This window comes from Glycomyces luteolus (genome assembly GCF_027622875.1).
Classification (GTDB): domain Bacteria; phylum Actinomycetota; class Actinomycetes; order Mycobacteriales; family Micromonosporaceae; genus Glycomyces; species Glycomyces luteolus.
In genome coordinates this window covers 148,279-205,792 of the sequence record NZ_JAPZVP010000001.1, presented here as the reverse complement: position 1 = coordinate 205,792, position 57,514 = coordinate 148,279, and the positions used below count along the sequence as shown (strand labels likewise).

The window sequence follows — 57,514 nt, the reverse complement described above, 5'->3', positions numbered from 1 at the left end:
TGCGTCTCGCTCATGAAGGAGCTCACGCGCGACCCGGCCGCGCATCCGCTGCGGCATCAGTTGCGGCACAAGGGCTTCCGCGACGCGATCCGCAAGCTCGTGGGCGAGGAGGTCGAGTCCCGGACGGCCGCCCCGAACCGGTGGGGCCGCAGCCGTCTGCGTTTCGGCGTGGGCGGCAAACGGTCCGGCACAGAGGAGTGAGGCCCGCGCGGGCCGCTGCTATTTTATGGGGTGACCCTGCGGCGGAAGGAATCCTCATGAAGGCGATCGTGGTCGAGCAGACCGGCGGGCCTGGCGTGATGCGGGTGCTCGAGGGCGAGGACCCGGGCCCGCGCCCGGGCCAGATCGCCGTCAAGGTCGCGGCCGCGGGCGTGAACTTCATCGACGTCTACCACCGCACCGGCGCCTACGGGCTGCCGCTGCCGTTCACCCCGGGCCTCGAGGGCGGCGGGTACGTCGCGGCGATCGGCGCCGGCGTCACCGGCTTCGCGGTCGGCGACGAGGTCGCCTGGAAGAGCGTCCCCGGGTCCTATGCGGACCTCGTCGTGGGCGACGCCGACGAATTCGTGCCCGTCCCCGAGAAGGTCGCGGTCGAGACCGCCGCCGCGGTGATGCTCCAGGGCCTCACCGCCCACTACCTGTGCAACACCGTCTACCCGGTGCGGGAGGGCGACACCGTGATCGTCCACGCCGCCGCCGGCGGCATGGGGCTGCTGCTCACCCAGATGGTCAAGTCCAAGGGCGGCAAGGTCATCGGCACGGTCTCCACCGACGCGAAGGCGGAACTGGCGCGGCAGAACGGCGCCGACCACGTCATGCGCTACGAAGGATTCGGTGCGAAGGCCCGCGAGCTCACCGGCGGCGAGGGCGTGGCGGCCGTCTACGACGGCGTCGGCAAGACCACGTTCAGCGAAGGCCTCGGGGCGCTGCGCCGCCGCGGCGTGATGGCCCTGTTCGGCCAGTCGAGCGGCCCCGTGCCGCCCGTCGACCCGCAGGCGCTCCACAAGGGCGGCTCGCTCGTCCTCACCCGCCCGACCCTGCACGACTTCACCGCCACCCGCGAGGAGTACCTGTGGCGCGCGGGCGAGGTCTTCCAGATGATCGAGGACGACGACCTCCTCGTGCGCGTCGGCGAGACCTTCCGCCTCGAGGAGGCCCCTGAAGCCCACCAGGCCCTCGAAGCCCGCAAGACCACCGGGAAGCTCCTGCTCATCCCCTGAGTCACGCTGACGCGGCCGGAGCCGCCGCTTCGGCCGCGCGCTCCCGGAACGTGCGGCGGTAGGCCGAGGGCGAGACGCCCAGGAGGGCGCGCAGATGCTGGCGCAGCGAGACGCCGGTGCCGAGCCCGGCGCGCCGCGCGATCTGGTCCACGGTGAGCCCGCTCGACTCCAGCAGCTGGCGGGCGAGTTCCACGCGCTGCACGGTGAGCCACTGGGTCGGGCTCTGCCCGGTCTCCTCCCGGAAGCGGCGGGTGAAGGAGCGGCGGCTCATCCGGGCCCGCCGTGCCAGCTCGTCGATCGACAGGGGCCGGTCGAGGTGCTGGAGCGCCCACTCGCGGGCCTCGGCGGTGCCGATGCCGGACGTCTCGGGGACGGGCCGCTCGATGAACTGCGCCTGCCCGCCCTCGCGCCACGGCGGCACGACGCAGCGGCGCGCCACCGCGTTCGCGACCTGGCTGCCGTGGTCGCGGCGCACCAGGTGCAGGCAGAGGTCCACGGCCGCACCGGCTCCGGCCGAGGTGAGGATGCGGCCCTCGTCGACGAACAGCACGTCGGGGTCCACTTTGATCTTCGGATACCGGGCCCGGAGCCGGTCGGTGAGGACCCAGTGGGTCGTGGCCGACTTCCCGTCGAGCAGGCCCAGGTGCGCGAGCACGAAGGCCGCACTGCAGAACGAGACGATCCGCGCCTCGGGCCGGATGCCGGCGAACAGCTCCTCCAGCCCGTCGGGAAGCTCCTCAACGTCGCAGACCGGCCCGTCCGGCTGGATGGTCGCCACCACCACCGTGTCGGCCCACGCGAGCGCCTCGGGCCCGTGGTCCACGGCGACGGTGAAGCCGCTCGCAGAGCGGACCGGGCCGCCGTCCATGGAGCAGACGCGCACCTCGTAGCAGGGCGAGAGGTCGTCGCGGACCGCCGCCCCGAAGATCCGGTCGGGAATGCCGAGTTCGAAGGCCATCACGCTCTCGAGCGCGAGGACCGCCACGCGGTGCGGTTCGTCAGGGCCGGTTGCGGACATGGCCCGATCCTTTCACATCGCGGCCCGCGGGCCTCTGGGCGGTGGGCCGCCGCCCCCGGAGACTGGACCGCGTTGCCGCGCAACTGGAAACCATCGGCGCGCGGCCGATTGGAAGGAATGCCACCATGACCACCATGCGAACCGTGACGCAGCAGCACCTCGGCGGACCCGAAGTGCTCGAACTCGTCGAGATCGACAAGCCCCAGCCCGGACCCGGCGAGGTCCTTGTCAAGGTCCACGCCGCCGGCATCAACCCAGTCGACTGGAAAACCCGGGCCAACGGCGGCCTCCAGGGACGCAAGCCGCCGTTCCGCCTCGGGTGGGACGTCTCCGGAACGGTCGAAGCGGTCGGCTTCGGCGTGCGCCTCTACAAGGTCGGCGACGAGGTGTACGGCATGCCCCGGTTCCCGCAGTTCGCCGATGCCTACTCGGAGTTCGTGACCGCCCCCGCGCGGCACTTCGCACCCAAACCCGCCGGTCTCTCCCATGTGGAGGCAGCGGCGCTGCCGCTCGCCGCACTCACCGCCTACCAGGCGCTGGTCGACATCGCGAAGCTCGAACCGGGCCAGAAGATCCTGGTCCACGCCGCGGCCGGCGGGGTCGGGCACCTCGCCGTTCAGATCGCGAAGGCCAAGGGCGCGTATGTGATCGCAACCGCCAGCGCCGAGAAGCACGAGTACCTCCGCGGCAGCGGCGCCGACGAGGTCATCGACTACACCGCAGTCGACTTCGCCGAGGCGGTGAGCGGCATCGATGTCGTGCTCGACGCGATCAGCAGCGAGGACTACCAGACGCGCTCGGCGAAGGTACTGCGCGACGGCGGCGCGCTGATCACCCTCGCCGGTCCCGTGGTGCTTCCGGAGGCAGAGCAGGAGCGCATCACGGCCGGGTTCATGCTCGTCGAGCCCGATCTCGCTGCGCTCCAGGCGATCAGCGCACTGGTCGAGGAGGGAAAGCTGGCACCCACGGTGTCGGCGACCTTCCCGCTGGAGGAGGTCGCCGAGGCCCACAGGTCAGGGGAGTCGGGCCGCACGATCGGCAAGATCGTGCTCACGGTCGCCTGACAGTTATCCACATGCCCTCCACCAGGCAACATTAGTGCAGCTCACGAAGTTATCCACAGGCGGAAACTTTCTGTTGCCGCTTGACTACCCGGCATGTTGTAGTAGATAGCAAAAACGCCATCTGGCACCGGCGGGATGGCGGCGGCACAAGGGGATTCGCGAACGTCGCCATACCGAGACCGCGCGCGGCAATCCAGCCGCGCGCGGCCCCCGCCAGGTGCCACACCCCTCCGCCTCCGCGGAGGCCGCGCGTGGGGGGGGGGCCCCCCCCCCGGGGGCCCCCGGGGGGGGGGCCCCCCCCCCCCCCCCCCCCCCCCACGCCACAACTCCACACAACGGCGTCAGCTCCACACAGGAGCAGCGCCGATCAATCCGAGCGGGTCTGCTCGACCCAGGAACCGTGCAGGCCCGCGTACACCGAGCCCGCCTCGGCCGCGAGGTCGGCGTGCGGGCCCTGCTGCACGAGCTTCCCGGCGTCGAAGACCAGCACCTCATCAGAGGTCTCGGCTGTCGACAAGCGGTGCGCGATGATCACTGTGGTGCGGCCGCGGGTCACCGCGTCGAGCGCGGAGGAGAGCCGGAGCTCGGTGGCCGGGTCGACGGCGCTCGTCGCCTCGTCGAGGACCAGCAGGTCCGGGTCGGTCACGTACGCGCGCACCAGCGAGACCAGTTGGCGCTCACCCACACTCAGGTTGGCGCCGCTCTCGCCCAACTCGGTGTCGAGCCCCGCCGGGAGCGTCTCCAGCCAGTCGTCGAGGCCGAGCTCGGCGAAGGCCACGTAGATCTCCGCGTCCGTCAGGTCGGGCCGGGCGAAGCGGACGTTGTGCGCGAGGGTGCCGTTGAACAGGAAGCCCTCCTGCGGCACCATCGTCACCCTCCCGCGCAGCGACGCGAACGTGACCTCGGTGAGCGGGACGCCGCCGATGCGCACGCTCCCCGAGGTCGGGTCCATCAGGCGCGTCAGCAGCTTCGCGAACGTGGTCTTGCCCGAACCGGTCTCGCCGACCACCGCGACCTTCGAATGGGCCCGGATCTCGACGTCGATGCCGTGCAGGACCTCCTCGCCGCCCGGATAGGCGAACCGCACGCCCTCGAAGCGGACCCCGAGGGGCCCTTCGGGAAGGACCACGCCGCCGACCGGGTCGGCCACGTCGGGTTCGGTGTCGACGATGTCGAGCACGCGACGCCAGCCGGAGACCGCGTTCTGGGCCTCGTTGAGCGTCTCGGTGCCGATCACCACCGGCTGGGTGAAGAGTATGACGAGGAACAGGAACGCCGTCAGCTCGCCCACGGTCATCGAACCGTCCGCGACCAGGAACGCGCCGAGGACGACCACGATCACGTTGACGCCCAGGTAGACCAGCTCCCCCGCGCCGAACGAGAACGCCGAGCGGCTGATCGCGCGGGTCTGGTCGCGCCGGTGCTCGTCGATCGAGGCGTCGAGCCGCTCGCTCGTGCGCGAGCCGACCCCGTACGCGCGCACCGTACCCGCGCCGACCACCGACTCGGCGACGGCCGAGAGCATCTTGGACACGCTCTTGCGGACGTCCGTGTATGCCGCCGCCAGATGCCCCTGGAGCCACTTGATCAGCCAGGTCACCGGGATGAACACGATCCACACCGCGATCGCCAGCTGCCACGAGTAGACGGCCATGACCACGGTCGCCACGACGATCTGCGCCGCCGCCGTCACCAGGACCATGCCGCCCTGCTGCAGGAACGTGCTCACCTGGTCGATGTCGGTGGTCACGCGCGCGGTCAGCGCGCCGCGCCGCTCCGACTGCTGGTGCAGCATCGACAGGTCGTGGATGTGCCGGAACGTCCTGCGCCGCAACGAGGCCAGCGCCTGCTCCGAGACGACGAACAGGCGGCGGTTCATCAGGTAGTTCGTGCCGGTGGTGACGAGCAGGGCCGCGACGCCGAGGGAGGCCACGAGCACGACGTACCCGATGTCGGGTCCGCCTTCGCCGAGCAGGCCCTTGTCGAGGACCTGCTGCGCGCCGATCGGCACGACCAGGCGGCCGATCGAGGTGACGGCCGCGAGGAACACGGTGAAGCCGAGGCCGCGGCGTAGTTCGGGCGAGAGCCGGAGGCCGCGTTTGACGGTCTGCCACGGGCCGGGCTGCGTCTGGGTGTCGTCCTGTGTGCTCACGCCGTGGCCTCCTCGTCGTTGAATTCGCCTTCGAATTCGCGTTCGGCCTCGGCCCGTTCGTAGGCGGTGACGAGGTCGGCGTAGGGCTGGTGGGTCTGGAGCAGGTCCTGGTGGGTACCGCGGGCGGTGATGCGGCCGTCTTCGAGGAAGACGACTTCGTCGGCGAGGGCGATGGTGGCTCTGCGGTAGGCGACGACGAGGACGCTGGCGAGGTCGGCGGAGTGTTTGAGTCCGGTGAGGATCTGGGATTCGATCTTCGGGTCGACGGCGCTGGTGGCGTCGTCGAGGATGAGGAGCCTGGGGGTGCCGGCGAGGGCGCGGGCGAGGGTGAGGCGCTGGCGCTGGCCGCCGGAGAGGGTGGTGCCGCGTTCGCCGACTTCGGTGTCGAGGCCGCTGGTTTCGGGGGTGCTGGCGAGGGCGGCGACGAATTTTTCGGCGCCGGCGGCGATGAGGGCGTCCCAGAGGCGGTCGTCGGTGAGTCCGGCGCGGTCGAGGGCGAGGTTGGCGCGGATGGTGTCGTCGAAGACGAAGGGGATCTGCTGGACGAGGGCGGTGGTGCGGGCGAGGCTGGCGTGGGTGAGGTCGCGGAGGTCTTGGTGGTCGAGGGTGACGGCGCCGCGGGTGGGGTCGATGAGGCGGGCGGCGAGGTGGGCGAGGGTGGATTTGCCGGAGCCGGTGGCGCCGACGAGGGCGACGGTGGTGCCGGGTTCGACGGTGAAGGTGACTTCGTGGAGGGCTTCGTGGCCGTCGGGGTAGGCGTAGGCGACGGCGTCGAATTCGAGTCGGGCGGGGGTGGTGGTCTCGGGGAGTTCGTTGTCGCCGTACGTCATGTCGCCGGTGGCGGAGAGGACGTGGTCGACGCGGCGGCGGCCGACGACGGAGCCGGGGAGGTCGCCGAGGACCCAGCCGATGGCGCGGACGGGGAAGGCGAGGACGGAGAACATGAAGGAGACGGTGACGAGTTGGCCGAGGTCGATCGCTCCGGCTTCGAAGCGGGCGAGGCCGACGAGGAGGGCGACGAGGACGCCGATTTCGGGGAGTCCGGAGATGGCGGGTTCGAAGGCGGCGCGGAGGCGGCCGACGCCGATCATGGCGTCGCGCAGTGCTTCGGCGGAGGCGCTGAAGCGTTCGGTTTCGGCGGCTTCGCGTCCCATGGCTTTGACGACGAGGGCGCCGTCGAAGGATTCGTGGCCGACGGCGGAGACTTCGGCGCGGAGTTCTTGGGCGCGTTTGGCGCGGGGGGCCATTTTGGTGGCGAAGAGGGCGTTGAGGGCGAAGAGGGTGGGGAACATGCCGAGGGCGACCATGGCGATGGCCCAGTCGATCCAGAAGAACGCGCCCATGGCGACGACGACCATGAAGAGGGTGCCGACGGCGAAGGGCAGTGGGGCGAGGGGTCGGGTGGCGGCCTCGACGTCGGCGTTGGCGTTGGAGAGGAGGGTGCCGGTGGGGTGTTTCTGGTGCCAGGAGACGGGGAGGGCGAGGTAGCGGCGGGTGATGCGGCGGCGCCAGTGGGCTTGGACGCCGAACATCATGACGCCGGCGCCGATGCGGCGGGCGCACATGGTGGAGAAGCGGACGATGGAGGTGCCGAGCAGTGCGGCGACGCCGACCATGACGGTGCCGAACGCGACTTCGCCGTTCTCGTAGGCGGGTACGGCGATGCCGGAGACGACCCAGCCGACGACGAAGGAGAGGAAGAGGGTGACGGCGGTGTTGGCCATGGCGCCGGCGGCGCCGATCGCGAAGGGTTTGGGCTCGAGCCGGATCATGTCGCCGATGTTGCGCAGTCCTTGGCGGAGGATGCGGTCGTCGACGGGCTGGTCGTCGAGGGACGACGGTGTGTCGGCGCCGGTGGGCAGCGTCATTGGGTCTCCGGTCGGTGGGTACGGGCGCCAGCCGTCGCGTGCGCTGGCTAGCCGGTCGGCAAGCAACCGCTAGCAATCATGCCTCGCGCTGACGACAGTCGCCAACCGCGATTCGACCCGGCGGCATCGAACGGCACGGTCACGCACGGTGCGGCGCTGGTCGGCAACCTGTTGTACCCCTAGGTCAGGGTTGACGCCGCGCCGATGTACGGCTCGCAAGCTTCGCAGCGATTGGGCCCATCGATGTCCGTTTTATGGAGACTCTCCGCTCGCATTCCGCCGTCCGCGAAACCGGCCGTCTTATCGGACCGGGTGTCCCGCGCGCTTCAGTTCCTGCTTCACTTCGGCGATCGCGACGTCGCCGAAGTGGAAGATCGAGGCCGCGAGGACCGCGTCGGCGCCGGCGTCGACCGCGGGAGGGAAGTCGGCGGCTTTGCCCGCGCCGCCGGAGGCGATCAGCGGGATGTCGACGGCGGCGCGGACGGCCGCGATGAGTTTGAGGTCGAAGCCCTGCTTCATGCCGTCGGAGTCGATCGAGTTGAGGAGGATCTCGCCTGCGCCGAGTTCGGCGGCGCGGGCGCACCATTCGACGGCGTCGAGCCCGGTGGAGCGCTTCTGGCCGCCGTGGGTGGTGACCTCCCACCCTGAGTCGGTGTCGCGTCCGGAGGCGACGTCGGCCGAGAGCACGAGCACCTGGTTGCCGAAGCGTTCGGCGATCTCGGAGATGACCTCGGGCCGGGCGATGGCGGCGGTGTTGATGCCGACTTTGTCGGCGCCGGCGCGCAGCAGCCGGTCGACGTCGTCGGGGGTGCGGACGCCACCGCCGACGGTGAGGGGGATGAAGACCTGCTCGGCGGTGCGGGCGACGACGTCGTACATGGTCGCGCGGTCCCCTGAGGAGGCGCTGACGTCGAGGAACGTCAGCTCGTCGGCGCCAGCCGCGTCGTAGGCGGCGGCGAGCTCGACGGGGTCGCCCGCGTCGCGCAGGTTCTCGAAGTTCACGCCTTTGACGACTCGCCCGGCATCCACGTCCAGGCAGGGGATCACTCGCACCGCAACAGTCACGCGGCAAGCCTACAGGCGGGGTGTCGCCGTGTCGTCCGCCATATTTCCGCTCCGAACTTGAACGTGTTCAAGACAGGGGGTAGGTTCGAGAGAGAAGTTGAACGTGTTCAACTCAAAGTACCGAACCCCGCAGAGAACGGAGCCGGTCATGGACCTGGCAGTCATCGGCTACATCGCCTACCTCCTCGTCGCCATCCCCCTCACCGTCTGGGTCGCCCGCACCCTGGGCGCGAACGGCTACCACTTCATCAAGGACGTCTTCGCCGGCGACGAGCAGCTCGCCCGCGCCGTCAACAAGCTGCTGCAGGTCGGCTTCTACCTGCTGAACTTCGGGTTCGTGGCGCTGTGGCTGCGCACCGCCGACGCCATCCCCGACGCGCGAGGCGTCTTCGAGACCGTCGCCGTCAAGATCGGCGCCGTGCTCCTCGTGCTCGGCGTCCTTCACGTCCTCAACGTGATCGTGCTCAACGGCTTCCGCAAGCGCGCCCACGTCGACGCCCGCGCCCTCGCCGCCCTGGAACCGCCGATGCCGCCGCAGCGGCCCCAGGCGCACGGCGCCTGACCCAAGTAGGATCGCCTGCGTGAGCACCGAAGCCGAGTCCTCCGACGCGTCCGCCCGCCTCTCCAAAGGCGAGCGGACGCGGCAGCGCATCATCGAGACCGCGCTCGACATGTTCGCCGAACGCGGCTACGACAAGACCACGATGCGCGCGATCGCCGCCGAGGCCGGTGTGTCCGTAGGCAACGCGTACTACTACTTCAAGTCCAAGGAACACCTCATCCAGGGCTTCTACGAGCAGGCAACCACCCGCCACGCGGAGCTGACCCCCCGCCTGCTCGACGGCAAGGAGACGCTCGCGGAGCGGATCGAGGCGGCGCTGCTCGCCTGGCTCGACATCGCCGGGCCCTACCACGCGTTCGCGGGCCAGTTCTTCAGGAACGCCGCCGACCCGTCGAGCCCGCTGAGCCCGTTCTCCGCGGATTCGACGGAGAGCCGCGACCGGGACATCGCGCTCTACCGGGAGGTCCTGGAGGGCTCGAAGACGAAGGTCCCCAAGGACATGGCGGACATCCTGCCGGAGATGCTCTGGCTCCACCAGATGGTGGTGGTCCTGTACTGGGTCTACGACGCCTCCCCCGGCCAGGAGAAGTCCCGCGAGCTGGCGAAGCGCACCGCGCCGCTCGCCGCCCGCGTCGTCGCCCTATCGCGGTTGAAGATCTTGCGGCCCTTGGTGAAGCAGGGCGAGGAGCTCGTGCGGGACTTCCTCATCACCAGGCGTCCCCAATAGACGCCGAACGGGCCGGCGGGACGAGTGTCCCGCCGGCCCGTTCGACCTGTCTCACGTTGGCGCTGGGCCGCGGGCTCAGCAGTCGCGCAGCTCCGGCGACTGGTTGAGCAGCTGCCCGCGCGGGGAGATGAAGTTCCGGTAGGTGTCCGAGTCGACCTCGGACAGCGGGAACGCCGCCACCCGGTGGCAGTTCTCGAAGGCGAGCTTCACGCCGTAGTGGCGTTCCAGCGCGTTGCGCATCGCGTCCGAGGCGAGGACCCGCAGCAGTTGCCCGCGGGACTGCTCGTCCGGCGGCGGCGTGGTGTTGTCGGCGAACTGCGCAGAGCCGCTCGACGAGACGACGCCGTTCTTGAGGTCGTTCACGACCTTCGCGATGAGCTCCCACGCGAACGGCAGCGACTGCTTGATGCAGTCGATGAAGTCGGCGTCGGTCACCTCCCCTGCCTGGGCCTTGGCGAGCAGGTCTTCAGAGACGTCAAGGGACATGCGTTCTCCTCTCGGTTCGAATCGGTTCATTGTGCTCGGTCGCGGTGACCCTCCGCTGTCGGGAAATCGACGCAGAGAGGTCCTGAATAGTTCAGTCCGAGGCGCGAGCGTCCGGTCGGGGCCGCACGGCGCTGGGCGGCCAACGGTCAGACCGTCTGGGCGCGGAGCAGGTGCTCCCCGAGGACGTATCCGGGCGCGATCTGGCCGGCGAGGTCCACGCCGGCGCGGTCGTTGCCCCAGGCCAGCGCGGCCTTGCGGTGGAAGTCGTGGGCTTGGCGGGTGAATTTGGCCCAGTCTTTGCCGTCGGTGACGGCCCGTTCGCGGGCGGCGTCGACGACGGCGAGGTTCTCGGGTTCGAGGGCGTCGACGGGGCCGACGCTGCCGCGTTCGGCGGCTTTGACGTATTTGGAGCGGGTGCACCAGCCGATGAGGGCGTGGCCGACGTGCTCGCGGAGGAACGCGACGTCGTCTTCGTCGTCGATCTTGTTGCCGATCACGGAGATCCGTACGTCGTAGTCTTCGGCGTAGCCGAGGTACTGCTTGTAGACGCCGACGCTGCGGAGGGTCGGTTCGCACACGAGGAAGGTGTGGTCGAAGCGGGTGAACATGCCGGAGGCGAAGGCTTCGGCGCCGGCGACCATGTCGACGACGACGAATTCGCCGGTGCCGTCGACGAGGTGGTTGAGGAGGAGTTCGACGGCGCCGACTTTGGAGTGGTAGCAGGAGACGCCGAGGTCGTCGTCGACGAAGCCGCCGGTGGCGGCGAAGCGGATGCCTTCGTGTTCGGTGAAGAGCTGGTCGAAGACCGGGTTGGCTTCGCTGACGGTGAGGAGTCGGGAGCCGGGTCCGGGCGGGGTGGTCTTGAGCATGAGGTCGGCGGAGGGGATGAGCGGGTTGGTGCCGCGCAGGTAGTCCTTGATGTCGTGGAGGTGTTCGCCGAGGACGGGGCCCATGGCGGCGGCTTCGGGGTCGAGGCCGAGTGCGGCGGCGAGGTGCTGGTTGATGTCGGCGTCGATGGCCATGACCGGGTGTCCGAGGGCTGCTGCGCGGCGTGCGAACAGCGAGGCCATCGTGGTCTTGCCGGAGCCGCCCTTGCCGACGAAGGCGAGTTTCATTGTCGTGGTCCCCCACCAATTGAAAATGGTTGCTGGTTTCAAATGGAGGGTATCAGGGTCCGAATGCGCTTGTGCCTCATGTGCGCCCGTGGCGGAGCGTGACGCGGCCGTGCCCGCCCGGTGGCGCCGGCGGGCGCGGTGCGCGCGACGGCGAGGGCCCCGCCGCGGATGCGACGGGGCCCTCGGTAGTGCGTGATGCGTGATGTGTGACGTGCTACTCGGCGATGAAGGCGGCCTGCTCGATCTGCTGGACGCGCGCGGCCGGGGCGGCGGTCTTCTTGCGCAGGCGCCGCTCGGCCACGACCACCAGCTTCGAGAGGGCGTAGGCCATCACGAAGTAGATGAACGCGGCGATGACGAGCGCCTGGAGGAAGGAGTTGCTGTAGTCGCGGCCGATGATATTGGCCGAGTGCAGCAGCTCGGGGTAGGTGATGACGTAGCCGAGCGAGGTGTCCTTGAGGAGGATCACCAGTTGCGCCAGCACCGCCGGGAGCATGTTCCGCAGGACCTGCGGCAGCACGATGAGCCGCTGGACCTGCCCGTGGCGCAGGCCGACCGCGTACCCGGCCATGGCCTGGCCCGGCGGCAGCGCCGCGACGCCGGCGCGGAGGATCTCGGCGAGGATCGCGCCGTTGTAGATGCCGAGGCCGAGGACGAGGAACGTGAGGCGCCGAGCGTCGTTGCTCCAGCCGAGCTCGCCGGTGGTGAACCCGAAGTACCCGTCGATGGTGAACGAGATCCAGATGAGCAGCACCAGTGGCAACGACCGGAAGAACTGCACGTACACCGTTGAGGCCCAGCGGGTCAGGCCGAACCGCGAGATCCGCCCGAAGCCGAAGATCACGCCGAGGATGAGCGCGAGGATCGAGCCGAGCGCGAAGGCGGTGAGGGTGTCGAGGATCGAGGGGATCCAGGTGGTCTGCACGACGAGCGCGTCGAGCGGGTTCACCCACCGGGACTGCTCGAAGAAGCCTTCCGCGGCGAGCACGCTGACGACGAAGGCCAGCACGCCGAGGATGACGACCGCGGAGACGATGGAGGCGATGTTCGAGTTGCGGCGGCCCTTGGGGCCGAGCGCGTCGAACAGGACCGTGCTCTCTTGCTGTCTGCTCATGAGTCACCCGCTCTCATCGGACGAAGGCGGTGCGTCGCTCGACGAGCCGCACCAGGTAGCTGAGGACGAAGGCGATCAGCAGGTAGCTGACCGTGACGCCGATGACGACCCCCCACAGGTCGAAGCGGCTCTCGTTGTCCTCGATGAGCCTCCGGGACTGGGCGGTCAGCTCGGTGACGCCGATGGCGAGCACCAGGGCGCTGTTCTTGACCAGGGCGATCAGGAGTGAGCCGAGGGGCGGGATGACGGCGCGGACGGCCTGCGGCAGGATCACGCCCTTCAGGGACTGCCCGAAGGTGAGGCCGATCGACCGTGCGGCCTCGGCTTGGCCGAGGGGGATCGAGTTGATGCCCGAGCGCAGGGTCTCGCCGACGAACGCGCCGGTGTACATGCCGAGCCCGAGCAGGGCCCAGACCCAGCTGTCGGCGACGATCCCGACCTTCGGCAGGCCGAAGAACATGATGAACAGGACCGCCAGGAGCGGGATGTTCCGGAACAGCTGGGTGTAGGCGTTGGCCGCCCAGCGCGCCGGGAGTGCGGGGCTGACGTGCATGATCACGAGGACCATGCCGATGACGAGGGCGATGGTGAAGCTGGTGAGCGTGACCCACACGGTGGTCCAGGCGCCTGCCCCGAGGGCGGCGACCATGAGGTCGAAATTGTCGAACAAGCGGACTCCTCCATAAGGCGGGCGGGGGGGGGGGGGGGGCGGGCCGCGGCCTCTTCCCCCCCACCCCCCCGCCCGCCCCCCCCGGGGGGGGGGGGGGGCCCCCCCCCCCCCCCCCCCGCCGCCGTACCGAATGTTGCGGACCTAGTAGCGGTTCGGGACCGGCATCTGGGCCGGGGCGGGCATGCCGGCGGCGCCGAAGGTCAGGTCGAAGGCCTTCTGCCAGTCGCCGTTGGCGGTGGCCTCTTCGATCATGTCGTTGATGAACATGCGCGCGTCGGTCTCCCCGAGCTTCATGCCGACGCCGTAGGGCTCTTCGGTGAAGATGTTCGCGGAGTCGAGGACGCGGAACGCGTCGGGCTTGTCGACGGTGAAGCCGTAGAGGATGGTCTCGTCGGTGCTGACCGCGTCGGTCTGGCCGTTCTCGAGGGCCTCGGCGCAGGCGGCGTAGTCGACGAGCGGCGTGATCTTGGCCTGCGGGTTCTCCGTTTCCAGGTTTTCGATCGAGCCCGAGCCCTCGGCGATGCAGACGTCCTTGCCGGCGAGGTCGGCCACCGAGTTGATGTCGGTGTTGGAGGCCTGGACCATGACGTTCTGGCCGGTCTCGAAGTACGGGCCGGCGAAGTCGAACTTCTCGAGCCGCTCGGGGTACATCGAGTAGGACGCGATGACCACGTCGACGGTGCCGTCGTTGATGTAGGTCTCGCGGTTCTGCGAGGTGGTCTCGACGAACTGGAGGTTCGCGTCCTCGCCCTCCTCGTCGACGGTGCCGAAGATGCGCTGCGCGAGCAGGCGCCCCATTTCGGCGTCGAAGCCCTCGATCTTGCCGGAGGCGGTGTCCTTCTGGCCGATGAGCGGCTGGTCGAACTTGGAGCCGACGACGAGGACGCCCTTGTCCTGGATCTCCTTGATGAGGCCCTCGGGGATCTCGGTGGCCTGCTCCATGGAGTAGGCGCCGACCTCGTCTTCGAGCTTGTCCTGCTCCTCTTGGTCCTGGCTGGCTTCGCCGGAGCAGGCGGCGAGCGACATCGCCACGGCGGCCATGGCGGCGACGGCGGTTCTGCGGAACATGCGCATTCGGATGTGTCCTTTCCTAAGCGGGCAACGGTGTGGTGGTTTCGGTGGCTTAGTGCGTCATGACCTTGGCCAGGAAGTCCTGGGCGCGCTCGGTCTTCGGGTTGTCGAAGAACTCGTCCGGCGTGGCGGTCTCGACGATCTGGCCCTCGGCCATGAACACGACCCGGTTGGCCGCGCGGCGGGCGAAGCCCATCTCGTGGGTGACCACGACCATCGTCATGCCTTCGCGGGCGAGGTCCTGCATGACGTCGAGGACCTCGTTGATCATCTCGGGGTCGAGCGCGGAGGTCGGCTCGTCGAACATCATGAGCTTGGGGTCCATCGCGAGGCCGCGGGCGATCGCGACGCGCTGCTGCTGGCCGCCGGAGAGCTGCGACGGGAAGGCGTCGGCCTTCTCGGCGAGGCCCACGCGTTCGAGGAGCTGGCGGGCGCGGGCTTCGGCTTTCGCTTTCGGCGTGCGGCGCACCTTGATCGGGCCGAGCGTGATGTTCTGCAGCACGGTGAGGTGCGCGAACAGGTTGAAGTGCTGGAAGACCATGCCGACGTCGGCGCGCAGGTTCGCGAGCGCGCGGCCCTCGGCCGGGAGCGGTTTGCCGCCCACGGTGATCTCGCCGCTTTCCACGGTTTCGAGCCGGTTGATGGTGCGGCACAGGGTGGATTTTCCGGAGCCTGAGGGTCCGATGAGGACCACCACCTCGCCGTCCTCCACGGTCAGGTCGATGTCCTTGAGCGCGTGCAGGTCTCCGAAGTGCTTGTTGACGCCGGAGATGCTGACCATCGGTGCCTTCGGCTGCGTTGCTTCCATTCGTGTCCCTGTTGTCGTGTGCAACCCTCGACTGGCGCGGGGCGAGCGGATTGTCTGAAGTACCTGGAAATAGTAGTGTGACAGCTCACGCGCGGTTAGCGGGGCGGCCCCAGCCGCAACTCGTCGGCAGTTGGGCAACAGTTTTATAAAGAACGACCTTCGCATAACGGGTACGACTCGTGGCCGGAACAATCGTGACGCGCACGGCGTCCGGTGGCCGGGCGGGCGCCTCCGGGTTTAGTGTCGATCCATGACCGCAACCGTGGGAACCGCGAGCGTCGCAGGCGGGAAGATCACCGTCGAACGGCGCGGCCTGGTGGACTACCAGGAGGCCTGGGACTACCAGAAGGAGCTGCAGCAGCGGCGGATCGACGATGAGATCGGCGATACCGTGCTGCTCCTCGAGCATCCGAGCGTGTACACCGCCGGGCGCCGGACCGAGACGTGGGCGCTGCCGCAGGACGGCACGCCGGTCGTCACGGTCGACCGGGGCGGGCAGATCACGTGGCACGGGCCGGGGCAGCTGGTCGGCTACCCGATCATGAAGATGCGCAACAAGGTCGATGTGGTCGGCTACGTGCGGCGGGTGGAGGACGCGATCGCGGCGGTCTGCCACGAGTTCGGGGTCGTGTCGGCGCGCGGGCGGATGCACGACCGCACGGGCGTGTGGCTGCCGGAGGACGATCGGGGCCCGGAGCGGAAGATCTGCGCGATCGGGGTGCGGGTGCGTTGGGCGACGACCATGCACGGCTTCGCGCTGAACTGCAACCCGGACATGAGCTACTGGGAGCGGATCGCGCCGTGCGCGATCACCGATGCGGACGTGACGAGCCTGTCGCAGGAGCTGGGCCGCGAGGTCACGGTCGAGGAGGTCCTGCCGGTGGTGGAGAAGCATCTCGGGCTGCTGCTCGAGCGCTAGGAGTTGTTGTGAACGGGCGCGGTGCCCGGCCCGGTAGGGGCCGCCGCGCCCGTTTCGCGTCGTCTAGGAGCAGGCTTCGTAGGGTTCGGGCTGCTCGGCGGCGAGTTCGGGGGTCTCGCCGAGCAGGACCTTGAAGATGTTGTTCCACGCGTCGGACTCGGGGTAGAAGATCTCCGAGTGCGAGTGGACGCCTTCGACGGGTTTGCCGGAGATGCCCTGGTCGGCGAGGCTGAGGCCGTAGTCGTCGACGGCGTCGGGGGCGTCGGAGAGGTTGCCGGTGACGAGGTTGCGGTTCCCGGGGAAGTCGTCGGGGTCGGCGCCGTGGCCGAGGAGCGGCACGTAGGGCATGCCCTGGACGTAGGAGATCGGGTCGCCGGGGCCGGTGATCGAGTAGCGGGGGCGGCAGGGCTCGGTGTAGTCGGCGGGGCTGTAGACGTCGTTGCCCATGCCGGCTGAGGCGATGTGGAGGACCCGGTCGGCTTCGAGGTCGTAGGTCTCGGCGTAGCCGATGACGGCGCCGCCGTAGGAGTGGCCGGTGAGGGTGAGCGGGGTGTCCTCGCCGATCTGGTTGCGCAGGTCGAACGTGAAGGACGCGAGGCTTTCGGCGGCGACCTGCGACCAGGAGGCCCAGGACTCCTCGACCCAGCCGGAGGGCCAGGAGGCGGCGGCCCAGACGACGATGGCGAGTTCGCCGTCGGCGGCGTCGACGAAGGATTTGGCGCGGTTGTAGTAGAGCTCGAAGTTCTCGCTGGAGAGGACGGCGGAGCCGCCGGGGACGAGGACGGCGACGTTCTCGGCGGTGTCGAGGTCGCCGACGACTTCGATCCAGGAGCCGTCGCCGTTGTTGTTGTAGGGGTCGAGGTAGAGGAACTGGCGGTCGGTGCCGACGAGCGCCTGGAGTTCTTCGCGGGCGGGCCGCTCGGCCTCGTCGGACCAGGGCCGTGAGGGGCTGTCGTAGGCGGCGGAGGCCGCCGTGGTGGCTTCGAGGATGAGCTGGTTGGCGGTGATGCGGGCGTCGAAGGGGGCGCCGGGCATCTCGGCGACGACGGAGGGGTAGAGGACGGCGAGCCAGGCGGTGGCGTCCTCGCCGAGGCCGGTGAAGAAGGCGTTGACGTCGAGGGGGTCGAGGTCGCCGCCGGCGTCGTAGAGGTCGGCGAGGGCGGCGCCGAGTTCGCCGGAGTCGGCGGTGGGTTCGGCGGCGACGAGCTCGGCGGCGGTCGCGGGATCGGCGAGGGCCGACTCGAGTGCGGCGGCCGGGTCGTCGCCGGGGACCGGGGCGTCGGAGCGCAGCGCGGCGAGCTCGCCCGCGGGGTCGGCCGCGAGGACGGGGACCGCTTGGAGCTGGTCGGCTTCGGCCTCGCCGAGGCGGGTCAGGCCGGCGAGGTAGACGAGCGCGAAAACGGCGACGGCCGTCACGACCGTCGCACGCCACCACCGAAATCTCACCGGGTCAGCCTAACCGGTGGCGCCCATGCGCGGCGAACGCTGCGCGTGTGAGGGGAGCCTCCGGGGCGGGAAAACGAGGGCAGGGGCCGAGGCGCTGGGGCCGTGTTCCGGGCCCCGGTCAACACCCTGGCATTGGGGTGCGACATTTTCGGGCGGGTTCCGCGCGAGGGTGGCGCGGTTCACGCTTTGCGGTCAGGCGGCGGTGGCGGTGTAGCGGTTGCCGTTGGCGGTGAGGGTGAGCGGGAGGCCGAAGGCCTTGGAGAGGGTCTCGGAGGTGAGGGCCTCCGCGATCGGGCCGGCGGCGACCACGCCGCCGCCCGAGAGGACCAGCGCGTGGGTGAACCCGGGCGGGATCTCCTCCACGTGGTGGGTCACGAGCACCAGGGCCGGGGCGGCCTCGTCTCGGGCGAGGCCCGCGAGTGTCGCCACGAGCGCTTCGCGCGCGCCCAGGTCGAGCCCGGCCGCGGGCTCGTCGAGCAGCAGCAGCTCCGGGTCGGTCATGAGCGCCCGGGCGATGAGGACGCGCTTGCGTTCGCCCTCCGAGAGCGTCCCGAACAGCCGGTCGGCGAGCTGCGCGACGCCGAGCCAGCGCATGAGCGATCCGGCGCGCTCGTCGTCCTGCGGGTCGTACTCCTCGCGCCAGTGGCCCATCATGCCCCAGGCGGCGGTGCGGACGACGTCGAAGGCCTTCTCGTCGTTCGGGATGGCGTCGGCGACCTGGGTGGTGGTCAGGCCGATGCGCGGGCGCAGTTCGAACACGTCGACGCGGCCGAGGCGTTCGCCGAGGATCTCCACCACGCCCGAGGTCGGGTGGTTGCGGGCTGCCGCTAGGTTGAGCAGCGTCGTCTTCCCGGCGCCGTTGGGGCCGAGGACGACCCAGCGCTGTGAGGCGTCGACTTGCCAGTCGATGCCGTCGAGGAGCTGGTTGCCGCCGCGTCGGACGGTGACGCCGGACAGGTCGAGGACGCGTTCAGACTGAGCCACGGGTCAATGAAACCACGGGCTCCGGAGGAGCGGGCGCGGGCGGCCCTCGGCGGCGGGGCTGCGACACACGGGCGAATGCCCCGTCGGCGTCCCGGAGCGAGTCCCCGGGCCGTGCAACGACGCCGCGCCTGGCGGCGTCTGACCTAGGGACGCCGGTCCCGCGGGCGGAGGCGCCACCCGGTGCCGCCGCACCCGCGTCCGGACACCCTGACCATGTACGTCCTAACTGGAATGAGCAGATGCCCCCCATCATCGAGATTTCGGGGCTGAGGAAGACCTATTCGAGGGCCTTCCGTCAGCCGCACAACGCTTTGGACGGCCTCGACCTCGAGGTCGCCGCCGGCCAGGTGCACGGCTTCCTGGGCCCGAACGGCTCCGGGAAGACCACGACCCTGCGGGCCCTGCTCGGTCTCATCCGCGTCGACGGCGGGACCATGCGGATCTTCGGCGAAGAGGTGCCCCAGCGCCTGCCGGACGTGGTCGCGCGGATCGGCGCGGTCGTCGAGTCCCCCCAGTTCTTCAAGCACTTCTCCGGGCGCCTCACGCTCCAGCTGCTCGCCGAGAGCGCGGGCGTCTCGAAGACGCGCGTCGAGGAGGTCCTGGAGCAGGTGGGTCTGCGCGACGCCGCGAAGGCGTCCGTCAAGGGCTATTCGCTGGGCATGCGCCAGCGCCTCGCGGTCGCGCAGGCGCTGCTGAAGCAGCCGCAGCTGCTGATCCTGGACGAGCCGGCGAACGGCCTCGACCCGGCCGGGATCCACCACATGCGCGAGCTGCTGCAGTGGCTCGCGCATTCGCAGGGCGTGACCGTGGTGGTCAGTTCGCACCTGCTCTCCGAGGTGCAGCAGTTGTGCGACTCGATGACGATCGTCTCCAGGGGACGGCGCATCGTGGACGGCAGCGTCGCCGACATCATCGCCGGTCACGGCGATTCGAGTCTGACGGTCAGGTTCCCGGACGCGGCGTCGCTGCCGGAGGCGGCGGAGGCGCTCACGGCGGCTTCGGGTTCGCTCGACGCGGCGAAGGCGGCGGTGACGGCTTCGGTCGACCGCGACCGGCTCGTGGTCAGGGGCGCACCGGAGGCCTCTTGGGTGACGAAGACGCTCGCTGACGCGGGCATCTACCTGTCCGAGTTGCGGACCGAGACGAAGAACCTGGAGTCGGTGTTCCTGGAGCTGACCGGCACGGCGCCGGTGCCGGGGCAGACCGTGCAGATCGGGGAGTCGGCGGTGGTGCCGGCGGCGCCGGCCGAGGTCGCTGTCGGCGACGTGACGATCGAGGTCGAGTCGGAAGGGGCCGAGCGGTGAACCTGTTCAAAGCCGAATTGCGGCGCATCGCGCGCCGCCGCCTGTCGCTGATCTTCGGGATCATCGCGGCGGCCGGGGTGCTGGTGCTGGCCGGGGTCTTCTGGTTCACGTCGAGCAAGGGCCCGACGGCGGAGGCGCTCGAGGAGGCGCAGGCCGAGGCCGACCGGATGAACGAGGAGAACTACGAGTACGAGGCGTGCATCGAGGACGAGGCGTATCTCGAAGGGCCCGATTACGAATGGGTCGAAGACGACCCGTACTACGACGGGCTGAGCCACGAGGAGGCCTGCGCCGAACTCTTCGGCGTGTGGACGGCCGAGGATCTCATCTGGACGTACACGTTCGACTTCGCCGAGGAGAGCCCGCTGCTGCTCATCGGCGTGGCGATCGTCGCGGGCCTGGTCATGATGATGCTCGCGTCGTCGGCGATCGGCGCCGAGTGGTCGAGCGGGGGCATGGCGAACCTGCTGCTGTGGCACCCGAACCGGATGCGGGTGTGGGGTACGAAGCTCGGTGCCGCGGCGGCGGTGTGCGCGGCGGCGGTGCTCGCGCTGATGCTGCTCGCGTTCGGGCTGCTGTACTTGGCCGCGTCCGTCCGCGGTGATGTCAGCGGTGTGGACGCGGGGTGGTGGGACGAGAACCTGCCGAAGTTCGCGCGCGCCGCGGTGCTGTCGGTCGGCATGACGGTGCTCGGCGCGTCGCTGGCGATGCTGGGGCGGCACACGGCGATCTCCGGCGGGATCATCGCCGGTTACCTGATCGTCGGCGACATGCTGGTGCGGATCGCGGCCATGGCGCTGCAGATGCCGTTCTCGGAGCGTTTGTCGTTGTACACGTGGGTGACGGCGTGGGTCGACGGGAAGACGGAGCTGTACGACTGGACCGATCTCTATGCGGAGACGGCGGATGTCATGGTCATCACCGCGAGCGAGGCCGGGCTGCTGCTCGGCGGGATCGTGCTCGGGTTCGCGGTGTTGGCGACGTGGGCGTTCCAGCGGCGCGACGTGTCATAGCCGCCTCCGTGCGGTAGCGCGTGATGCGTGATATGCCACTGTGTTCCAGCGGGGAGAGCCGTTGGAACAACACCAGATCGGTGGCGTGTGGCACGTGATATGCCACTGTGTTCCGAGGGCGAGAGCCGCTGGGGCCGAGCCCGTGCGGTGGCGCGTGATACGTGCCGCGTGGCATATCACTGCTTGAGCCGAGAGTGAACGGAGCGACGCCGCCCGCGGATTGCCGCGGGCGGCGTCGTGTGTTCCAGGCGGTGTCGGGGTGTTTCAGTCGAAGAGGCTTTCGCGGACCGCGTCGAGGCCGTGGAGGATCGCGCCGCGCATGACCGGTTCGTCGACGACCGATCCGGCGACCACGCTCGGGTTGACCGGTGCGAGCTGGGAGGTCTGGGCGGCGACGCGCCCGGCGAGTTCGAGCCCGCCCGCGTAGCCGACGGGCCCGCCGAGGACGACCACCGTGGGGTCCAGGAGGACGCAGACGGCGACGATGCCCAGGGCGATGCCGCGGGCGATCTCGTCCAGGCAGGCCGCGCCCTCCGGGCCCGCGGCGATCGCCTGGGTCAGGACGTCCTCGGGTTCGGCGGCCTCGAAACCGTGCTTCGCGCCGAGGTCGATGACGGCGTCGCCGCCGATGACGCGCTGGTAGGAGCCTTTGGAGAGGCGCGTGACGACGCCGCCGGTGGGCAGTTCGCCGCCGGGGACGGGCAGGAAGCCGATCTCGCCGGCGGCGCCGCTCGCGCCCCGGTAGAGCCGGCCGTTGAGGATGACGCCGAGGCCGAGGCCCCCGCCGAACCACGCGTACACGAAGTCGGTGGCCCCGCCCGCGCCGCCGGAGCGCTGCTCGGCGAGGCAGGCCAGGTTGACGTCGTTCTCGATCTCGACGTCCGGCGTGAACTCCTCGTTCAGCGCGGTGCGCAGGCCCCGGTGCCAGGCCGGGAGGTTCCAGGAGAAGCCGATGTCGCCGCTCGCGGGGTCGATGACGCCGGGAGTGCCGAGGACGATCCGCTGCACCTTCGACATCTCGACGCCCGCGTCGGCGACCGAGTCGGTCACGACGCGGCGGACCACGGCCACCGGGTCGGTCGAATGTTCGACGTCGATCTCGGCGCGGCCGACGATGCGGCCCGTGAAGTCGGCGCAGGCGCCCTTCGTGGTCACGGGGCCGACCTCGATGCCGACCACGTACGTGAAGGTCGGCACGGCCGCGTACAGCGACGCGTTGGGGCCGCGCCCGCCGGACTTGGAGCCGACGACCTCGACGAGGCCGCGGGACTGGAGGCGCTCCATCATCTGCGACGCGGTGACCTTCGACATCGAGGTCCGCTCGGCGAGCTGGGCGCGGGTCTGGGGACCGTCTTCCAGCAGGAGCTTCAACGCTGCCTGGTCATTGAGGACGCGCAGCAGTTTCGGCACCCCGGGGGTGTGGCTCTTCGGCATTCGTACTTCCTTCTCCTACGAGCCCACATTATCCACGGGCTCCCACCCGGCACTGCCGCAGCTAGCGCGCGAAAGCCGAACGCGTGATCGGTAAACGCCGACGGCCCGCGCGATCTCGCTCACACCGCCCGAGCAACCGGTCCTGAATCGTCGGACCCCCGTGTCAGGGTTTGCACCGGGGGCCCGCGATTCAGGCCTCAGCGGCTCGGACCCTGCCCGCGAAACCCCCGGTTCCGTTCACTCCCCGTCGGTCTCGACCAGGCTCCTGATCTGGCGCAGCGAGACCGACAGCACCGCGAGCTTCTCGTCCGAGCGCGCCGCCTCGGCCGTCGCCTCGTGCAGCATCGCGATCGCGGCGGCGTTCCGCTCCGCCCACGAATCGACCGCCTCGGCCGGCTCCGTGCCCGGCTTCGTCTGGAGCACGCTCGCGGTCAGGGCCGCCATCGCGCCGTACAGGTCGTACCGCAGCGCCGACCGCGCCAGCGTCTGCCAGCGGTTCGTGCGCGGCAGCGCCGAGATCTCGTTGAGGATCGCGTCGAGGTGCACCCGCGCCGCGATCTCGTAGTACACCTCGGCCGTCTGCTCGAGATCCGTCTCGTACAGCCGCGCGCATTCGACCACGTCGACCAGCCCGAACCCGAAGATCGGCGCCGAGGCGTCCCGTGCGATCTGCGCGGGCATCCCCTGCTCCTCCAGCTCGTCGCTGAACTCCTCGAACCCGACCGCCTCGGAGTCGTGCAGCAGCTCCGGCAGCCGCGGCTGCAGCACCGCGAGCCCCGGCCGCAGCCGCTCGATCTCCGCCGACACGTCCAAGGTCCCGCGCCGGTGCTGCACCAGCCACCGCACGCCCCGGTCGAGCAGCCTGCGGATCACCAGCATGCCCGCGATCTGCGCGTCCTGCGGCACCTGGTTGTCGAGCGCCTCGATGCGCCGCCACAGCCCCGGCAGGCCGAACGCGTCCCGGATGATCACGTACGCGCGCACCACGTCCACGACGTCGGCGCCGGTCTCGTCGGCGATGCGGAACAGGAACGTCGTGCCCGCGCGGTTCACTGCCTCGCCGACGACCGCGGTCGCGACGATCTCGCGCCGCAGCGGGTGGTCGGCCATGAGGTCGGCGTACGGTTCGCGCAGCGGCGCCGGGAAGTACTCGCGCAGCACCGGCGCGGTCCAGTCCTCATCGGGCAGTGCGGAGTCGAGCACCGCCCGCTTCGCCCAGATCTTCACGTACGACAGGAGCACCGAGAGTTCGGGCTCGGTGAGCGCCGTGCCCGTGGCGACCCGCTCCTTGAGCTGCTTGTCGCTCGGCAGGCCCTCGATCTCGCGGTCGAGGCTGACGGTCTTCTCCAGGTACTTCATGAGTCGGATGTGGACGGGCAGGAGCCGCACGCCGAGCCGCTGGGCGTTCGCCAGCGCCATGTTCTGCCCGTAGTTGTCGGCGAGCACCGCTTCGGCGACGTCGTCGGCCATGTCCATGAACAGCTTGTCGCGGCTGCCGGGGTCGACGCGTCCGGTGAGTGCGGCCGAGCGCAGCAGGATCTTGATGTTGACCTCGTGGTCCGAGGTGTCGACGCCGGCCGAGTTGTCGATGAAGTCGGTGTTGCAGCGCCCGCCGAGGCCTTCGGGCCCGCCCGACTGCGCGTACTCGATGCGGCCGAGCTGCGTGAATCCGAGGTTCCCGCCCTCGCCCACCACGCGGCAGCGCAGTTGCTCGCCGTTGACGCGCACGGCGTCGTTGGCCTTGTCCCCCGCGTCCGCGTCGGTCTGCGCCGAGGACTTCACGTAGGTGCCGATGCCGCCGTTCCACAGGAGGTCGACCGGGGCGGTGAGGATGGCGCGGATGAGCTCGGGCGGTGTCAGGTCCTTGACGTCGGCGTCGATGCCGAGGGCGGTGCGCACCTCGTCGGAGACGGGGATGGATTTGGCGGCTCGTTCCCACACGCCGCCGCCCGCGGAGATGAGGGTCGGGTCGTAGTCGGCCCAGGTGGAGCGGGGCAGTTCGAACAGGCGGCGGCGCTCGGCGAAGGACGCCGCGGCGACCGGGTTCGGGTCGATGAAGATGTGCATGTGGTTGAACGCGGCCACGAGCCGGATGTGCTCGGAGAGCAGCATCCCGTTGCCGAACACGTCGCCGCCCATGTCGCCGATGCCGACGACGGTGAAGTCCTGTGCCTGGGTGTCCAGGCCTTCGGCGCGGAAGTGGCGTTTCACCGATTCCCAGGCGCCCCTTGCGGTGATGCCCATCTTCTTGTGGTCGTAGCCGACCGAGCCGCCGGAGGCGAACGCGTCGCCGAGCCAGAACCCGTATTCGGCGGCCACGCCGTTCGCGACGTCCGAGAACGTCGCCGTGCCCTTGTCGGCGGCGACCACGAGGTAGGGGTCGTCGCCGTCGTGTCGGACGACGTTCGGCGGCGGCACCACCGTGTTGTCGGCGTCGCGGTTGTCGGTGATGTCGAGCAGCGCCGAGATGAACTCCCGGTACCGTGCGACCCCTTCGGCCTGGAAATCGGCGCGGTCGTTGAAGTCGGTCCGCTTGAGCACGAACCCGCCCTTCGCGCCCACCGGCGTGATCACGGTGTTCTTGACTTCCTGGGCCTTCACCAGCCCGAGGATCTCGGTCCGGAAGTCCTCCTTGCGGTCCGACCAGCGCAGGCCGCCGCGCGCGACCCGCCCGTAGCGCATGTGGACGCCCTCGAAGTTCGGGGAGTACACGAACACTTCGAACATAGGGCGGGGTTTGGGCAGGAAGTCGATCGCCCTGGCGTCGAATTTGAACGCCACGTACTCCTTCGGGCGGCCCGAGGCGGCGCGCTGGAAGTACGAGGTCCGCAGGGTCGAGCGGATCAGTGTCAGGAAGGCGCGCAGGATCCGGTCGGCGTCGAGGTTGGGGACGGCCGCGAGGCCTTCGGCGAGCGACGCGTCGATGCGCTCCACGGCCGCGGCGCGGTCGGCGCCGACGCGCGGGTCGAAGCGGGCTTCGAAGAGCCGCACCAGGTTCGCCGCGATCGCCGGGTAGGCGCCCAGCGTGGAGGCGATGAACGCCTGGGAGAACACGAACCCGCACTGGCGCAGGTATTTCGCGAGCGCGCGCAGCACCACGACCTGCCGCCAGGTGAGCCCGGCGGCGATCACGAGCTCGTTGAACGGGTCCGATTCGGCCTCGCCGGTCCAGGCCGCGCGGAACGCGTTCTCGAAGCGGATGCGCAGCTGCGGCACCGATTCGGCGGCTCGGCCGGGCAGTTGGAGGCCGAAGTCGTGCAGGTGGATGGTGCCGTCGGCGCGTTTGATGTGGTAGGGGCGCTCCTCGGCGACTCGCACGCCGAGGTGGCGCAGCACCGGGAGCGCTTCGGAGAGCCCGACTGGCTGCTCGAACGCGTAGACCTTGAAGTGGACGTCGGCGTCGTCGCCGCCGCGGCGGAACAGCTGCAGTTCCATGTCGCCCGGTTCGCGCAGCATCTCGAGCTTCGCGATGTCCTTGGCGGCGTCGATCGGCGGGTGCTCGGCCTTGTACGCGGGCGGGTACGCGCTCGCGTAGGCCTTCGCGAGGGTCCGCGCCTGGCCCTCACCGATGTGGTGGTCGAGCTGGAGCACGAGGTCGGCGTCCCAGGACCGGGTCGCGTCGGCGAGTTCGGCTTGGATCGCGTCGACGTCGACGGGCGGGTGGTCGGCGAACGGGTCGATGCGGACCACGAAGTGGAGGCGGGCGAGCACCGATTCGGTGACGCGGGCGTCGTAGTCGATCTGGGAGCCGCGCAGGCGGCGGCGGAGGATCTCCTCGATCTTCTGCCGGTTCTCGGTGTTGTACCGGTCGCGCGGCAGGTAGACGAGGCAGGAGTAGAAGCGGCCGTAGACGTCCCGGCGCGCGAACAGGCGCAGGCGGCGGCGCCCGGCGAGGCGCAGTACGCCCATCGCGGTCGTGTACAGGTCGTCGGTGCGGGCCTGGAACAGCTCGTCGCGGGGGTAGGTCTCGAGGGCGGTGACGAGGTCCTTCCCGGAGTGGGAGGAGAGGGTCACGCCCGAGCGGGCGAGCACGTCCTCCACTTTGCGGCGCACCACTGGCAGCTCGGTGACGCTCGAGAGGTACGCGGCGGAGGTGAACAGGCCGAGGAAGCGCAGTTCGCCGTCGGGTTCCCCGTTGGCGTCGAAGGTCTTCACCCCGATGTAGTCCATGAAGGACGTGCGGTGGACGGTGGAGCGGGCGTTCGACTTGGTGATCACCAGGAGCCGCTTCTCGCTGATCTGCGAGCGCGCGTCGGTGTTGAAGGAGGAGAGCGGGCGCGGCGCGGTGGGCGCCTTGCGCAGCAGGCCCAGGCCGGTCTCGGCCAGGGGCGTGAGCGCCTCGTCGTCGCCTTCGCCGGTGAGCCGGTACTGGCGGAAGCCGAGGAACGTGAACTTGTCGTCGGCGAGCCAGCGGAGCAGTTCGACGGTGTCGTCGATGTCCTTGGGGGGCACGGGGAGCGGGGTGGTGCATTCAACGCCGTGGGCGACGCGGTCGAGGTCTTCGGCGATCTGGAGGGCTTTGGCGCGCATGGCCTGCCAGTCGGTGACGCACGCGCTGACGTCGGAGAGGACTTCGAGGATGTCCTGTTCGAGTTCGGCGAGGAACGCGGGGTCGGCGACGCGCTGCGTCTCGATGTGCATCCAGGATTCGGGGCGGCCGCCGTCGGCGGGGGCCGCGGTGAGGGCGCCCTCGTCGTCGCGGCGGACGGGGACGATGGGGTGGACGAACACGGAGACGTCGATGCCGTGCTCGTTGAACAGGCCGGTGAGGGAGTCCACGAGGAACGGGGAGTCGTCGCAGACGATGTCGACGCGGGTGGAGGAGGCGGCGTCGGGGCCTTCGGCGTCCTCGGGGCAGTCGAGTTCGAGGGCGATCTGGCCGGGGGCGCGCACTTCGGCCATGCGCCGGTGGTGGGCGGTGGTCTCGAGGAGCTGCTGGGCGCTGCGTCCGACGAGGTCGTCGTCGGAGACGAGGCTCCAGTAGAGCTCGACCAGCCTTGCCAGTGATGCGTCGGATCCGGCCAGCCGGGCGGCCTCCTGGAGCAGTTCCTCCCGGTCGGGGAGGGTCTCGCGGAACTCTTCGTCGCCGATGAACGCCAACACGTCTCGATCTCCAGTCCGATTCGACTCGGCCCACCTCGTCGTGGGCCGTCTACAGGCTAGATCTTAGGGATCTGCCACGGCATCGTAGGGTTCTCAGGCGACACAGCGGTTACACCAGTATTGCCAACTTGGCGGTAGAGTGACGTCAAGGAACCATCCCGCACCCACCGAGTGAAGGCAACACCATGGAAGCTTTCATCATCCTGCTGCTCATCGCCGCCGCCGTGCTTGTCGGCTGGTGGCTGTGGCGCAAGAACTCCCGCAAGAGCGAACCGGCCCCTCCCCGTCCCCCGGTCGACCCGTTCGCGGACGCCGACACCGACGTGCTCCGCGGGGACCCGAAGCGGCTCAAGGCCGCCGACCTCGTCGAGCTGTACGGCAAGACCCTCGCGGTGCGCGGCACGCTGCGCCTCTCGGAGGGCGACTACCACTGGGCCGAGCACTTCCTCGACACCGGCACGGGCGTGAAGCGCTGGCTGTCGGTGGAGGCCGACCCGGATGTGGAGCTGGTGCTGTGGGAGGAGGTCACGGACACCGACCTGCAGCCGGGGCCGCGTGAGCTCAGTCACGAAGGCGTGTCGTTCAGGTCGGACGAGAAGGGCAAGGCCCGGTACGTGAGCGAGGCGACGACGGGCCTGGCGCCGACCGGTACGCTGCGCTACCACGACTACGCGGGGCCGGGCGGCCAGAAGCTCTCGTTTGAGGCGTACGGCGACGACGCCAAGTGGGAGGTGGCGAAGGGGCTTACCCTGGACCGCAACCAGGTCACGATCTACCACCAGAGCGAAGAGGCCTGACCCCCCGCTCACCCCATCGCAACGCCCCCGCCTCAACCCTGGAGCCCACGCTGATAGCGCATATCGAGGTGCCGTTCGTCGACGTCTCGGCGGCCTCGCTCACCTTCCGGCCCGACGCCCCGTCCATGCCGGTGCTCGACCTCCTGGAACGCGACGCGGGTCCGCTGCGGCTCTCGCTGCGCCTCCTCGGCGCGAGCCACCAGGCGGTCGTCGCGACCCCCGACGGGCTCATCGCCGAAACCCTCGCCTACCGCTCCGACTTCGCGCCCGACCTGCCCGAGGCGTTCAGCCAGCGGGTCGGCTCGTGGCGGCACCGCTACGAGTGCAAGGTCGAGAAGCTCCCGGTCCCCGAACTGCGCCAACGGGTCCGGTCGCTGCGCGACCGGGCCGTGCTGCGCACCGGCGAACCGGACCTGCTGGTGGGCGTGTTCGGGGACGACCTCGACGCGCTCACGGCGCTGGAGGTCACCGGGACGGCGCCGCTGTCGTGGCGGACCGTCCACACCTACCCGCAGTACGGCGAGGTCGTGACCACCACGAGCACTGTGGTGCCGACCGGCGCCGGCGTACCCCAGTCAGCAGCGGCGCGACCGTAAGCTGAACCGACTCCCCGACAGGACGACCCGAGGACCACCGATGAGCAACCAGCAGCCGCCCCCGCCGCCGCCCGCTACCCGCGGCCTGAACTGGAAGCACTGGACGGCGATCATCGTCGTGCTCGCCCTGTGCTGCGGCGGGGTGTTCCTGATGAACACGAACTTCTCGAACCCGACGGACACGATCCGCGACCACTACACGCGGGCGGCGAACCTCGACGAGGGCGGCGGTAAGGCGTACACCTCGAGCGCGTCCCCGGCGACGGTGGCCGACCAGATCGACGACGACGCCGAAGCCCGCGAGGAGCGCTCCTCGGGCGGCACGTACTACCTGCAGTACTCCAAGCACATCGTGGCCGTCTCGCCCTACAACGGCGGCTCGAAGATCCTGCTGCACGACTACCGCAGCGGCTACAACCACTACTCGTCCGTGTTCATCCTGTGGGGCTGGTCGTCGTCGCCCCCTTCGCCGTTCCGCGGCGGCGGACCCGGCTCCGGCAAGTGACCCGAACCCAATCCAGTAAGGGAAAGGCAGCCCATCATGCTCGCACAGGTTGAAAATCAGCTGGGAGGGTTCGGGGGCGACGTCGCCGGCGCACTCGCCTACAGCGTCATCGGCATCATCCTGATGGTGTTCGGGTTCTTCATCGTCGACTGGCTCACCCCCGGCAAGCTCGGGGAGCTCATCTGGACCCAGCGCAACCGCAACGCCGCGCTCCTCCTGTCCTCCAACCTGCTCGGCGTGGGCCTCATTGTGGTCGGCGCCATCTGGGCCTCCGAGGGCAACCTCATCCAAGGCGTGGTCTCCACGTTCGTGTTCGGCGTGATCGGCCTCGGCGCCATGGCCGTCGCGTTCCTCATCCTCGATGCGATCACCCCCGGGCAGCTGGGCGCGCTCGTCGTCGACGAGGAGCCGCACCCGGCCGTGTGGGTCAGCTCCGCGATGCACGTCGCCTTGGGCGGGGTCATCGCCATGGCCCTGTCGTGAACGGCGCCGTCGTGAAGAAAGCAATGCGGTCTTGACCACTGAGGTCGCCCCGCAAGCCGTGATGCCGGCGCGCCGGGTCCGCCTGGCGCGCTTCGGCCTGCTCGCCACCGCGTTCGCGGTCTCGGCGTGCGGCCTCGTGTACGAACTGGCGCTCATCACCCTGGGCGCCTACCTGGTCGGGAACACCGCGAAGCAGGCGTCGATCGTCCTGGCGGTCATGGTGTTCGCGATGGGCCTGGGTGCGCTCGCGGCGAAGCCGCTGCGCCGCTGGCCCGCGCTGGCGTTCGCGGCGGTCGAGCTGGCGCTGGCGCTGCTGGGCGGGTTCAGCGTGATGCTGCTGTACGCGGCGTTCTCATGGACCGACCTGTACAGCCTGCCGCTGGTGCTGGTCGCCGCGGCGATCGGACTCCTGATCGGCGCGGAGATCCCGCTGCTCATGGAACTGCTGCAGCGCATCCGGGAGCAGGCCGCGGGCGCGGCCGTCGCGGACCTGAACGCGGCGGACTACCTGGGCGGGCTCATCGGCGGCCTGGCGTTCCCGTTCATCCTGCTGCCCTTCTTCGGGCAGATCCAGGGCGCGCTCCTGGTGGGCGCGGTGAACGCGGTCGCGGGGGTGCTGCTGGTCTGGATCCTGTTCCGCGACGACCTCTCGAAGGCCGCGAAGCAGCTGCTCACACTCGTCGCCGCACTGACGGCGCTGCTGCTGGTCGCCGCGTTCACGTACACGGACCGGTTCGAGACGGCGGCCCGGCAGGCGCTGTACGCGGCCCCGATCGTCTACAGCGAGGACAGCCAGTACCAGCAGATCGTCATGACCGAGGCGGCCTCGCCGTTCGGCGAACAGGACCTGCGGCTCTACCTCAACGGCGACCTGCAATTCTCCTCAGTGGACGAGTACCGGTACCACGAGGCGCTGGTGCACCCGGCGATGAACGGCCCGCGCGAGCACGTCCTGGTCCTCGGCGGCGGCGACGGCCTCGCCGTGCGCGAAATCCTCCGCTACCCCGAGGTCGAGACCGTGACCCTGGTCGACCTCGACGGCGCGGTCACCGAACTCGCGCGCGAATTCGACGACCTGGTGGACCTCAACCGCGATTCGATGAACGACCCGAGGGTCGAGGTCGTCAACGCGGACGCGTTCACGTGGCTGCGCGAGCAGACCGGTACGTGGGACTCGATCATCGTCGACATGCCCGACCCCGACGCGACCGAGACCGCGAAGCTCTATTCGGTCGAGTTCTACGGCCTCGCAACGGATCACCTGAATGCGACGGGTCGCATGGTCGTGCAGAGCGGATCGCCGTATTTCGCACCCAAGACGTTCTGGACCATTGCCTCCACTTTGGAGGCTGCCGGTTACGCGCCCACCCCGTACTGGGTCTCCGTGCCGAGCTTCGGCGACTGGGGCTACATGCTCATCCAAGCCGGCGGCGACGCCCCCGGCCTCGGCCTCGACACCTCCATCGGCCCGTTCCAGTCTCTCACCCCCGAGCTCATCGAAGCCGCCCAGGTCTTCCCGCCCGACCGGGACCGCATGGACATGGAGCCCTCCACGCTCATGCACCCGGTGATCCTCGACCGGGTCGAATCCGAATGGAACAACTACTGAGGTAGCCTGGCGCGCACCCCACACTTCACAACCACAGGAATAGAACATGTCGCAGCAGCAGCAGAACCCCTACCTCCTCACCGCCCGACTCAGCACCGTCCAGCGGGTGCTCATGATCGTCCTCGGCAGCCTCCTCACCGTCCTCGCCCTGTTCGCGCTCACGTTGGGCGGCTTCAGCATCTACCTCATCCTGGGGCCGCTGTTCCTGCTCATGGGCATCCTCTCGACCACGAACCCGTACCTCCGCTTCGACACCGCCAACGGCGAACTGGGCCTCTACTCGCCGCTCGGCTTCAAATCGCGCACGTACGGCTCCCCCAAGGGCGAGAGCATCTACTTCCAGGTCGCCACCGGCAAGATCATGCGGGCCCTCCCGAACGGCACCCACCGCAAGGTGAGCACCTTCGGCGTGGACCGCAACGAACTCGCCCGCATCATCGCCGCCCTCCCCCAGGGCTAGCACCGAACGCAGTGGGGGGGGGGGGCGCCCCCCCCCGCCCCCCCCCCGCCCCCCCCCCCGCCCCCCCCCCCCCCCGGCCCCCCCCCCCCCGGGGGGGGGGGGGCGCCCCCCCCCCCGCCCCCCCCCCCACTCCCCTGACGCGGTCGCCACGCATCGCTACGCCGCGCGGCGGGCGGTCGACACCGCTCACACCTCGGGGTTCTCGATCAGCTGCTTGGCCCGCTTGAGGATCCAGGGGCACCACTCGTCGTTCCGCCACGCGCCGAACCATTCCGGAGCGAACTCGGGCTCGATGGTGAACCGGCAGATCTCCCTCGGACCGGCCCCGTCGTTGCAGGTGATCCGGTACTCCGGCGGGAGCAGCGGGTGACCGCCGTTGTTCGGGCCGGTCCGGAACACCGAGAACACCGCTGGGCCCCTGTGGAAGTCACCGAGCCAGCCGTTGTCGTCGGGATGCGGCTCGGCTTCGGCGAGGCTCGTCTCAGCCATCGCAGCACCGGGCCTTCCGTGCGCGCGTGCCGGTCTGCCGCTCCTTGAGCAGGCTCCCGTTGGCGAAGACGTGCGCGGCGCAGTCCTTCAACCAGGCGCGCCACTCCGGCGGCCGGGAGCGCCACTCGTCGCCCCACGTCGCATGATCGATGCCGGTGTTCAGGCCGGAGACGATCAGGACGAGGTCCGCGCGGTTCCCATTGGCGCACACCTGAAGCGAGTCGGGTGCTACCGGGCTTGAGGCGTACACCCAGAACTCGTTCACGCCGTCGGTGAATCCCCCGCGCACCAACGGATCCGGCCTCGGATCCGGCGACGGCTTCCCATTCTCTGCTGGCAACATCGTTGTCCCCTCTCATGCGGAACGACTCGCGATGTGTCGACAGTAGGGCGATGCATTGCATGATTCAAGAGCAAAACCGCAGGTCAGGCAGTGGCAGTTGGTGCATGGCCCAAGGCTGTGGCCGTCGGCGGTGGCGTGTGGAGTACGCCCACACGCCACATGCCACACGCCACATCGAACTGAACCTTGATGAGGGTTGCGAAATTGGTAGCGGTTGCTTTACTGAGAAGATGCGGAACGACGCGACACGACAAACTCCTATGAGCTGGTTTCAAGTTTGCTGAAGATCGGGCGTGATGGCCATGCGGTCGTGTTTTATCGCGCGGGTGACCCGCCCGTTATCGACAGCTGGCCTCATATCCTACGGTCGAGGACGTCTGCCAGGCTTGGGTCTTCAGCATGAACGGCACCGGTTCGAGGTAGGAGACAGCAGATGGAGAGGCGCATACCGGACCCGGGTCTGGTGTTCGCACGGGTCTTCTCGGGGTTCGTGGCGAAGTACATCGGCCTGGCGCCAGTGCTCGGGCCGGCAAGCGGACGCTACTCGAGGAACCGCAAGTTGTGGGAGGCGCATCGGGCGGAGGCGCGCATGGACGAGAAGTCCTTCTTCCGCTTCACCACCAAGGAACAGGTGCGACAGTTCCTCCAGCACAAGCCGGCGACCTTGGAAGACCTGCTCGTGGCGATCATGATGGGTGCGCTGGGCCTGTGTATCCCGTACCTCATTGCGGGCGTTCCCGCCGTTTTCGCAGCGCTGCAGCTCTTCGCGGGGGAAGGATCGGTCACGGGCCTCGTCGTCTTCTCGGTGTCGGCACCGTTCGTCATCTGGACGCTGATCGCCGTTCTGCGCTATCAAGGCCGCTTCCACTGGGTGCGGCGCGGCATGCTCACCGATGACCCAACCACTGGCGTCGAGCGGTTCCGGTTGTGGCTCGTCACCCCGAACCCGCTGGACTGGGTCTGGGTTCCGATCTGCGTCGGTGCCGGACTCATGATCGTCTGAATAGGTTCTAGATTGACCTTGCGAGGCGTCTCCAGCAAATGAGGCTCGCTGCGAGTTTGATGAAGCCCTGATGCATGATCAGAAGACGGTCCCAGCGGATGGCGAGGCGTTTGAACTGGTGGAGGTGGGCGATGGCCTGCTCGACTACCCAGCGGATCTTGCCGAGTCCGATGATCTTCTTGCCACCGCGCTGCGGGATGATCGGCTCGATCCGCCTGGTGCGCAGCCAGTCCCGGAAGGCCGCGGAGTCGTAGCCACCATCGGCCAGGATCACGTCAGGGCGCCGGCGGGGGCGGCCGACTCTCCCGGCTACGGGTGGAATGGCTTCGACCAGGTCGGGCGCGGCCTTGATGTCGGGCACGTTGCCCGCGGTAGTGATGACCGTGAGCGGGATCCCGGTCGAGTCGCACGCGATGTGGTGCTTCGAGCCTGGCCTGCCCCGGTCTACCGGCGAGCGGCCGGTGCCCTCGCCCCCTTTTTAGCCCTGACATGCGAGCCGTCAAGACAGACGGCGGACCAGTCGATCTCCCCGAGCGCATGCAGCTCGGACAGCAAGAGATGATGGAGCCGGTCCCAGACTCCGGCCTCACACCAGCGGCGGAACCGCCGCCAACAGGTGATGCCGGATCCAAAGCCGAGTTCGGGTGGCAGGTGCTTCCAGTTGATCCCGGTGTAGAGCACGAACAGGACGCCTTGCAGGCACTTCCGGTCATCCAACGGCACCGGGCCGCGTGACCCGGGGCGATGCTCAGGCAACAGCGTCGCGATCCGCACCCACAGGCCCTCATCAATCTCCCAAGGCTTCGCCATACCCGTTCAACGAGCAAACCCGAAACCCTGCACCGGACAACCAGTCCGATCGCCAACGAACTTGAAACCAGTTCTATGCGGCGCAAACTCATCGGCAGGAAGCTCAAGATCGCAAGGAAGAGCGCCGGTCTTCCGATGCGACATCCAGACATCGTGGATGCGGTCGGCTCCACGAGGACCATGCAGCGGCTGGAAGACGGAGAAGGTACCCAGCTCACGTATCCGGTGATCGGAACTCTGTGCGACCTCTACGGAATGCCAGCAGAGGAAAAGTTCGAGCTCCAGCGCCTGTGGAGGCTTGGACCGGCAACCACCTGGACTCAACCGAGAGAGAGGAGCGTCTTCGGGTTCGACGCTTTCCGGGAACTCGAACTTCATGCCAGCGCGGTGTACCGATACGAATCCACGTATATCCCTGGACATCTCCAGACCGAGCACCACATGCGCAGGTTGTTCGCGAAGAACCCCGATTTCAATACCGAGGACATCGACCGCTGGGTCCAAGACCGCATGACCTGGCAGCGGCCGTTCTGGGAAGACGACGGTCGAAGATCATACTTCCTGCTCAGCGAGGCCGCCCTTCGCATCGGCTGCGATGCGGAGCAGCTTGAGCGACTGACTGAGGCTGACTCGCAAGACCACATGACGGTGAAGTACTTGCCGTTCAGCAGCGGCTCGCCTTCCAACCTCCACGTGCCGTTCGTCCTGCTCTCCTTTCCCGATGAAGACGACCCGGATATCGTCTTTGTCGAAGCGCAGGACGCCTACCTATACTTCGAGGAATCGAGTTCTGTGCAGAGCTACCGCACGAGTCTCGATCGAGCAGATAGTCAGGCTAAGGCTATTGAGGAGTTCAGGCTATGAGGAAGACCGGGTGGCGCAAGTCGACCAGGAGCAGCGACCAGGCGAATTCCGCCTGCGTCGAAACCCGTGCCCTCGACGAGGGCTTCCAGGTGCGGGACAGCAAGCTCGGCGACACCTCCCCGATCTTCGATCTGGGAACCGCCGACTTCACCGGCCTCCTCCGCGCGGCAGGCCGCGACTGACACACCCAAGTCCAAGCAGGCCCGAACGCGTCAGCGCTCGGGCCTGCTACGCGTCTAGGGGTCTGAGCACGACCGGGGCGTTGCGGGCTTCACGGTTGCGGCCGCTCACCGTTCAACCGGGCAGCGACGAAAAGGTGGATCGTGGGGCGGCGTGGCGGGCGGCCTCTCGGTTTCGATTGGGGCGCAGACGGATCCGCTTGATGGAACCGACAACGTGAGAGGTTTATGCGCGTGTGGGTGATGACGGACCCGGGCTAACTAGGGGATACTTAAAGTACGCACAGGGATACGGAAAACGTACAGGTGTCGAGTAGGTGCAAGCAGACTAAGCCAAGCCTCTGGCCGACTCCCAAACCGGACCGATTCCGAGACCGCAACCCTCACCGGGATGTCGGCCTCAGTCCCCGAGTGCTATCGGGATCCACAGCTGACCACGGCTCTCAGGGCCGTGCTGGGTGGGAGATCTCCGGTCGGGATCACCTCGGCCGGAGGCAATGTTCAGAACGAGGCATACGAAGACGACCGGTACGACCGTAACGACCTGCGTGGGCCTGAGGGAGGCCCTCGGGGTCTGAGCGGACGAACCAGTCGAGTGCGGGCCCGCCCCACAGCCAGGTCCGCATTGTCGACGTCGCTCCTGCGAGTTCATTACTGCGGGAATGCGACAACATCATCGATCGGAAGGAGTGATCTGGGAGTCCGCACAGGACATCCTTTGTCAAGGCTCGTGTTCGCCTTCGTTGAATCCGCTTGGCCAGGAGGTGCCATGTCACGTCTCAACCAGTTCGAGCTTGTGCGGGCGACCGAGATCATCGGTGCCCTGCGGGGTGCACGGTTCGTCGGGGCCGACTCCTGGTGCCAACCGATACTGGCCACCTCGACAGCTACGGCGCCGATCTCGGGATCCTGCAATAGAGCATCACCCCGGCCCAAGGGAAGACGCGCTCAGGTCTTTCGCTCTGGTCATTCGCTAATGAGGCGCGTACCGGCAAGCGACGCAAGAGCTTCGACCTGGCGACGACATTGGTGTCCGGCACGGAGGTCCAACCTGATCTGCTCGTCTGCCGCCGCGCGCAAACGCTCGAAGTCGACAGTGCCCGGGTCGAACACGCGACGCTCCAACGACGTACGGACCTCGACGTCTCGCAGTGACAAGTTGATCTCGGCCCAGCACCGTTCGGTCTCGTCAAGGGCCGGATCGATGGCCAGCGCACGAAGCCGGTCCTGACCTTCTCTCTTTTTCTCGAAGGAAATGCTGAGTGCCGCCGCGATCCTCCCAATGCCATCGAAGGTGGGGTCGTCCGCAAAGCAACGCTGAAGTTCCAAGTACAAGCGAAATTTCCCCACCGGCAGGTCGTCCGCGGCCTCAGCCCGGATGGCTGCTGGAACCGAATCGTCCGAGAGAAGTTCCTGCAGAATCTCGCCAGCCGCCTGGCAGTCATAAGCTGAGAGGCGGCGGGCGGCGAGTTCACGAGAGTATGGGTCAAGCGACCCGTTTTCCGCAAGGTCTCGCAGCACCTGCACCCCAGACTTCCATCCGTACTCCGCCATACCGTCGGCCGCGATGACCCTGGTCGTGCCTTGAATGTCCTCATCGGAGGCCAGATTATGGAGCAATCGCGATCCGTCCTGCGGTCGGTACTTCGCGATCCCCCTCGCGCCGTGAGCCGCGCGGCTCCCAAGTGCCGGCGGCCAATCGGCGATCTTCTGGAGCTCACGAAGTCCTGCTTCTCGATCGATGCGCGCAAGATGTAGTGCCGCTTCGGTCTGGGCTCTGCCGTCGAGCTTGTAATCCGAGGAGAACTCGGTCAACAGAGCAACACCTCGCTCGCGGTCGAGTTCCAGTAGTCTTCGCGCGGCCTCCACTCTGGCCTGGTCATCGAGTTGGCTACCGGTCGCGTATCCGGCGACGAGTGTCTTTCCCCGGTCGTCCCCAAACTTGTAGAGCCAGTAGGCGGCGTCGACGGGAAGTGAGCGGTAGAGTCCGGCGTCCTGAGCGAGCGGGAGCAGCAGGGATCGCCCTCGCTCGCAGTCAACTTCTGCCACCGTCTTTGCAGCGTTCACACGGGCCCCGTCGCGGGCGTCGAGATCAGCCGCGAGCTCGCTTAGGAGGGGAATCACGGATTCGGGGTCACCTCTGAGCAACTCACGTGCCGCCGAATACCGGGCGTGGTCGCTCACGTCGCCGCTCACCGCGACTCGGTACAGGGCCTCGGTCGCGTCCGAGGGGTGGTACCGCACCAGTGCAGCCGCCGCCTTGATACGGGCGTCCTCGTGCGCTTCGGGGTCGTTCGCGAGTTCCGCCAGTCGGTCGGTCGGCTCGCGTTCGTCGAATTCAGCGAGGCTCACGACCACATCGGCGCGGTCCTCCGGCTGCAGTCGGTTCTCCGACTGCATTTCTCTCAGGATCGTCAGGCCCTGCTCACCGAGTCTCGGCATCAGTGAGCGCACCGCTTCGAGGCGAGCCGGGCCGGGCACCGATTCGTCCATGGCGAGATCGAGGAGACGCTGACGAGCTGTTGGATGCCCGGTCCTCATCAATGAGGCAAGGGCGTTCTCGCGTACGAGGTCGCTGACCGCTTCATCGTCCGCGATGGCCTCCAGCAAGGAGGTTCCCGTGCGATAGTCGTACTGCTGTAGGTAGGTCGCGGCCTGGACCCGGGCGTGTCCGTCGGTGCCCGGGTCGGTCGCATACCGCCGCAGCCGGTCCAACATGCGAACCTGGTCGACGCTCACCATCTCGTCGATTGCGTACACCTGGTCGCCATCGCTCACGGAAGGATCGGACGCGATCGACTCGAGCGTCGCGACGTCGACCGTAGCCCCGTATTGCGCTGGAATCCGGGCAATGATCATCCGTTCTATGGCGTCCAGGGAGCGGTCATTCGAGACTGCTGCGAGTTCGCGTGCTGCGGGCTCGGGGTCGAGCTCACGGAGCCTGACCAGTTGCATGATGCGCGCCCGGTTCGGGATCGCGCGGTCCCGAACCAGGTCCCAGAGTATGGCGACCCCGGTTTCGCGGTCATAGTGCGACAGTCCCGAAGCAGCATTGCCTCGCGCATAGGCATCCACCTCTCGTTTCGACGCGAACGCTTGCAGCGCTGCCGTGCCCGTGTCCTGGTCGATCTCGCAGAGCCACGTCGCGGCGTTGACACGGACGAGGTCTTGGAAGCCGCGCTTCTCGATGAATCGACTGAGCAGACCTTCGGCAAATGTCGGGGAGTGCTCGATCAATGCGTAGGCCGCGTTCACTCGGTCGAACGGGCTCGCATTGGGATCTTCGGCGAGTTCCAGCAGGGAGGGCATTGTCGACTTCGGCCAGTGCCCGACAAGGGCTCGCAAGGCGGCGAGTCGGCAGTTGTCGGGCGTGTTCCGGTCAGCGGCGAGTCTGTTGAGGATGTCTCGTGCCGAGGCCCGGTCGTGATCCAGCAGCTCGTTGGCCGCGTTCCATCGAATCCAGGGATCGTGCCCTTCGCTTGCGAACTCGCGAAGCAGACCAACACCGCGAGGGTCATGATTCGCCAGACTGCCGGAGACGCTGACCCGGTCGGATTCGGATTGCCGTCCTTCCTCCACGAATCGGAACAGCAGGTCTCTGGCGTGCTTCACGTTGCAGAGCCCGTTCACCAGGCGCCACCAGTCGGGTTTCGGATAGGGGGGCCAGACCTGGAGGACTGCTTCAATCAGCGAGTTCCGCGTTTCGTGATCGATGCGGCCGGTTCCCTGGACGACGCAGAGGCCCTCGGCAGCGATCCATCCCAGCGCGTGCACGCACTCCGCGCCCCCGCGCATGGTCTCGATGAGTGCCGCCCGCTGGTCGTGCGGGATCTGCGCGAAGGCGAAGATCGCGCTGATACGGCGTTCGGGGTCGCGGAAGGCGTCCTCCCAGTCCTTCGGGGTCTGGTACGACGCGAGGGCATCGGGAGCGGCCAGGTACTCGGCGTAGGACTTGTGGACGAAGTGGGAGTGCGCGGTCCGGACGTCGTGGACGAGGCCGGTGGCTTCAAGGAGGGTCACCAAGGCGTCGAGCTCGCGGGGTTCCTTCGGGCGGACCTGGAGTCGCAGCAGGTCGCAGGCAATGCCGACGACTGGGCGCTGGCCACTCTCCAAGTACTGCGATGCCAAGCGGCGCAACAGATCACGAATCGCGATATCGGTGCTGTCGGGTCCTGTCTCCCCCGCAGCGCCTTGCCATTCGTGGAGCAGCCGCAGCGCGAGCCCGTGCTGTTCCCGATCGACGCTCATGCGCTTGTGGAACTGGGCTATCCAGTGCTCGATCGCGTCGTGGTAGATGTCGACGCGCCGCGACGGCAGTTCGAGGTGTCGGTCCTGGAAGTAGATCGTGGCCGCGACGCGGGCGAGCAGCGGGAGCTTGATGAGCTCTAGCAGGTCGTCCTCGTCTTCCCACCGTTTCAGGAACCGGTCGGCTTTGGCGACAGCCGCCCTGTACGCCGCGGTCTGGTGCTCGCGGTCCGGGATGCTCGTTTCCGCGTTGACGAGGAACGCGTGGAGTTGTTCCGAGGTGAAGGGCCGCAGCTCGAATTCGGTGACACCGCGGCTTTCGAAGCTGCGTCGGCGGTCGTCGGTGAGGCCGCGCGTGGTGAGGACGAACTTGCAGGCCCGGCTGTGTTTCGTGGCGTCCTCGACGGCTTCGAATACGAGGTGCTCGACCTGGTTGCGGTCGTCGGCGGAGGTAATCTCGTCGAACGCGTCGATCATCACAAGCCAGGTGAGGCCCTTTCCGGGCGGTCGGGCGAGCGCGTCGGTGTCGGTCTCGCCGAACGCCTCGGCGATCGAGGCGCAGCCGACCAGCCTCCTCGCGGCGACGAGCAGCGGCTTGAACTTGGTGGCGCGGTCCGACGATGCCGTACGGTGGCGCAGTTCGTGCTCCCAGTAGCGCAGCAGAAAGGTCTTGCCGACACCGGCCTCGCCGGTGATCGCGATGTGCCGCACCTTCGGGTCGGCGATGACCTTGTCGAAGCTCAACCGCTGCTCGGTCGCCGCTTCCTGCGGTTTTTCCGAGTTCGAGAGCTCCAGTGAGTCACGCTCCCTCGCGAGGTCGTTCCTGGTGTAGACGCGCACGAGGTCGGGCAGGAAGTCGCGGTCGTATTCGAAGCCGGGGGTGGGTCGGGTCGCGGTCTCCAGCAGTCTCGCGGCGTCGGGAAGCACCCGCGGGTGCCGTTTCGACCGGAGCCACACCCAGGTGAGCACCGAGGTGAGCGCGAGAACGTAGGCGCCCGCGGCGATCCAGTTCCAGGGTCGAGGCGCAGTGAATACGGCGATCGCGGCCGGGATCGCGGCGAGGGCGGCGGCGCGGCGGACCCGGACGGTGCCCGACGCCGGCGCGTTCGACTCGGCGTGCGGCTCGTTCTTGAAGGAGTTGGCGATCAGGGCGATCACCATCGGGACGAGGGGGGCTGCGAGGGTCGCGATCACTGGACCCCAGACTTCGGGTCGCATCAGTCCACCTTAGCGACGGGCGTCGAAACCCGGTGCTCCGCAGCCGCAGCGCCTTTCGGCCTCCCCGAGGAGGAGGGCGAGCCACGATCGGGAGGGACACCGCTTCGCCGCTCCCGGTATCCTGAAGGCCCCTCCCCCACAGGAGACGCGATGCCGTCGTCCATTGAATCCCGCCATATCGAGATCCGGTTCGCCCGCCGCTGGTCGGTGGTCATGTGCGCCATGGGCGTGGTGCTGCTGATCTGCGCGGCGCTGTCGCTGCTGATGCCGTTCGTGCCGACGATGGGCCCGTTCGCCCTCGCGGGCTTGGCGTTCCTGGCGGGCGGGCTCCGTTCGCTCTGGAAACCCCGCTACCGGTACGACACCGAGACCGGCGCGCTCACGGTGTTCATGGCCGTCGGCCCCGGCACCAAGGGCATCGGCGCCGCCAAGGGCGAGCGCGTCTACTTCGACGGCAGGCGCATCATGCGCGAACTCCCGGGCGGCGGACGCCGCAAGGTCAGCACCGTCGGCGCCAACCGCGACGACCTCGCCGGCCTCATCGCGGTCCTTCCCCAGGGTTAGGCCCCAGCGGGCTGATCCAGCGCGATGTTCGCGCCGGGTCGGCCGTTCGCCAGCGCGGGTTCCTCGCCCGCCGGGGTCTCGGCGAGGTCGACGGAGTTCCACCGGGCTGAGGAAGAGCGCGGCGACGAATCCGGCCGCCGCGATGCAGGCGGAGATGAGGAAAAGGTGGCCGGTCGCGTCCCCGTAGGAGGCGCGCACGATCTCGGCGGCCGGTGCGGGCATGGCGTCCAGGTTCAGGCTGGAGCCGGTGCCGATGGGGACGGCGAATGCTTCGCCGTCCCCATCGCGGTCCGGATTTCGACCCCGGACCGGATCACATGTTTTCGGCCGTTGCGCCGCTTGCGGCCGGTCCGGTCATCGACGCCGCCGATCCGGCAGGCCTCGCTGTAGCTGTATCCCTCGCTCACGATCTGCAAGTATGCGGCCCCGCTCACGAACCAGTTTCCTCAAGAACCGCCCGGCCCTTCGGTCCGCGACCATCAGCCCTTGACGCACACGACCTGGCGCAGCCGCGCCACGATCTCCACGAGGTCCGACTGCGCGGCCATGACCTCCTCGATGTCCTTGTAGGCACCGGGGATCTCGTCCAGCACGCCCACGTCCTTGCGGCACTCCACGCCCTCGGTCTGGGCGATGAGGTCCTCAGCGGTGAAGCGCTTCTTCGCCGCGTTCCGGCTCATCTTCCGACCCGCCCCGTGCGAAGCCGACTCGTACGCCGCCCCGTTCCCGAGACCGCGCACGATGAAGCTCGAAGCGCCCATCGAGCCGGGGATGATCCCCATGTCCCCCAGGCCCGCACGGATCGCGCCCTTGCGGGTCACCAGGAGGTCCTGGCCGTCGTGCGTCTCCTCGGCGACGTAGTTGTGGTGCACCGAGATCTCCGGCTCGAATCGCGCCGTCGGGAAACGCTTCTTCAGGACCTGGCGGAAGAGCGCCATCATGACGGCCCGGTTCCGGCGCGCGTACTCCTGCGCCCAGAACAGGTCCCGCCGGTAGGCCTCCATCTGCGGCGTGTCCGCCACGAAGACAGCCAGATCCGGGTCCGGCAGGTTCCCGTTGTGCGGCAAGCCCTTCGCCTTCTCGATGTGGTGCTGCGCGAGCGCGTTGCCGACGTACCGGGAACCGGAGTGGAGCATCAGCCAGACCTGCCCGTCGTCAGCCAGGCAGACTTCGATGAAGTGATTCCCGCCGCCCAGCGTGCCGAGCTGCTTCATCGCCTTCGCCTCGGTCCGCCGCGCCACCTGCGGAGCCAGGTCGCCGAAACCGGACCAGAACTCGTGCCAGCCGTGCAGGCCCGTCCTCACATGCCCGGTGTCGACCGAGCTCTTGTGCATGGCCTGGCCGACCGGAATCGCCGCCTCGATCGCCGAGCGGAGCCGCCCGAGGTCGTCAGGCAGGTCGTCGGCGGTGAGCGAGGTCCGCTGCGCGGTCATGCCGCAGCCGATGTCGACGCCGACCGCCGCGGGCGAGACCGCACCGCGCATCGCAATGACGGAACCGACCGTGGCGCCGATGCCGTAATGCACATCGGGCATGACGGCCACACCGTGGACCCACGGGAGCTTCGCGATGTTGTAGAGCTGGCCGAGCGCCTGCGGCTCGACCGAATCGACGTCGCCCCACAGGCGGATCGGAGCCGCCTTGGACTCGAGGTCGGTAAAAGACATGGAGGGGCTCCTCTCAGAGGGACATTGTGGACAACCGGCCGAGTTGCGAGGTCAATGTTCCTATGCGCGCATATAGAAGATCAACACATTTAAAGCTTGTCTCATTGAGTTCGGTGGGCGTGGCGAGCGAGTGATGTGCATGAGCCCCGATCCGACTTCACCGTCCAAGCCGACCTCGATGACGCCGTCGCGGCGGACGGGTAACGGCCTTCCACGATTAGTCTTGAAGGACCGTTCCAGACCCCCCTGCCTGCCACCCCGTTTCGGGACATCCGATCTCACGAGACCGACCGCGAGGTACCAATGCGACCCACCGCGCACACAACGGTCCGACGTACCGACGCCGAGGCTCCGCCGCCGCCACTTCAGCAGCCCTGAGCGCGCTGCTCGCCGTATTCCTCATGGCCGTCTCAACGGCCTGCGGTTTGACGGTCGAGGACGCCGACATGGTGGGGACGTTCGAAGAAGAAGAAGAAGAAGAAGGGGACGCCACAATCGAGCTGCAATCAGACGGCACGGGCACACTGAACGGGTACTACTCGGACTACCCCGAACTGCCCGGGACCTGGGAACGGCATCTCGACAAAATCGAATTCGTCTCCGACCGGGGCCTCACGTCGATCTACATCAGCTCCGCAGGCGAACTCTGGATACCGACGAACGAGGACCAAGGCGACCGGCGCGTCTTCGGACGCATCAGCGATGAAGCGGAGGCGGCCGAATCCTCGGAGGAGCCAGGGGCGCCCTGCGCCGAGCTATCGGCGCTGCTCGACGCGGCAGCGGGGCTCCTCTCAGGCATGGAGGCCGACACCGAAAGCGGGGTCCCCGGAGAGCAGGTGCAGCTCAACGCATCCAACCTCACGCTGTCCGGGCTTCAAGTCGAGCCCCTCGTCCCCGAGGCCATCGCAGCCCATGCCCGCACACTGGCAGACGCGGGCCCGGCGATCACGGAGGCGATCGAGAACGACGGCACGCTGACCGAGATCATGGCCATCTGGATCGTTCCTGAGGTCCTAGACGCCAATGCAGCCGTGCAGGTATACCACGACGGCGAATCCGGCTGCGGGCCTTAGAACGCGTTCCACTCGGCGCTCAACGACGCGGCGACGCGGTACAGCGGTTTCGGATGCTTCCGGGCGGGCGGCTACTGGAGGGCTTCCACCAGGAGGTCGGTGAGGGCTTTCGCGTAGGCGCCGTCGGGGTCGTAGTCGGGGTCGAAGACGGTGAGGTCCATGCCGGCGCAGCGGTCGTCGGCGGCGCAGGTGGTGATGATCTGGCTCAGCTCGCCGAGCGAGATGCCGCCCGGTGCGGGGCCGTCGACGGCGGGCATCACGGAGGGGTCGAGGACGTCGGTGTCGACGTGCAGCCAGAACGTCGCCACCTCCCCTAGCGAGTCCAGCGCCCACTCCGCGGAGCGGCCGACCCCGTTGGCGCGCAAGGCGGGCACCGTGCGCATCGCGACGCCGGAGGCCTCGAGCTCGACCCGGTGCGGGTCGTCCGCGCGCAGGCCCAGCACCACGAGGTGGTCGGTGTCCACGTACGGGCGCAGGCCGCCGATGTCGGTCAGGTCGGGCTGGCCGCGCCCGGTGGCGAGGGCCAGTTCCTCGGCGGCGGCAGCGCCCACGTACTGCGAGTTCCCGGGGTGGCGGAAGTCCGAGTGCGCGTCGATGAAGACCAGGCCGCGGTCCTGGCGGTCGCGTTCGGTGCGGCGCCGGGCCGCGAGCGCGGGCCCGAGGAGGATCGAGCAGTCGCCGCCCAGGACGAGCGGGAAGCGGCGCTCCTGCCACAGCCGCTCCACCCGGTCGGCGAGGCGCCGCGTGTACTCGGCGATGGCCTTCGCCTGTCCGACGCCGTCGCCCGGACGCCACTGGGAGGCGTCGAAGCGGGGCGGGGTGAGGCAACCGGCGTCGACGGCGTTGAGGCGCGAGAGGAGCCGGTGGTCGCGCAGCGCCCCCGGGGCTTTCGCGCAGCCGGGGACGGTGCTCGGGGTGGGCGGGCGCAGCCCGAGGTTGGAGGGCGCGTCGAGGACCGCGATGCGTCTCGATCGAGTCGCTGGCAACGCTCACCTCCCACACGGCACCGGCCACGTTAGCTTGTCACAGCGGACCGCCTCGGCACCAGCGCCGAACGGCCGAACCTCCGCGCCACGGGGTGGCGCGGAGGTTCGGCTCGCCTTGCGGCGCTGGTCGATCGGTTAGAACAGGACGGCGCTGAGCTTGCGGCGGGCCTTCGCGACGGCCGGGTCGTCGACCCCGGCGACGGTGAACAGCTCGACGAGGCGCTTTCGCAGCCGCTCGCGGTCGTCGCCGAAGTTCTTGGCCACCAAGGCGATCAAGCGCTCGTAGGCGGCCTCGGCCTGCCCGGAGAGCAGCTGGAGGTCGGCGGCGGCGAGCGCCGCGTCGATGTTGTCCGGGTCGGCGTCGCTGATGGCGACGGCGTTGTCGGGCAGGGCGCCCACGCGCCGCAGCATCCGCACCTGCGCGATCCCGGCCTCGGCCTCGGCGGACGCCGGGTGGTTCTTCAGATACTTGTCGTACGCGGCCTCGGCGGCGTCCAGGTCGCCTTCGACCATGAGGTTCTCGGCGTTGGCGAGCTCGGGGTCGACCGGCTGCGGGACGTCGAGCCCGGCGGCCTGCGTGACGCGGCCGAGCCACTGGCGCAGGCCCTGCTCGGACTGCGGGCCCTGGAGCAGGTCGAGCGGGCGGCCCTGTGCGAGGGCGACGACCGCGGGCAGCGACTGCAGCTGGAGTGCGGCGGCGAGCTGCTGGTTCTGCAGCACGTCGGCCTTCGCGAGCACCCACGCGCCGCCGGCCTCGGCGGCGAGCCGCTGCAGGAGGTCGCGCATCTGGAGGCTCTCGGGCACCTGGTCGGCCCAGAAGGCGACGATGACGAGCGCGTCGAGGGAGCGCTCGAGCACCTCGCTCTGGACGGTCGCGTCGGTGACGTCGATCGCGAGGACGCCGCTGCCGGGGAGGCCGCCCTGCTGGGCCTGCGCGGCCTGCTGCTGCGCGGCGGCCGCGAGGGTGCTGAGGTCGACGCCTCCGGAGAATCGTGACGGTACCTGGTCGCTCATGGTGGTGATTCTTCCATTCTCATCGTGGCTCGGGAGCGGGGGCCGGGCCGGTGTGGGACTCGGCGCGGCGGGAATAAGCGGCGTCCGGCGGCCTCGTCGCGGCCCTTGCAGGCGAGGCGGTCGGCGCGTTCGTTGCCTGGGTCGCCCGCGTGGCCCTTGACCCAGCGCCAGTCGACGGTGTGCCGGGCGGCGGCCTCGTCGAGGCGGCGCCACAGGTCGGCGTTCTTGACCGGCTCCTTCTTGGAGTTGATCCAGCCGTTGCGCTTCCAGCCGTTCATCCAGGACGTGATGCCGTTGCGCACGTACGAGGAGTCGGTGTAGAGGACGACGTCCATGGGGCGTTTGAGGGTCTCCAGGGCCTGGATGGCGGCCATGAGCTCCATGCGGTTGTTCGTGGTGGCCTTGTCGGAGCCGTACAGCTCCTTCTCGTGCTCGCCCCACTTGTAGTACACGCCCCAGCCCCCCGGGCCGGGGTTGCCGGAGCACGCCCCGTCGGTGTAGATGACGGCGGTGTCCACGTTCGCGTCCGTTTTCGGCATGACCGCCAGCTTAGTCCGCGAGCGCGGCGACGGCCTCGATGCCCAGCAGGACGCCGATCACGAGGAACAGTCCGGAGGAGACGTACCTGACGACCTTCTCGGGGATGCGCTTGGCGATCCAGGCGCCGGCGAACACGGCGAGGAGGTCGGCGGCGAGCATCCCGGCGGTGCCGCCGATCCAGACGCCCCAAGGGTGGTAGGCGGAGCCCATGCCCATCGCGATGATCATGGTCTTGTCGCCGAACTCGGCGAGGAACATGGCGCTGACGATGGTGAGCAGTCCGGTGCGGCGCTCTTTGATGGGGCCTTCGTCCTCGTCGCCGTCGTCCTTCTCGGGTTTGAGGCCCCACAGGCCGAAGCCGACGAACATGATCGCGGCCGCGAGGCGGATCCAGTCGGTGGGGAGGAGGTTCCCGGCGGCGGCGCCGAGGCCGACGGAGAGGCCGATGAGGGCGCCGATGGCGATCACGAGGCCGAGGATGACCGTTCGCATCCGGTATTTCGTGGCGAACGTCAACGCCATGAGCTGGCTCTTGTCCCCCATCTCGCCGAGGAAGACGGCGCCGAAGGCGATGCCTGAGGCGATGAGCAGTGCGTCCATTGAGGGTGGTCCTCCCAGTGTTCACGCCGGGAGGAGGGCAGTCGCGGACCTCGACCCGGCCGTACGGCCTTGGTCGAAGGTCTCGCTCGCCCCGGGAACCGAGGCCGTGCGGCCGGGCCGCCCGGAGGAGGCCAGTATGTCGACCGCAGCGTTGGGAGCTACTCCCCTTCTGCGCTGGCAAGTCTACGCGCGGACCCGCCGCGGGGCGACGGGTCCGGGCGTGACGTGCGCCGCGATCAGACTGAGGTCGCGGCGGTCGCCTTGGCGGCGTTCGGTTCGGGCGCGCGGTCCTTGAGGAGGCGGCGGAGGGTGAGCGGCCCGGCGAACGCGGCGAAGGCGGCCAGCACGGTGGGGACGAGGAGTCCGGTCGTGACGCTGGTGGCCTCGGCGATGTAGCCGATGGCGGCCGGGCCGATGAGCAGGCCGGTGGAGCCGGACATCGAGATGAGCGCGACGTTCGAGGGTGTGCCTCCGGCTTGCCCGATGGCGCTGAACAGGACCGGGACGATGATCGCGATGCCGCTGCCGGCGAGGAGCCAACCCGCCCAGGCGAGGGGGAGGCCGCCGGAGGAGTCCGAGAGCAGGACGAGGACGTATCCGGCGGTGGCAGTGGTGCCGGCCCACAGGAGAGTGGGGCCGGGGCCGAGCTTCGCGCGGATGGGGTCGCCGAAGAGCCGGAAGACGGTCATGGCGACCGCGAAGACGGTGTAGGAGAGGGGCGCGAGGGCGTCGTCGGCGCGGAGGACGTTGGCGGCGTGGAGGTTTGCCCAGTCGATCGCACCGGATTCGATGAGGTGGCCGCCGAGGCCGAGCACGAACAGCGCGGCGAGGAGCAGCGCGCCGATGCGGCGGACGGGGGCTCCGCTGCTGCCGCCGGAGTTGTCTCGACCCGGGGGCGGCAGCAGCGGACGGGTGAAGGCGGCCATGGCGACCGCGCTGATGAGGGCGACGGCGAGGAGCACGGCCTGGCCGCCGAGGCCGATCCCGAGGGCGACGGCGGTGGCGGCGCCCGCGAGGGCGCTGCCGAGGCTCCAGAGGCCGTGGAAGGCGGAGATGATCGGGCGTCCGTAGCGCTGTTCGAGCTCGACCGAGTGGGCGTTGATGCCGACCTCGATGAAGCCGACGCCGACGCCGTAGAGCGCGGCGGAGGCGAGGAGGGCGGTGTAGTTCGGGGCGAGGGCGGGCGCGATGAGCACGAGCTGCGTGACGGGCGCCGTCCACAGCAGCAGCTTGCGGCTGGTCACGCGGTCGGCGATGCGGCCCGCGACGACCATCGAGCCGAGCCCGACGAGCTGGATGAGCAGGAGCGCGGTGCCGAGCTTCGCCTCGCCGAGGCCGAGGCGGGCGTCGATGCCGGGCAGCGAGGCGGCCCAGGCGCCCATGACGAAGCCGGAGGTGGCGAAGGCGCCGTGGAGCCCGATGCGGGCGCGGCGCAGGACGAGCGGGTCCTGGGTGTTCGTTGCGGTGGGCACAGCCGTTGGGGTCCTTACGGTCTCAGGGAAGCGAGCCCGATGCCGACCCGTCCATTTATGTTCTTGATACGAACATAACAAGGTCTCTGCGGGGCCGTCAAGGTTTATGTTCAAGCCGAACACAAAAATTTCGCCACGGCTGGCATAATCCCTGCATGCCCCAGTCGATGACCAGCGCCGACCTCCGCATCCGCAACCAGGTCCGGCTGCTGCGCGCCGTCCACGACGCCGCCGAGCCGTTCACCAGGGCCGAGGCCGCACGCCTGCTCGGCATCGGCCGCAACACCGCCGCCGCGCTCGTCGGCGAACTCGAGCAGGCCCGCCTGCTCCACGAGGTCCCGGCCGAGTCCAGCGGCCGCGGGCGGCCCACGACCCTGCTCGTCCCGCACCCCGACGGGCCCCTGGCGTTCGCGGTCGACTTCCGCGAGGACACCTGGACGCTCGCGTCCGTCGCGCTCGGCGGCGCGATCACCGAACTCGAGTCGGGCGAGCACGACCGCACCCCCGCGGTCTTCACCCAGATCCGCGCCGCCGTCGCGCGCCACGAGACCCCGCGGCTGGCGATGCTCGGCTTCGCCACCTCCGGCCCGATCCGCGACGGCCACCGCCTCCACATCTCGCACCTCGGCTGGGACGAAGTGGAACTCGACTCGGTCCTCGGCGAGGGCTGGCCGCCCACGGTGATCGACAACGACGCCCGCCTCGCCGGCCTCGCCGAATCCCGCCGCGGCGCCCTGCGCGGCAAGGGCACCGCCATGCACTTCCACATCGACTTCGACATCGGCGGCACCCTGCTCCTCGCAGGCGACGCCCAGCGCGGCGGCCACAACATCGCGGGCGAGTTCGGGCACATGCCCCTCACCGGTTCCACTCTGGAATGCATGTGCGGCGTGCGCGGCTGCTGGAGCCTCGACGTCGGCGCCAACGCCCTCGTGCGCCGCTTCGGAAAGCAGCCCGGCTACGGCACGGGACGCGAACTGGCCCGAGAGATCCTGCACCGCGCCGAGAACGGCGACCGCGAGGCAATGGAGGCCTTGGACGCCAACGCGGCGTCGCTCGGCAAGGGCCTCGGGGCGCTCGCGAACGCCCTCGACCCGGAGGCCATCAGCCTCTCAGGACTCGGCATCGACCTGATCCGGTTGCGGCGCAACCTGATCGAGGAACGCTGCCTCGAGAACCTGATGGCCTTCCGAAGGGACGAGCCGCCGCAGATCGTGCCCGGCACGGTCGGTGCGGCAGGTCCGCTGACCGGAGCCGCCGAGATCGCCTGGGACGCGATCCTCGCCCCTGCCGGGCTCAAGGAGCGCCTGCAGGGGCGAGGATCGCAGCCGCCGGGGAGACCGTAAGGCAGGCCCCCCGGGGCACCACTAGCGCCGGAGGGTCACGTGCCCAGCCGGTCGGCGAGCTGGGCGAGATACAGCGACGAGGGATCGAGGCCGGGCTTGTTGGTGCCTTCGACGTAGCCGAGCTGGTGGGTGGTGTACCAGTTGTCCTTGGAGACGGCGCCGGTCGTGCCGATGGCGAAGTTCTGCGAGGTCGGCGGGCGCTGCACGCACAGCCGCTTGCCGTTGTCGACGGTGCAGTTCCAGGCCACGCTGTTCACCGAGGACCAGCCGTGGCCGGAACCGAGGTCGCCGCGGTTGTGCAGCGACAGCACCCAGGCCTTGTCGCTCTGGCTCTTCAGCTCCTTGATGTTGTCGTACAGCAGCCCCTGGCTCCAGCGGTGGTGGCCGCCGGATTCGGAGTAGCCGTACTCGTTGTAGCCGTCCAGCCAGACATTGCCCGAACAGGTGCTCGTGCCCGTCGCGATGAACGCGTGCCTGGCGTGGGTGGCCCAGAGGCCGCGGAACAGCACCTGCTGCGCCTGGGCGCCGGCGCTGAAGTTGTACCGGCGCCCGCCCTCGATCCGCGAACGCGGGTGGCTGGCCCGGACGTCCTGGACGGTGACCCTGGTGCTCCGCTGCACCGAGACCCCGGAGACGGAGAAGTGCAGCAGGGTCGCGTCGCGCACGAACGCGTCCTCGGCGCGCGTGACGACGATGCAGTTCGCGGGGTGGTCCTCGTCCTGCTCCGCCGGGTACCCCATGTCGATGCGCAGGTTCTCGACCCCGACGTTGGTCACCAGTTTGGCGCGATCCCATTTGTACACGTAGGACTGCGAGTACGACCGCTTCAGCGCGTTGAACACCGGGGCGCAGATGACGATGTCGTTGCCGTGGATCTCCTTGATGAACCGGTTGTAGACGATGGGCAGCGAGTCGACGGCCCACGGGGCGACGTCCTTGACGCCGCCGCCGTTGATCGCGTTGATCCAGGCCTGCGTGCACGGGTGGGTGATGATGATGTTGTCGCCGACCTTCAGATTGGCCGTCGACGCGAGCGTGAGGCGGCGCGAACCGGCCTCGACGAGGCTGGAGGTGACATCGGTCTTGGTGCCGGCCACCTGCGAGTCCCAACTGCCGGACGTGCCGCCGACCTGGAGGACGGTGGTGACGTCGGCGCCGCCGGTACCGGTGATGACCGTGTTGGACGCGGTGTCCGCGCCCTTGCCGGAGCCGCGCAGCACCACGCCCGTCTGGTTCATCCTGACGGTGCCGGCGACGTTGTAGTGGCCGGGCTTCAGCAGCAGCGCACCGCGGAATCCGTTGGACCCCTTGGGCATCGTGCTGACCTCGTCGAGGGCCTGCTGGATATGGGCGGTGTTGTCGCCGCTGACCGGCGAGATCGTCTTGACCACCGGGACGTCCGGGATCGCGGCCTCGCCGTTGCGGTAGCCGGCCCAGCTGAAGTCGGCGATCTTCTTGCCCTCGGCATCGGCGGCGTAGACCAGCCGACCGTCCGAACCGGGGTAGACGAGCTTGGAGTGCCAGGCGGCGGCCGTTCCGGCCTCCTCGGCCAACGCGGTCACGGTGGCCGTGGCGGCGACGCCCAGGGCGGCAGCGCCCACTCCGATCTTGAACACGCCTCGACGCGACAGCGATCTGGTCATGGTGATGTTGAGCCCTTCTCATAGCAGACAGAGAGGACCATACTTCGCCGGTTCCACTCGCGATCCCCGGTGGACGGACCGCACCGCCGTGAGATCGCCGCCGCCGCAAGGAGTTCGGGTCGGGAGCAGCGAATCGGGCGGGAGGGCCGAAGCCCTCCCGCCCGATACGTCTTGCGGCGCTTGCTAGATGCCGCCCTCGAGGTGGTGGTAGACCTGGTTCCAGCGGAGTTCCTGCTTGAACTCGCGGGCGTTGGTGCCTTCGCCGATCACGACCAGCTCGATGCCGGAGATCTCGGCGAAGTCCTCCAGGACCTCGCGGCCGTACGCCTGTGTGAACGAGGTGTGGTGCGGCCCGCCCGCGGTCAGCCAGGACTCGGCGGAGGTCTGGAGATCCGGCAGCGGCTCCCAGACGGCCCGCGCCACCGGCAGGTTCGGCAGGTCCTCGTCCGGCTCGACGGTGTTCACCTCGTTGGCCACCAAACGGAGCCGAGTGCCGAGGTCCATCATGCCCACGCAGATCGCCGGGCCGGGAGGGGCGGTGAAGACCAGGCGCACCGGGTCCTCCTTGCCGCCGATGCCGAGCGGGTGGATCTCCGCCTTCGGCCGCTCGGACGCGATCGTCGGGCACACCTCGAGCATGTGCGCGCCGAGGATCTGCGGGGACTCCGCGCCCAGGTTGTAGGTGTAGTCCTCCATGAAGGACGTGCCGCCCTCGAGACCCGTGGCCATGACCTTCATGAGGCGCACCAGGATCGCGGTCTTCCAGTCGCCCTCGCCGCCGAAGCCGTAGCCGTCGGCCATGAGGCGCTGCACCGCGATGCCCGGGAGCTGCTTGAGCGCGCCCAGGTCCTCGAACGTGTCGGTGAACGCCTTCGCGCCGTGCTCTTCCAGGACCGAGCGCAGCGCCAGCTCGATGCGGGCCGCGTCGCGCAGCGACTCGTGGCGCTCGCCGCCCACGCGCAGCTCCGGCACCACGTCGTAGTCGGCTTCGTAGACCTTCACGAGGTCGTCGACGGTCTTGTCCTCGATGGTCGCGACCCGCTCGACGAGCTCGTTCACGCCGTAGGTGTTCACCTCGACGCCGAGGCGGATCTGCGCCTCGGTCTTGTCGCCCTCGGTCACGCCGACGTACCGCATGTTGTCGCCGAAGCGGATCAGCTTGAGGTTCTGGGCCTCGTTCCAACCCAGCGCGGCACGCGCCCAGTTGCCCACCCGCTCCTGGACCTGCTCGTCGGCCCAGTGGCCCACGACGGTCTTGCGGCGGTGGCGCATGCGGGTGAGCATGTACCCGAACTCGCGGTCGCCGTGGGCGGCCTGGTTCAGGTTCATGAAGTCCATGTCGATGTCGGCCCACGGCAGGTCGCGGTTGTGCTGCGTGTGCAGGTGCAGCAGCGGCTTCTGGAGCACGCCGAGACCGGAGATCCACATCTTCGAGGGCGAGAACGTGTGCATCCAGGCGATCACGCCGATGCACGAGTCCGAGGCATTGGCCTCCAGCAGCACCTTCCGGATCTCGTCCGGGGTGGTCAGGACCGGCTTGGCGACGACCTTGACCGGGATCGCGGCGGCGCCGTCGAGCCCGGCGACGATGTCAGCCGAGTTCTGGGCGACCTGCTCGATGGCCTCGGGCCCGTACAGGTGCTGGCTGCCCGTGACGAACCACAGTTCTTTTGCGGGCACAGTCTTGGTTTCCATTGGTGTTACTGCTCCTTGGGGGACGGCTGCTGGCCGTAGACGTTCTGGTAGCGGTCGTAGAGCTTGTCGATGTCCGCCTGGGGGATCGGGACCGGCTCGCCGAGCTGGCGCGAGATGTGGACGGTGCGCGCCACGTCCTCGGCCATGACGGCGGCCTTCACGGCGGCCTTGGGGTCCTTGCCGATCGTGAACACGCCGTGGTTCTGCATGATGACCGCCGGGGAGCGGTGGCCCTGCAGGGTCTCCACGATGCCCTTGCCGATGGCGTCGGAGCCGATGCGCGCGAACGGGCCGAGCGGGATCTCCCCGCCGAACTCGTCGGCCATCGCCGTGATCACGCACGGGATCGGCTCGGCGCGCGCGGCCCACGCGGTCGCGTACGGGCTGTGCGTGTGGACGACGCCGCCGACCTCGGGCATCCGCTGGTAGACCACGTTGTGGCTCTCCGCGTCCGAGGAGGGCGCGAGCTCGCCGTCGAGGATCTTGCCCTCGAGGTCGGTCACGACCATCAGCTCGGGCTTGAGGTCGTCGTAGGACACGCCGCTCGGCTTGATGACGATGAGGTCGGTGCCCGGGACGCGGCCCGAGACGTTCCCGCTGGTCCAGGTCACCAGGCCCCAGCGCAGGAGCTCGGCGTGCAGGTTGCACACCTTGACCTTCATCTCCTCGACGGCGGCAGTGGTCTTGAAGCTCATTTGGTTGCCTCCGTGGCGATCTTGTGCAGCGTGTGCAGTGCGCGCGAGCCGCCGCGGCCGAAGTGGTCGTGCAGCTCCTCGTAGACGGCGTACAGCTCGTCGTAGGCGTCGGCGCGGGCCTGGTCGGGGACGTAGGCGTTGCGCTCGACCTTGCCCATGGCCTCCGAGGCGGCGTAGATGTCCGGGTAGGCGCCCGCCGCGACGGCGGCGTGGATCGCCGAGCCCAGGGCCGGGCCCTGCTGGGAGGTGAGGACCGTGATCGGCATGCGCAGCACGTCCGAGTAGGTCTGCATGAGCCACTTGTTCTTCAGCAGGCCGCCCGCAGCGACGAACTCCTCGATCGGGACGCCCGCCTTGACGAGGGTCTCGACGATCATGCGGGTGCCGAACGCGGTGGCCTCCACCAGCGCCCGGTAGATGTCCTCGGGCTTGGACTGCAGGCCCAGGCCGAGGATGACGCCGTGCAGGTCGTGGTCGACCAGGACGGAGCGGTTGCCCGAGTGCCAGTCGAGCGCGACGAGGCCGTGCTGGCCGACCGCCTGCTGCTCGGCGAGCTCGGTCAGGTACTGGTGGATCGAGATGCCGCGCTTGTCGGCCTCGGCGGTGTACTCGCCGGGGACGCCGTTCTTGGTGAACCACGCGAAGATGTCGCCCACGCCGGACTGCCCGGCCTCGTAGCCCCACAGGCCCTTGGTGATGCCGTCGCGGACGACGCCGCACATGCCCGGTGCCTCGGTCAGGTTCTCGCCGTTGACGACGTGGCAGGTGCTGGTGCCCATGATGGCGACCATCTGGCCGGGGCCGACGGCCTTCGCGGAGGCGGCGGTGACGTGCGCGTCGACGTTCCCGGCGGCGATCACGGTGCCGGCGTTCAGGCCGGTCCACTCGGCGGCCTGCGCGGTGAGCTCGCCGGCCTTGTCGCCGAGCGGCAGGAGCGGGTGCTCCATCTTGGCGTTGAAGTCGGCGAAGTCGGGGTTCAGCGCGGCCAGGTACTCGCGGGAGGGGCGCTCGCCGTCCTGCACGATGCCCTTGTAGCCGGCGGTGCAGGAGTTGCGGGTCTCCTCGCCGCACAGCTGCCACACGATCCAGTCGGCGGCTTCGATCCAGCGCTCGGCGCGGTCGTAGACCTCGCGGTCCTCCTCGAGGAGCTGGAGGCCCTTGGCGTAGGCCCACTCCGAGGAGATCTTGCCGCCGTAGCGCGGCAGCCAGGACTCGCCGCGTTCGGCGGCGACGGCGTTGATCCGGTCGGCCTGGCCCTGCGCGGCGTGGTGCTTCCAGAGCTTGGGCCACGCGTGCGGGCGGTCCTTGAGGTCGTCCAGCTCGCACAGCGGGGTGCCGTCGGCGGTGGTCGGGAGGATGGTGCACGCGGTGAAGTCCGTGGCGATGCCGACGACCTGGTCGGGGCTCACGCCGGCGGCGGCCATCGCGGCGGGAACGGCGTTGCGGAGCACGTCGACCCAGTCCTTGGGCGACTGGAGCGCCCAGCTGCGGCCGAGGCGGACGCCGGAGCCCGGGAGGGCCTCCTCGATCGCGCCGTGCTCGTAGACGTGCTCGGCACTGGCCAGCTCGCGGCCATCGGCGACCGACGCGACGACGACCCGGCCTGACAGGGTGCCGAAGTCGATCCCGATAGCAACGGCATCGTTGTCGCTGCCTGACATTGCGCCTCCTTTGGGGTGCTCGTTTTCGACGCGTTCGTCGAGGTCCTCAAGTAAAAAAGTGATCGCTCACATGCTGCTGTTCCACCGCGTGAAGGCGGCGTACGCACGGAGCTGGATCCCCAACAACCTAACGCATTCACACGTTCGGTACCAGCAGTGGTCCGACCAACGGGAGGCCGAACCGGAAATACCGGATCGATTCCGACGCGCCCCGACCGGAACCGGCACCCCGAGTGTGACGGAAGCAACTCGACGAGCGGCGAGCAGCGGGTCGGCGTGCGCCCGCGAGCGGTCCTAGCCGTGGCTGAGCCCGCCGCGGCTGCCGGCGTCCACGAGCGGCCGCAGGTCCGGCGGCAGCGACTCGCGGACATGGTCCATGATGCCTCCGGTCGTCCCCTCGCCGAGCAGCTCGAAGACCGCGCGGGCGTGGAAGACCGCCTCGGGCTCCTTGATGTGCTCGCGTTCGGCGACGCGGTGGGCGAACTCGTCGAAGCCGAAATGCTCGCCGGTGCCGTGGCCGTCCGGCGCCGCGTACCGGTGGAGGTGCTCGCCGATCTCCGGCGGCAGCTGCGAAGCGAGCTTGCGCGCGAGCGGGTCGGTGATGCGCTCGCCGAGCGTCTCCAGCGTGGCCCGCGCGGCGCGCTCGGCCTCGCCGCGGCTCGACAGGTGTGCCCGGGCCTGGAGCTGTCCGATGAACTGGTCGTGATGCATGGCTGCCTCCCTGGGTGCCCGCGGCGGGTACCCGGTGCGGGCCGCGGTTACACGCAGTGACGGGCGGGGTATCCGGCCCGCGCACACGGCCGAACCGCGGCCGGGCGAGTGGAAGGGGCTACCGATGGGCAAGCCGGCACAGCAGCAGGAGCCTCCGGGGCTGACCGAGGAGATGACCCCGAGACCCGAGGACTCCATGGAGGGCTACGAGGGCCGCGGGCTCCTCAAGGACCGCCGGGCGCTCGTCACCGGCGGCGACTCCGGGATCGGCCGGGCCGTCGCGGTCGCCTTCGCGAAGGAGGGCGCCGACGTCGCCGTCGCCTATCTGGAGGAGCACGAGGACGCCGAGCGCACCGCGGAGCTGGTCGAGGCCGAGCACCGCCAGTGCGCGCTGCTTCCGGGCGACCTCGCGGACCGGGACCACTGCCGCGAGGTGGTCGAGCAGACCGTCAAGGCGCTCGGCGGCCTCGATCTGCTGGTCAACAACATCGCGACGCAGACGCCGGTGGAGCGGCCGGAGGACATCAGCGACGAGCAGTGGGAGCACACGTTCAACGTCAACATGCACAGCTTCCACCGCGTGACCAGGGCGGCGCTGGCGCACATGGGCGAGGGCGACGCGATCGTCAACTGCGCCTCGGTGAACGGGCTGCGGGGGCACAAGACCCTCATCGACTACTCGGCGACGAAGGGCGCGATCATCGCCTGGACCTATTCGATGGCGCAGGCGCTCGCGCCGCGCGGCATCCGCGTCAACTGCGTCGCACCGGGTCCGGTGTGGACGCCGCTGATCCCTTCGACACTGCCGGAGGACCATGTGGAGGGCTTCGGCGAGCGGGTGCCGCTGGGACGCCCGGCCGAGCCGGACGAGCTCGCGCCCTCGTTCGTGTTCCTGGCCTCGAACCGGATGTCGTCGTTCATCACGGGCGAGGTGATCTCGGTCCTCGGCGGGGAGACGGTCCCGGGCTGATCGGGTGGAAACCCGAGTGCTTCCTGCGCGAACGCGCGGTGCACCGGCGACCTAGCGAGGCGGAGCGGCGGGCCCTGGCCCGCCGCGGCGGGGGGGGGGGCGGGGGGCCCCGGGGGGGGGGGGCGGGGGGGGG

At 69.1% G+C, this 57,514-nt stretch carries 49 protein-coding genes and 1 pseudogene (1 of these 50 cut by a window edge); 21 read left to right on the top strand and 29 right to left on the bottom strand.

The genetic code is table 11. The annotated features are described in order from the left end of the window. Both O1R50_RS00940 and O1R50_RS00935 read left to right on the top strand, forming a co-directional pair. Positions 1-201: the final stretch of a BCCT family transporter gene (locus O1R50_RS00940; RefSeq protein ID WP_270107950.1), read on the top strand. 1,548 nt of this gene lie to the left of the window's left edge; the window shows 201 of its 1,749 coding nt (coding positions 1,549-1,749); the start codon falls outside the window, past its left edge; it ends in the stop codon at positions 199-201. A 56-nt stretch (positions 202-257) separates the two neighbouring features. Then, positions 258-1,220 carry a quinone oxidoreductase family protein gene (locus O1R50_RS00935; protein ID WP_270107949.1) on the top strand — a complete coding sequence of 321 codons (963 nt, stop codon included), beginning with the start codon at positions 258-260 and terminating at the stop codon, positions 1,218-1,220. A gap of 1 nt (position 1,221) precedes the next feature. On the opposite strand, the gene O1R50_RS00930 is transcribed toward O1R50_RS00935, so the two are convergent. Next, complete coding sequence (locus O1R50_RS00930; RefSeq protein WP_270107948.1) at positions 1,222-2,238, bottom strand: GlxA family transcriptional regulator; 1,017 nt, start codon at positions 2,236-2,238, stop codon at positions 1,222-1,224. Positions 2,239-2,372: 134 nt separating this feature from the next. On the opposite strand from O1R50_RS00930, the gene O1R50_RS00925 reads away from it, so the two are divergent. Further along, positions 2,373-3,302, top strand: coding sequence for an NADP-dependent oxidoreductase (locus O1R50_RS00925; protein WP_408612568.1), 930 nt, complete (start codon positions 2,373-2,375; stop codon positions 3,300-3,302). 367 nt (positions 3,303-3,669) lie between these two features. Here the strand turns inward: O1R50_RS00925 and O1R50_RS00920 are convergent, their stop codons facing one another. The 3 genes from O1R50_RS00920 to hisF all read right to left on the bottom strand — a co-directional run bounded on the left by O1R50_RS00920 (position 3,670) and on the right by hisF (position 8,387). Then, a complete protein-coding gene (locus O1R50_RS00920) occupies positions 3,670-5,454 on the bottom strand; it encodes an ABC transporter ATP-binding protein (RefSeq protein WP_270107946.1) in 1,785 nt (594 codons plus the stop codon). Next, positions 5,451-7,259: an ABC transporter ATP-binding protein gene (locus O1R50_RS00915; RefSeq protein ID WP_408612567.1), complete on the bottom strand. Its 1,809-nt coding sequence runs from the start codon at positions 7,257-7,259 to the stop codon at positions 5,451-5,453. The genes O1R50_RS00920 and O1R50_RS00915 overlap by 4 nt, the downstream gene beginning before the upstream one ends. A 363-nt stretch (positions 7,260-7,622) precedes the next feature. After that, positions 7,623-8,387 (bottom strand): imidazole glycerol phosphate synthase subunit HisF, encoded by a 765-nt coding sequence (gene hisF / locus O1R50_RS00910; protein ID WP_270107944.1) that lies wholly within the window; start codon positions 8,385-8,387, stop codon positions 7,623-7,625. Positions 8,388-8,535: 148 nt separating this feature from the next. On the opposite strand from hisF, the gene O1R50_RS00905 reads away from it, so the two are divergent. Both O1R50_RS00905 and O1R50_RS00900 read left to right on the top strand, forming a co-directional pair. Further along, positions 8,536-8,949 carry a hypothetical protein gene (locus tag O1R50_RS00905; RefSeq protein ID WP_270107943.1) on the top strand — a complete coding sequence of 138 codons (414 nt, stop codon included), beginning with the start codon at positions 8,536-8,538 and terminating at the stop codon, positions 8,947-8,949. A 19-nt stretch (positions 8,950-8,968) separates the two neighbouring features. Continuing rightward, complete coding sequence (locus O1R50_RS00900) at positions 8,969-9,676, top strand: TetR/AcrR family transcriptional regulator (protein WP_270107942.1); 708 nt, start codon at positions 8,969-8,971, stop codon at positions 9,674-9,676. A 75-nt stretch (positions 9,677-9,751) separates the two neighbouring features. Here O1R50_RS00900 and O1R50_RS00895 read toward each other — a convergent pair whose 3' ends face one another. The 6 genes from O1R50_RS00895 to O1R50_RS00870 form a co-directional block, all read right to left on the bottom strand. Further along, positions 9,752-10,162, bottom strand: a complete 411-nt coding sequence (locus O1R50_RS00895) for an SCO5389 family protein (protein WP_270107941.1) — start codon at positions 10,160-10,162, stop codon at positions 9,752-9,754. A 146-nt stretch (positions 10,163-10,308) separates the two neighbouring features. Beyond that, positions 10,309-11,277: an ATP-binding protein gene (locus O1R50_RS00890; protein ID WP_270107940.1), complete on the bottom strand. Its 969-nt coding sequence runs from the start codon at positions 11,275-11,277 to the stop codon at positions 10,309-10,311. Between the two features lie 214 nt (positions 11,278-11,491). Next, on the bottom strand, positions 11,492-12,391 hold the full coding sequence (locus tag O1R50_RS00885; RefSeq protein ID WP_270107939.1) for an amino acid ABC transporter permease: 900 nt from the start codon (positions 12,389-12,391) through the stop codon (positions 11,492-11,494). A gap of 13 nt (positions 12,392-12,404) precedes the next feature. Continuing rightward, entirely contained in the window at positions 12,405-13,061 is a 657-nt protein-coding gene (locus O1R50_RS00880; RefSeq protein WP_270107938.1) for an amino acid ABC transporter permease, read from the bottom strand. Between the two features lie 141 nt (positions 13,062-13,202). Continuing rightward, complete coding sequence (locus tag O1R50_RS00875) at positions 13,203-14,129, bottom strand: glutamate ABC transporter substrate-binding protein (RefSeq protein WP_270107937.1); 927 nt, start codon at positions 14,127-14,129, stop codon at positions 13,203-13,205. A gap of 55 nt (positions 14,130-14,184) precedes the next feature. Beyond that, entirely contained in the window at positions 14,185-14,940 is a 756-nt protein-coding gene (locus tag O1R50_RS00870; protein WP_270107935.1) for an amino acid ABC transporter ATP-binding protein, read from the bottom strand. Positions 14,941-15,190: 250 nt separating this feature from the next. Here O1R50_RS00870 and lipB point away from each other — a divergent pair, with 250 nt between their 5' ends. After that, entirely contained in the window at positions 15,191-15,859 is a 669-nt protein-coding gene (gene lipB, locus O1R50_RS00865) for a lipoyl(octanoyl) transferase LipB (RefSeq protein WP_270107934.1), read from the top strand. 63 nt (positions 15,860-15,922) lie between these two features. On the opposite strand, the gene O1R50_RS00860 is transcribed toward lipB, so the two are convergent. Both O1R50_RS00860 and O1R50_RS00855 read right to left on the bottom strand, forming a co-directional pair. Next, positions 15,923-17,305, bottom strand: coding sequence for an alpha/beta hydrolase (locus tag O1R50_RS00860; protein ID WP_270107932.1), 1,383 nt, complete (start codon positions 17,303-17,305; stop codon positions 15,923-15,925). Between the two features lie 192 nt (positions 17,306-17,497). Beyond that, a complete protein-coding gene (locus O1R50_RS00855; protein WP_270107931.1) occupies positions 17,498-18,289 on the bottom strand; it encodes an ABC transporter ATP-binding protein in 792 nt (263 codons plus the stop codon). Positions 18,290-18,528: 239 nt separating this feature from the next. Here O1R50_RS00855 and O1R50_RS00850 point away from each other — a divergent pair, with 239 nt between their 5' ends. Together O1R50_RS00850 and O1R50_RS00845 are read left to right on the top strand one after the other, a co-directional pair. Next, positions 18,529-19,593, top strand: coding sequence for an ABC transporter ATP-binding protein (locus O1R50_RS00850; protein ID WP_270107930.1), 1,065 nt, complete (start codon positions 18,529-18,531; stop codon positions 19,591-19,593). Next, positions 19,590-20,606, top strand: coding sequence for an ABC transporter permease subunit (locus O1R50_RS00845; protein ID WP_270107929.1), 1,017 nt, complete (start codon positions 19,590-19,592; stop codon positions 20,604-20,606). Before O1R50_RS00850 ends, O1R50_RS00845 begins: the two co-directional genes overlap by 4 nt. 264 nt (positions 20,607-20,870) lie before the next feature. On the opposite strand, the gene O1R50_RS00840 is transcribed toward O1R50_RS00845, so the two are convergent. Together O1R50_RS00840 and O1R50_RS00835 are read right to left on the bottom strand one after the other, a co-directional pair. Continuing rightward, entirely contained in the window at positions 20,871-22,040 is a 1,170-nt protein-coding gene (locus O1R50_RS00840; RefSeq protein ID WP_270107928.1) for an ROK family transcriptional regulator, read from the bottom strand. 237 nt (positions 22,041-22,277) lie between these two features. After that, a complete protein-coding gene (locus O1R50_RS00835; protein ID WP_270107927.1) occupies positions 22,278-27,143 on the bottom strand; it encodes an NAD-glutamate dehydrogenase in 4,866 nt (1,621 codons plus the stop codon). Positions 27,144-27,328: 185 nt separating this feature from the next. Here O1R50_RS00835 and O1R50_RS00830 point away from each other — a divergent pair, with 185 nt between their 5' ends. The 6 genes from O1R50_RS00830 (at position 27,329) to O1R50_RS00805 (ending at position 31,593) form a co-directional block, all read left to right on the top strand. Further along, positions 27,329-27,940, top strand: a complete 612-nt coding sequence (locus tag O1R50_RS00830) for a DUF4178 domain-containing protein (RefSeq protein WP_270107926.1) — start codon at positions 27,329-27,331, stop codon at positions 27,938-27,940. A gap of 68 nt (positions 27,941-28,008) precedes the next feature. Next, complete coding sequence (locus O1R50_RS00825; RefSeq protein WP_270107925.1) at positions 28,009-28,536, top strand: DUF2617 family protein; 528 nt, start codon at positions 28,009-28,011, stop codon at positions 28,534-28,536. Positions 28,537-28,576: 40 nt separating this feature from the next. Continuing rightward, entirely contained in the window at positions 28,577-29,041 is a 465-nt protein-coding gene (locus tag O1R50_RS00820) for a DUF4247 domain-containing protein (protein WP_270107924.1), read from the top strand. Between the two features lie 36 nt (positions 29,042-29,077). Beyond that, the gene (locus O1R50_RS00815; protein ID WP_270107922.1) at positions 29,078-29,524 is read left to right on the top strand and encodes a DUF350 domain-containing protein; all 447 of its coding nucleotides are present in this window, start codon (positions 29,078-29,080) and stop codon (positions 29,522-29,524) included. 61 nt (positions 29,525-29,585) lie between these two features. Further along, positions 29,586-31,133, top strand: coding sequence for a polyamine aminopropyltransferase (locus O1R50_RS00810; protein ID WP_408612566.1), 1,548 nt, complete (start codon positions 29,586-29,588; stop codon positions 31,131-31,133). 46 nt (positions 31,134-31,179) lie between these two features. After that, positions 31,180-31,593: a hypothetical protein gene (locus O1R50_RS00805; protein WP_270107920.1), complete on the top strand. Its 414-nt coding sequence runs from the start codon at positions 31,180-31,182 to the stop codon at positions 31,591-31,593. Between the two features lie 186 nt (positions 31,594-31,779). Here O1R50_RS00805 and O1R50_RS00800 read toward each other — a convergent pair whose 3' ends face one another. Both O1R50_RS00800 and O1R50_RS00795 read right to left on the bottom strand, forming a co-directional pair. Next, the gene (locus O1R50_RS00800) at positions 31,780-32,082 is read right to left on the bottom strand and encodes a hypothetical protein (protein WP_270107919.1); all 303 of its coding nucleotides are present in this window, start codon (positions 32,080-32,082) and stop codon (positions 31,780-31,782) included. Further along, positions 32,075-32,347, bottom strand: a complete 273-nt coding sequence (locus O1R50_RS00795) for a hypothetical protein (protein WP_270107918.1) — start codon at positions 32,345-32,347, stop codon at positions 32,075-32,077. The genes O1R50_RS00800 and O1R50_RS00795 overlap by 8 nt, the downstream gene beginning before the upstream one ends. A 568-nt stretch (positions 32,348-32,915) precedes the next feature. Between O1R50_RS00795 and O1R50_RS00790 the strand changes: the two genes are divergently transcribed. Next, positions 32,916-33,428: a hypothetical protein gene (locus O1R50_RS00790; protein WP_270107917.1), complete on the top strand. Its 513-nt coding sequence runs from the start codon at positions 32,916-32,918 to the stop codon at positions 33,426-33,428. Positions 33,429-33,435: 7 nt separating this feature from the next. On the opposite strand, the gene O1R50_RS00785 is transcribed toward O1R50_RS00790, so the two are convergent. Further along, positions 33,436-34,238, bottom strand: a protein-coding gene (locus tag O1R50_RS00785) for an IS5 family transposase (protein ID WP_270107916.1) whose coding sequence is annotated in 2 segments (ribosomal slippage) — positions 33,436-33,908 and positions 33,908-34,238 — 804 coding nt in all. Because the reading frame shifts where the segments join, the coding sequence is not laid out codon by codon here. Positions 34,239-34,313: 75 nt separating this feature from the next. Here O1R50_RS00785 and O1R50_RS00780 point away from each other — a divergent pair. Together O1R50_RS00780 and O1R50_RS00775 are read left to right on the top strand one after the other, a co-directional pair. Further along, a complete protein-coding gene (locus O1R50_RS00780) occupies positions 34,314-35,102 on the top strand; it encodes a helix-turn-helix domain-containing protein (protein WP_270107915.1) in 789 nt (262 codons plus the stop codon). Then, entirely contained in the window at positions 35,099-35,284 is a 186-nt protein-coding gene (locus tag O1R50_RS00775) for a DUF397 domain-containing protein (RefSeq protein WP_270107914.1), read from the top strand. Before O1R50_RS00780 ends, O1R50_RS00775 begins: the two co-directional genes overlap by 4 nt. 963 nt (positions 35,285-36,247) lie before the next feature. Here the strand turns inward: O1R50_RS00775 and O1R50_RS00770 are convergent. Beyond that, entirely contained in the window at positions 36,248-40,744 is a 4,497-nt protein-coding gene (locus tag O1R50_RS00770) for an ATP-binding protein (protein WP_270107913.1), read from the bottom strand. Positions 40,745-40,894: 150 nt separating this feature from the next. Between O1R50_RS00770 and O1R50_RS00765 the strand changes: the two genes are divergently transcribed. Next, on the top strand, positions 40,895-41,308 hold the full coding sequence (locus O1R50_RS00765) for a hypothetical protein (protein WP_270107912.1): 414 nt from the start codon (positions 40,895-40,897) through the stop codon (positions 41,306-41,308). A gap of 479 nt (positions 41,309-41,787) precedes the next feature. On the opposite strand, the gene O1R50_RS00760 is transcribed toward O1R50_RS00765, so the two are convergent. Next, entirely contained in the window at positions 41,788-42,975 is a 1,188-nt protein-coding gene (locus tag O1R50_RS00760) for an RtcB family protein (protein WP_270107911.1), read from the bottom strand. A gap of 401 nt (positions 42,976-43,376) precedes the next feature. Between O1R50_RS00760 and O1R50_RS00755 the strand changes: the two genes are divergently transcribed. Beyond that, a complete protein-coding gene (locus O1R50_RS00755) occupies positions 43,377-44,048 on the top strand; it encodes a hypothetical protein (protein WP_270107910.1) in 672 nt (223 codons plus the stop codon). Positions 44,049-44,119: 71 nt separating this feature from the next. Here O1R50_RS00755 and O1R50_RS00750 read toward each other — a convergent pair whose 3' ends face one another. The 5 genes and pseudogenes from O1R50_RS00750 to O1R50_RS00730 form a co-directional block, all read right to left on the bottom strand. Then, positions 44,120-45,034 (bottom strand): arginase family protein, encoded by a 915-nt coding sequence (locus tag O1R50_RS00750; RefSeq protein ID WP_270107909.1) that lies wholly within the window; start codon positions 45,032-45,034, stop codon positions 44,120-44,122. Between the two features lie 135 nt (positions 45,035-45,169). Beyond that, positions 45,170-46,048, bottom strand: coding sequence for a co-chaperone YbbN (locus O1R50_RS00745; RefSeq protein WP_270107908.1), 879 nt, complete (start codon positions 46,046-46,048; stop codon positions 45,170-45,172). Positions 46,049-46,131: 83 nt separating this feature from the next. Further along, positions 46,132-46,587: pseudogene (rnhA, locus tag O1R50_RS00740) on the bottom strand (ribonuclease HI); the annotation flags it as partial. Between the two features lie 10 nt (positions 46,588-46,597). Next, entirely contained in the window at positions 46,598-47,188 is a 591-nt protein-coding gene (locus O1R50_RS00735; protein WP_270107906.1) for a TMEM165/GDT1 family protein, read from the bottom strand. A 236-nt stretch (positions 47,189-47,424) separates the two neighbouring features. Further along, complete coding sequence (locus O1R50_RS00730; protein ID WP_270107905.1) at positions 47,425-48,660, bottom strand: MFS transporter; 1,236 nt, start codon at positions 48,658-48,660, stop codon at positions 47,425-47,427. A 155-nt stretch (positions 48,661-48,815) separates the two neighbouring features. Between O1R50_RS00730 and O1R50_RS00725 the strand changes: the two genes are divergently transcribed. After that, positions 48,816-50,006, top strand: a complete 1,191-nt coding sequence (locus tag O1R50_RS00725) for an ROK family transcriptional regulator (protein WP_270107904.1) — start codon at positions 48,816-48,818, stop codon at positions 50,004-50,006. A 35-nt stretch (positions 50,007-50,041) separates the two neighbouring features. Here O1R50_RS00725 and O1R50_RS00720 read toward each other — a convergent pair whose 3' ends face one another. The 5 genes from O1R50_RS00720 to O1R50_RS00700 form a co-directional block, all read right to left on the bottom strand. Then, positions 50,042-51,622: a hypothetical protein gene (locus O1R50_RS00720; RefSeq protein ID WP_270107903.1), complete on the bottom strand. Its 1,581-nt coding sequence runs from the start codon at positions 51,620-51,622 to the stop codon at positions 50,042-50,044. A 210-nt stretch (positions 51,623-51,832) separates the two neighbouring features. Next, positions 51,833-53,344: an L-arabinose isomerase gene (gene araA, locus O1R50_RS00715; RefSeq protein WP_270107902.1), complete on the bottom strand. Its 1,512-nt coding sequence runs from the start codon at positions 53,342-53,344 to the stop codon at positions 51,833-51,835. 5 nt (positions 53,345-53,349) lie between these two features. Further along, entirely contained in the window at positions 53,350-54,039 is a 690-nt protein-coding gene (locus O1R50_RS00710; RefSeq protein ID WP_270107901.1) for an L-ribulose-5-phosphate 4-epimerase, read from the bottom strand. Next, positions 54,036-55,700, bottom strand: a complete 1,665-nt coding sequence (gene araB / locus O1R50_RS00705) for a ribulokinase (protein ID WP_270107900.1) — start codon at positions 55,698-55,700, stop codon at positions 54,036-54,038. The genes O1R50_RS00710 and araB overlap by 4 nt, the downstream gene beginning before the upstream one ends. A 294-nt stretch (positions 55,701-55,994) precedes the next feature. Continuing rightward, complete coding sequence (locus tag O1R50_RS00700) at positions 55,995-56,411, bottom strand: DUF2267 domain-containing protein (RefSeq protein WP_270107899.1); 417 nt, start codon at positions 56,409-56,411, stop codon at positions 55,995-55,997. Between the two features lie 124 nt (positions 56,412-56,535). Here O1R50_RS00700 and O1R50_RS00695 point away from each other — a divergent pair, with 124 nt between their 5' ends. After that, a complete protein-coding gene (locus O1R50_RS00695; RefSeq protein WP_270107898.1) occupies positions 56,536-57,381 on the top strand; it encodes an SDR family oxidoreductase in 846 nt (281 codons plus the stop codon). Positions 57,382-57,514 lie beyond the last annotated feature (133 nt).

Bases quoted from the DNA above. Each gene is read 5' to 3' on its own strand.
- O1R50_RS00760 (WP_270107911.1), bottom strand. From the start codon at position 42,975: ATGTCTTTTACCGACCTCGAGTCCAAGGCGGCTCCGATCCGCCTGTGG.
- O1R50_RS00800 (WP_270107919.1), bottom strand. From the start codon at position 32,082: ATGGCTGAGACGAGCCTCGCCGAAGCCGAGCCGCATCCCGACGACAAC.
- O1R50_RS00710 (WP_270107901.1), bottom strand. From the start codon at position 54,039: ATGAGCTTCAAGACCACTGCCGCCGTCGAGGAGATGAAGGTCAAGGTG.
- O1R50_RS00775 (WP_270107914.1), top strand. From the start codon at position 35,099: ATGAGGAAGACCGGGTGGCGCAAGTCGACCAGGAGCAGCGACCAGGCG.
- O1R50_RS00780 (WP_270107915.1), top strand. From the start codon at position 34,314: ATGCGGCGCAAACTCATCGGCAGGAAGCTCAAGATCGCAAGGAAGAGC.
- O1R50_RS00725 (WP_270107904.1), top strand. From the start codon at position 48,816: ATGCCCCAGTCGATGACCAGCGCCGACCTCCGCATCCGCAACCAGGTC.
- O1R50_RS00885 (WP_270107939.1), bottom strand. From the start codon at position 12,391: ATGAGCAGACAGCAAGAGAGCACGGTCCTGTTCGACGCGCTCGGCCCC.
- araB (WP_270107900.1), bottom strand. From the start codon at position 55,700: ATGTCAGGCAGCGACAACGATGCCGTTGCTATCGGGATCGACTTCGGC.
- O1R50_RS00850 (WP_270107930.1), top strand. From the start codon at position 18,529: ATGCCCCCCATCATCGAGATTTCGGGGCTGAGGAAGACCTATTCGAGG.
- araA (WP_270107902.1), bottom strand. From the start codon at position 53,344: ATGGAAACCAAGACTGTGCCCGCAAAAGAACTGTGGTTCGTCACGGGC.
- O1R50_RS00895 (WP_270107941.1), bottom strand. From the start codon at position 10,162: ATGTCCCTTGACGTCTCTGAAGACCTGCTCGCCAAGGCCCAGGCAGGG.
- O1R50_RS00805 (WP_270107920.1), top strand. From the start codon at position 31,180: ATGTCGCAGCAGCAGCAGAACCCCTACCTCCTCACCGCCCGACTCAGC.
- O1R50_RS00830 (WP_270107926.1), top strand. From the start codon at position 27,329: ATGGAAGCTTTCATCATCCTGCTGCTCATCGCCGCCGCCGTGCTTGTC.
- O1R50_RS00755 (WP_270107910.1), top strand. From the start codon at position 43,377: ATGGCCGTCTCAACGGCCTGCGGTTTGACGGTCGAGGACGCCGACATG.
- O1R50_RS00820 (WP_270107924.1), top strand. From the start codon at position 28,577: ATGAGCAACCAGCAGCCGCCCCCGCCGCCGCCCGCTACCCGCGGCCTG.
- O1R50_RS00745 (WP_270107908.1), bottom strand. From the start codon at position 46,048: ATGAGCGACCAGGTACCGTCACGATTCTCCGGAGGCGTCGACCTCAGC.
- O1R50_RS00870 (WP_270107935.1), bottom strand. From the start codon at position 14,940: ATGGAAGCAACGCAGCCGAAGGCACCGATGGTCAGCATCTCCGGCGTC.
- O1R50_RS00700 (WP_270107899.1), bottom strand. From the start codon at position 56,411: ATGCATCACGACCAGTTCATCGGACAGCTCCAGGCCCGGGCACACCTG.
- O1R50_RS00935 (WP_270107949.1), top strand. From the start codon at position 258: ATGAAGGCGATCGTGGTCGAGCAGACCGGCGGGCCTGGCGTGATGCGG.
- O1R50_RS00695 (WP_270107898.1), top strand. From the start codon at position 56,536: ATGGGCAAGCCGGCACAGCAGCAGGAGCCTCCGGGGCTGACCGAGGAG.
- O1R50_RS00930 (WP_270107948.1), bottom strand. From the start codon at position 2,238: ATGTCCGCAACCGGCCCTGACGAACCGCACCGCGTGGCGGTCCTCGCG.
- O1R50_RS00925 (WP_408612568.1), top strand. From the start codon at position 2,373: ATGCGAACCGTGACGCAGCAGCACCTCGGCGGACCCGAAGTGCTCGAA.
- O1R50_RS00840 (WP_270107928.1), bottom strand. From the start codon at position 22,040: ATGCCGAAGAGCCACACCCCCGGGGTGCCGAAACTGCTGCGCGTCCTC.
- O1R50_RS00890 (WP_270107940.1), bottom strand. From the start codon at position 11,277: ATGAAACTCGCCTTCGTCGGCAAGGGCGGCTCCGGCAAGACCACGATG.
- O1R50_RS00765 (WP_270107912.1), top strand. From the start codon at position 40,895: ATGCCGTCGTCCATTGAATCCCGCCATATCGAGATCCGGTTCGCCCGC.
- O1R50_RS00905 (WP_270107943.1), top strand. From the start codon at position 8,536: ATGGACCTGGCAGTCATCGGCTACATCGCCTACCTCCTCGTCGCCATC.
- lipB (WP_270107934.1), top strand. From the start codon at position 15,191: ATGACCGCAACCGTGGGAACCGCGAGCGTCGCAGGCGGGAAGATCACC.
- O1R50_RS00735 (WP_270107906.1), bottom strand. From the start codon at position 47,188: ATGGACGCACTGCTCATCGCCTCAGGCATCGCCTTCGGCGCCGTCTTC.
- O1R50_RS00815 (WP_270107922.1), top strand. From the start codon at position 29,078: ATGCTCGCACAGGTTGAAAATCAGCTGGGAGGGTTCGGGGGCGACGTC.
- O1R50_RS00875 (WP_270107937.1), bottom strand. From the start codon at position 14,129: ATGTTCCGCAGAACCGCCGTCGCCGCCATGGCCGCCGTGGCGATGTCG.
- O1R50_RS00770 (WP_270107913.1), bottom strand. From the start codon at position 40,744: ATGCGACCCGAAGTCTGGGGTCCAGTGATCGCGACCCTCGCAGCCCCC.
- O1R50_RS00810 (WP_408612566.1), top strand. From the start codon at position 29,586: ATGCCGGCGCGCCGGGTCCGCCTGGCGCGCTTCGGCCTGCTCGCCACC.